This window comes from Streptomyces sp. NPDC005963, from assembly GCF_040638655.1.
Taxonomy (GTDB): domain Bacteria; phylum Actinomycetota; class Actinomycetes; order Streptomycetales; family Streptomycetaceae; genus Streptomyces.
In genome coordinates this window covers 171371-229041 of sequence record NZ_JBEXVD010000008.1, presented here as the reverse complement: position 1 = coordinate 229041, position 57671 = coordinate 171371, and the positions used below count along the sequence as shown (strand labels likewise).

Genomic DNA, 57671 nt, shown 5'->3' with positions numbered 1-57671 from the left:
CGGTCCATCGCGGGGGAGTTGCTGGAGAACGGGCACGAGGTGCTGCTCGTCGACAAGGCGCCGACGGCGATCTCGGTGGAGCGGGTGCCGCAGGCCGAGTGGCTGCTCGCCGACGCGTGCGAGATCACCTCGCTCGACGAAGCCGCACTCCAGCGGTGCAACGTGGTGATCGCGGCCACCGGTGACGACAAGGTCAATCTGGTCGTCTCACTGCTGGCGAAGACGGAGTACGCCGTTCCACGCGTGGTCGCCCGGGTGAACAACCCCAAGAACGAGTGGCTGTTCAACGAGTCCTGGGGCGTGGACGTCGCCGTGTCGACGCCTCGGCTGATGTCCGCACTGGTGGAGGAGGCCGTGAGCGTAGGCGATCTCGTACGGTTGCTGCGCTTCAGCCATGGTGACGCCAACCTGGTGGAGCTGACCCTGCCGCCCGAGTCTGCGGTGGCTGGGGTCCAGGTCGGCGATGTGGACTGGCCCGAGGACACCTCGCTGGTCACGATCATCCGCGGCTCGCGCGTGCTCACCCCGAGCCCGGAAGAGACCCTGGAAGCGGGCGACGAACTCCTGTTCGTGGCGGCCCAAGCGCGCGAGGAGCAGTTGGAGGACCTGCTTCAGGTCCGTCGCGAGATGTAGACGGCGACGGGGCGCCTTCCGTAGGGAGGGCGTTCGGAGCGTCCACGAGGGGTGAGCGACATACGCCCACAGCGACGAGGACATCCAACGGGCGACCCTCCACGCAGGACAAGCGATCGCGCGGGACTCCGGACCAACCGGAGGCCCGCGCGATTCACTTCTCCCGGGGGCCGTCCGGCCAGATCTGGATGTGGTCCGGCTCCAGCTCCAACAGCACCCGGTCGCGCATCCCCAGCGTCTGCGTGTAGTCCGCCGGGAGTTGGAGCCGGCCGGCCCGGTCCAACATGGCGTACTCCCTGGCCACGACCGACTCCTCGCCGGTCGCCCCGTCCACCTCCGTGTGCCGGAGGATCTCGGTGGAGGTCCGCCCGTCACGGATGGCGACCGTCCGCTTGACCTCGCTGGCGACGGCCTGGTCATGGGTGACGATCACGATCGTCGTCCCCAACTCCTCGTTGGCCGTGCGGAACGCGGCGAAGATCTGCTCCGCCGTCTGGGAGTCCAGCTCGCCCGTGGGCTCGTCTGCCAGCAGCACCGACGGCTCGTTCGCGAGTGCCACGGCGATCGCCACCCGCTGTTGCTGCCCACCCGACATCTGCTGGGGGCGCCGGTCCCGGCAGTCGGCGACGTCGAGCAGCGCCAGCAGTGCCTCGGCGCGCTCGGCCTTCTTCTTCGTACGACCTCGCAACTGCATGGGCAGGGTGACGTTCTGCACCGCCGTCAGATACGGCAGCAGATTGCGGGCCGTCTGCTGCCAGACGAAACCCACCACTTCGCGGCGGTAGCGCAACCGTTCCTTGGCGCTCATCCCGAGCAGATCGCTGCCGGCGACCTTCGCCGCGCCCGCCGTCGGCTCGTCGAGACCCGCGAGGATGTTCATCAGGGTCGACTTGCCGCTTCCCGACGCACCGACCAGGGCCATCAGCTCGCCCTCGCGCACCAGCAGGTCAAGGCCCTGGAGGGCCTGCACTTCGACCCCGTCGGTGGCGAAGACGCGTACCAAGCGGTCGCAGGCGATCAGCGCGTCATGGCCGAACCCGGGGCTTTCGCGCCGGGCGGTCGCCCGGCGCTCCAGTTCCCGGAGCGCGGCGGTAGCGGAAGAGGGATCGGTCATCGTGTGTCTCCCACCCTGAGTTCGGTCGTCGTCGTACGCCGCGTCGCCACCCACGCCTGCACCGTGCAGACACCGGCCGCGATCACCACCACGGCGAACGCGGGCAGCAGCAGGCTCAGCGGGTCGGGGTCCAACCGCACCGCATCCAGCGTGGCGAACCCGCCCCGCGAGGCCAGCGCGAGGCGCCCCAGATCGATACCGGGGGCCAGCAGCTGAATGGCGCCCCAGCCCACCAACGCCCCGCCGGACGCAGCCAGGAGGGTCTGCGGCAGGCTCTCCCAGACCAGCAGGCGTCGGCTCTGTGCGCGGCTGAGCCCCATAGTCCGCAACCGGGCGAGCAGGGCGGTCCGTTCGGGCGCGGCCTGGAGCAGCGACAGCAGCAGGGCGAGTACGGCGTATCCCGCTCCGGTGGCGGCGGCCACGGTGTAGATCCGTTCGGCGCCGCTCTGCACCGGCGACTCGGTGAAGCCCGCCCGCTCCTCGGACCGCAGGGTGACGACCGGGTCGCCGCCCGCCGCCCGTACCGCGGCCCGGAGATCGGACGGAGCGGTGTCCGGGCCCCTCACCAGCAGTGCCGTCGTGGTCCTGTTCGGCACCCGTGAGGCGTCGACCAGGACGAAGTCGCCCACCGGCACGGCGGGCGTCGCCTCCAGCACCCCGGCGGCCCGGACCGTGAACATGCCCCCGGCCGGACCGATCAGGGCGTCGGTGTCCCCGAGGCGTTCGGCGACCGCAGGCGTCACCAGGGCGGGCACCGCGTCCGTTCCTCCGCGCAGCTGGTCCGCACGGAACCCGCCCAACTTCGTGGCCCGTGCCAGCCTGGCGTAGGCATCCGGCTCGACGGCCACCATCGTCACATTGCGCGTCCCGGTGTCCCGGAGGTCCAACTCGGCCTCCAGGACGACCGGGACCACCTCCTGCACGCCGGGGACCTTCCGGATCTGCTGGGCCAGCGAGTCCGGTAGGCCGTCCAGTGCCGCGATCCGGGCGTCGGCGCCGACCGAGACCAGGGCGGCCCGATCGCGTGCCCCGTCCACACCGGCGAGCACCGAACCCCCGAAGGCGGCCGTCGTCAACGCCACCAGCAGGGCCAGCAGCGGGAGGACCGTGGTCGCCGGGGACCGACCGGCGCGGGCCAGGGAGAGGAAGCCGACCGCTCCTCGCCGACGGGCCATGGGCACCGTCAGCAGCCGCAGCGGAAGCGGATAGAGCCGTACGAGGACCAGCGCTGCCACCATCGCCACCAGCACCGGGGCGGCGCTGACCAGTTGGTCCGCCGTGCCGGGCGCGGTGCCCCGGCGGCGCAGCGCGATCACCGCACCCACCGCCAGCGCCAGTACGGTCGCCTCGGCCACCACACGGCGACGCGAGGGCCTGCGGTGGGTCACGTCGTCACGGCCGCCGTGCAGCCGCGCCGTGCGGTGGGCGAAGACGGCCCGGGCGGGCAGTGCGGTGCAGGCGACGAGGGCGACCAGACCCGAGGCCAGGAGCGCCGGCAGCAACTCCCCCTGCGGGAGTGCGACCAGTGCCAGGGCGCAGCCGGCCGCTGCCGCGGGCACCGCCACCACCGTGGTCTCCCGCAGCAGTCTGGCGAAGACTCCGGGCAGCGAACCGCCACGCGCCCGTACGAGGGAGAGTTCCGCCCGCCGCCGGGTGACGGCGAGTCCACCGGCCATCAGCAGGACGACGACGGCGACGCTACCGGCACCGAACGCCGCGACCGCGACCACCGGACCGATGGCGGCCCGGATGCCGTCGAACCCCAGGAGGAGATCGTCCATGGTCGTCGCCGCGTCCAACTCGGACGAGACGGACTCGCGCAGTGCGGTGCGCAGGGGGCCGCCCTCGGCGCTGGCGACGGACGCGCGCAACTTCGGCAGGTCGCCGATGTCGAGCCCCGAGGCGTCGGGTGCGATCCGCCAGTACGGCTCGGGCGCGTTCGGCAGGGCCAGCAGCGCTTCGGCCGAACCCGGGTCGAGCAGGAGTGCGCCGTACCAGTAGGGCACCGGTACGGGCTGTCCGGAGTAGAGGAGGGTCGGGGTGCGCAGCACCGGTTCGGTGGACCAGTAGCCCCGTTGGGGCTCGCGGGGCGTGACGATGCCGGTCACCCGGACCGCGAGCGGACCCGTGTGCACGGTGGAGCCGACCTTGATCCGCAGGGTCTCGGCGGTGGCCGCGGTGACCGCACCCTCCACCGTGCCCGAGCCGTTCGAGGCCCGGGGGAGTCGCCCCTTGAGAAGTGTCGAGTGATCGGCGAGCCCCGCCCGTGCATGGAACGCAAAGACCGGACGGCCGCCGTCCAGTTCCGGCAGCCAGGGGTCGCTGGCCCGCTCCGGCTCCACGCTCCGCACCCCGTGGGCCGACTGGTCGACATCGGCGCGCAGCGGCGCCGGCAGGGAGGCCAGGATCGTGCGGTACGCCTTCGCCATCCGTTCCGGGCCCAGCCGGTGGCGCGCGCCGGCCTCGGGGTCGTCGGGGTTCTCCGGGTCGGTCGCGAACTCCTCGGCCGGTCCCTCGGTGAACTGGATGACGCTGCGGTCCGGTGACGCCGCGCCGATCTCCCGGCGCAACCCCTCACTCTCGTACGCGTCCACCGCACGCGGAAACGCAGCGGCGAGGAACGAGGTGACCAGGACGAGCACCAACAGGGCGACGGCCGCACCCGGTGAGGTGCGCAATCGGGTTCGGACCCAGGGGGCGACGGCCCTCACTCCATGCCTCCTCGGGCGGATGAACCGATGGACGCCCCGAACGGGCGGTATGACGGACGAGGAGCGTCAGCCGCCCCCCGAGGCGCGTGCCGTGTACGCGGCTTCCCCGTGGGATGCCGCCGGCCCCGGGCCCTCGGCCCGGCACCGAACGGGCAACTCCCGTCCCGTCGACCGGCCGACGCGGCCCCGTCTCCGCCCGCGGGAGCTCCCGTGGCCCTGCTCGTGCCCGACACCGTCACTCGCCTCCCTGCGTGCGCAGCACCACGGTCGACTCACCGCGCCGCATCGCCAGCGCCACCACGATGGCGACGGGCGCCGCGGCCACGGCGGCCAGGAGCAACCACACCCGGCCAGCCGGAAGCTCCACGATCACCGGCGGAATCGGCTGGGTGGCCTGTCCGGTCAGGACGATCAGCGGAACCACCGCACGGGTCAGCGCGGCTCCCAGCGCGGTCCCGATCACCAGCGCGATGCCGAGCAGAAGCGACTGCTCCAGGGCCAGCAGCCTGGCCAGTTGGCGCCGCGGTGCACCCAGCGCGCGCAGGACCGCGAACTCCCGGGAACGCTCCCGTAGCGCCCCCGCCGCCGACACCGCGAAGCCGACCGCGGCCAGCGCGGCTGCGGCGAGGGTCGCGGCCAGGAGAGCGGACTGGGGTCCCGCACCGAGCGGATCGTCGTGCAGGGCCGCGGCCACCTCGTCCCGCACCTGGATCTGACTCGGTTCCAGATCGGCGCGTTCGCGTATGTGCGAGGCCACCTGGGCCACCTGGCCCGGCCGGGGGAACAGCCACCACTCCGACGGCGGCAGCACGGCGTCGGGGCGGTTGGACAACGCCCGGTTGACGGCCCGCAGGTTGATCAACATCGCGCCCCCGTCGGCCTTGGCGGACGACGCAGCGGCCCCCGAACCGTCCGCGCCCGCGGCAACCGTGTCCTGCCCGGTCGTCGGGACGGCGCCCAGCACGCCCATGAGCCGCACCTTCGTCTGGCCCCCGGCCAGCGGCAGTTCGACGGTCGCGCCGATCTCGGCACCGCTGGCGCGGAGGAAGCTCTCGGTCACCAGGGCGGGAACCGTCTCCGGGGCCTCCCGTTTGACGGTGATCCGCAAGGTGGCCGTCATATCCGCGCCCCAGGGATCGAAGGCCGCGATCTTCCCCGTGTGGTAGCGGATGTCGAGAGGCTGACGGGACGTCGAGCGGACCGAGGTGACGGCCGGTGCGGCCTCCGCCTTGCTCGCCGGGTCGACCTCGACGCTGGGGATCGCGCGGACCGACCACACGGGCCCCGAGGGCAGCGGGACCAGACGCGAGACGCCGTCCGACGCGACCGCGCGGAGCGCACCGAACGTCAACCGCTTGGAGACGATCCGGGTCATCGCCTCCGGTTCGAAGACCTCGATGTCGGTCAGCGCCAGGGGTGCGGCCGGCCTGCCCGCGGGAGCACCTGCGGCCTTGGCGAGGTCGAGGGAGACGCGGTGCGCCTTGCCGTCGGCCGGTGGTGCGGTCAGCGGCAACCGGTACGAGACCCCGTAGCGGTCCTCGAAGGTGAAGGTGAGGGCGGGCTCGCCCGGCTCCTCCCCGGGGTCGCCCGTCGTCGGCCTGTGCAGCGTGAGGTCGAACTCCAACCGCACGATGTCCTCGGGCAGCACCACGCCCGGCCGGACGTCCTCCTGCGGCTTGAGCATCTCCAACAGCCGCCACACGGACCCCTCGGCCAGATCGCTGCGGATCTGGATGCCGTCGGTCGCGGCGACGGTGTCGAGCGCCACCACCGTGGCCCGCCTTCCGCCGGAGAGACTGACCTCCGTACGGGTCCCGGGCGCCACCGCGGGGGAGCCGGGCAGTTCGTCGTACTGTCCGCCCTGGCCCAGCGGGGGCGCGCTGCCACCGCTGAGCACCCGAATCGGGGCGCCCGTGCGGAAGTCCGCCTGATCGTCCTGCGAACGGTCCCACGACGCGCCCTGGCCGATCGCCAGCATTCCCATGGCGACCGACAACACCAGCAGCAGGACGGGGCCCGCTCCGCGCAGGGGGCGACGGCTGAACTGCCAGCCGGCGAGGGAGGTGGTCAACCCCTTCCCGCGTGCGGCACGGCGCTCGGCGAGCCGTGCGGCCGGCGGCAGCAGACGCAGGGTCAGCACCGTCCCGGCGAGCAGTGCCAGCGCGGGGGCCACCACGAGCAGCGGATCGATGCCGAGCCGGCCCTCGCGGTCGCCGCTGAGTGCGCCGCTGCCCAGGGTGCGGCGGTCCAACTGCCAGTAGGCGACCGCCGCGACCGCCAGCAGTGCGATGTCGGCACCGGCCCGCAGGGGTCCGGGCAGCGTCCTGGCCCTGCCGCGGGCGGCTCGGGCGGCGGTGAGGGCCGGGATCGTCACGGCTGCCGCGCAGGCCAGTGCGACCGCGGCGCCGACGAGCCACAGCTGAGGTGTCGGCCCGGTGGTGGCCAGTTCGTCCCCGAGCCCGATCCTGGCCAACAGCCCGTGCCCCGCTAGCAGTCGGGTCACCGGACCGGCCAGCAGCGGAGCGCAGATCGCGGCCGGCAGCGCCAACAGCAGTGCTTCCAGGGCGGCGAGGGCGGCGAGTCTGCGGCGGGAGGCGCCGCGGGCCACCAGCACCCGGGTCTCGCCGTCCCGCTCCTGGCCCAGCAGCCGAGCGACGAGCAGCAGGGTGTAGCCGGCGAGCAGGACCAGTTGCAGGGAGACCAGCAGCAGGGTCGCGCGGGACACCAGAAGCGCCCGTTCCAACTGGTCGAGCACGCTCGGCAGTGAGGTACGGGCGACGACGCCCGTGGTCAGCGCGGGCTGGGCGGACAGCAGTTGCTGACTCTTTCCGGCCGCGGTGCGCAGCTCGTCGATCCGCTCCGCGCCCAGTCCGTCGAAGTCGGCCGTGGCGATCCAGGCCACCCCGCCGGGGCGGACGCCGCCCGCACCGAAGCCGCCGGGGTCCACGAGCAGCGGACCGTACGTGGTGAAGACGTCCTTCTTGACCCCCCGTCCGTCCAACTCGTCGAGCTGCCAGTAGGAGGCGCTGCGGTCCAGCGGCCGATAGGTGCCCGTGACCTTGATCCGTACGGGCGGTCCGCCCATCCGGTCCGTGACCGTGAGGATGCGCGGCCCCGGAGCGAGTTTCAGCTGCTTGGCCGCGACGTCGGGCAGCGCGACCGGAATCACCTTGTCCGACTGCTGCGGCGCGGGCCACGCACCCGCCGACAGCCGGACGTGCGAGCGGTCGACGGCAGCGAAGAGGGTGAGGTCCGGTTCGCCCTTGCGCGCGGCGGGCGACTGGAGCGCCCGGGGCAGCGCGTACGGTCCCGAACGCTCGAACGTCTGCAAGGCCACGGGGAGGCCGTCGAAGGCGAGTCGGGCGCCGCGCTCGGCGTCCCGTGCCGCCGCTACCCGGTCGACGTCGGCGTTCTCCGTGGTGATCACCAGGGCTGCGGCCGATGCGTCCCTGGTCCGCAGGGCGTGCCGCAACCCTGCGTCCGAGACGGATCCGGCGAAGGCGGCCAGCGCGGCGAGCACGGAGGTCGTGAGCAGAATGGCGAGGAGCGCTGCCGACAGGAGCAGTCGATGCCCCCGGGCGCGCAGGAACAGAAACCCCGCCACGACATTCCCCCTGCTGCGCCAGTCCCCACCCGGTAAAGGTGTATGCCCCCTGAAAGCCTTTTCTGCTTTCGGATGCTTTCAGAAGGTGCTGCTGATGTGGCGAATGTTGCAGGGGAATTGATGAGATCGTGATCGGGAGAGAGTAGATCAACCGGACGGAATCGGCTGCTCAGAGCATGGACCCGGCCACTCGTGCGAGGCGCGAGACGCACGGAACGAGACGCGCGGAACGAGACGCGCGGACGGGAGTCGGGGCCGCCGACGGTGCCGGACACGGCGAGGTGCCCGATCCCCAGGGGACCGGGCACCTCGCGCCCAACTACAGTTCGGGCCGCTGAGCAGCCGCCGCCTTGCGCTCCTTCTCCGCCCGCTCCTGCTCCTCCATCTCGGCGAAGACGTCGATCGGCGGCGGAGCCTTCGCCAGGAACAGCCAGGTCAGATAGACGGCCAGCAGCAGTGGTGGAATCTTGAGCGCCACCAGGACCCAGCCCAACTGGGTGGTGTCCGCCCACCAGTAGAGCGGGAAGAGGATGGCGCACTTCGCGAGGAAGATCAGCCCCCAGGCCCAACTCGCCTTGGCGTACGCCTTCTTGCGCCCCGGGTTGCGCGTCCGCCAGGAGAGGTTCTCCTTGAAGATGGGCCCCAGGATCAGCCCCACCAGCGGCACGCCGCACAAGGTGGTGATGATGTAGGCGAGCGCGGTGCCCAGCGTGTACAGCATTCCGGGCAGGTAGAAGTCCTTGGCATTGCCCGTCATCATCGCGAAGACAACGCCGAAGGCCACCCCGAAGACACCGCTGAACGCGTGCTTCACGGTGTCCTTGCGTAGCAGCCGGACCCCCACCAGCAGCAGGGAGACCGTCAGGGCCGCGATGGCCGAGACATGGAGGTCCCTGTTGACCGTGTAGATCGTGACGAACAACAGTCCGGGCAGAACGGTCTCCACCATGCCCCGAACGCCACCGAACGCCTCGGAGAGCGCCGCCTCCGTGACTGCCTTGGAGTCGTCGTCCTGCTGCGGGTCGTTCGTGGTGGTCGGCTTGTCGAGAGACGTCACCGGCTACTCCTGTCCGAGTGGTCGGAGTTCGTATTTGGGGTTGAACAGCACACGGCGGCCGTGGCTCATGGAGATCCTGCCGGACGCTATGAGTCTGCGCCCGGGCTCGATGCCCACGATCGCGCGGCGACCGAGCCAGACCACGTCCAGCGGGGCACTTCCGTCGAAGAGCTCCGCCTCCAGGGCGGGCACCCCGGCACGTGGCCTGAAGGTGACCGTGCGCAACGTACCAGTGACCCGGACGATCTGTCGGTCACCGCACTCGGCTATGCGAACGCACCCCGACGCCTGGGCGTCCTCCTGCAGCTCCTCGGACTCCAGGTCCTGCTGTGAGCTGGAAAGCCGGTCGAGCATGCGGCGAAAGCGGCCGGCCGGCCTCGCGGCTCTGCCGTCCTTCGCTGAACCACTCTCCGAGCGGGGTGTTGCACTCATGGAGCAAGCGTACCGGCCACTGCCGACACCTTCCCGGGACCCCGACCCCGCCGTGCGGGTGCTCCGGCCCGCTCGACGGGGAAGGGGAGCCCGCACCCGATCCCAGGGCCGTCCCGAGCCCTGTCCCGATGCCGGTCAGAACCGCTCGAAGCGGTACCCCATGCCCGGCTCGGTGACGAAGTGGCGGGGGTGCGAGGGATCGGCTTCCAGTTTGCGCCGTAGCTGTGCCATGTAGACGCGCAGGTAGTTGGTCTCCGTCCCGTACGAGGGCCCCCACACCTCCTGCAACAGCTGCTTCTGGCTGACCAGCCGACCGGTGTTGCGCACCAGGACCTCCAGCAGGTGCCACTCGGTCGGGGTCAGCCGTACGTCCCGTCCGTCGCGGTGGACCTTCTTGGCCGCCAGATCGACCGTGAACCCCTCGGTCTCCACGATCACCACGTCGTCGTCCCCGCCGCCCACCGGCTCCGCCCGGCGCACCGCGGCGCGCAGCCGCGCCAGCAGCTCGTCCATGCCGAAGGGCTTGGTCACATAGTCGTCGGCCCCCGCGTCGAGCGCCTCCACCTTCTCGTCGGAGGTCTGCCGGGCGGAGAGCACCAGGATCGGTACGCGCGTCCATCCGCGCAGGCCGCGGATCACCTCGACGCCGTCCATGTCGGGCAGGCCCAGGTCGAGCACGACCACGTCCGGATGGCGCGCGGCGGCCAGTTCCAGGGCGGTCGCGCCGTCCGGTGCCGCGTCCACCTCGTACTTGCGCGCCTTCAGGTTGATCACGAGAGCGCGGACGATCTGCGGCTCGTCGTCGACTACCAGCACCCTGGTCATGGCGGGCCTGCCTTTCTGCACGGTCTGCGCGGTCGACTGCGCGACTGTCGTTCCGTCGTGGTCCGGGTGTGGTGTCCGTAGCGTCCCGATCGCTGTCGGTGCCGTGCGCCTGATCGGGGCGGTCATGAGGTGACCTGGGCGGGTAGGTCGGGGCTCACCGGGTCCAGCCCGGGCGCGGCCTTCAGGGTGAGGACCATGGTCATGCCGCCACCGGGCGTGTCCTCGGCGGTCAGGGTGCCGCCCATGGCCTCCGTGAAGCCGCGGGCAACGGCGAGGCCGAGGCCCACACCGGCACCGCGCGGAGCGTCCCCGTACCGCTGGAAGGGTTCGAAGATCCGTTCCTTCTCCTCGTCGGGCACCCCGGGGCCACGATCGGCCACCCGCACCTCCACCCTGTCGCCCAGCGCGCTCGCGGCCACCGTGACGGCCCTGTCGACGGGGCTGTACTTGACCGCGTTCTCGACGATATTGGCGACGGCACGCTCCAGCAGTCCCCGGTCGACGGCCACCATCGGCAGTGACTCCGGTATGTCCAGCTCCACGCTCTCGACCGGCACCGATACCAGGGCCATCGGCACCACCTCGTCCAGGTCGGTCACCCGGATCAGCGGGGTCACCGTGCCGGTCTGGAGCCGGGACATGTCCAGCAGATTGCCCACGAGGTGGTCGAGCCGGTCCGCGCCGTCCTCGATGCCGGCCAGCAGCTCCGCCTCATCGTCGTCCGACCAGGCCACGTCGTCCGACCGCAGCGAGGTCACGGCCGCTTTGATCGCGGCCAGGGGAGTGCGCAGATCATGGCTGACGGCGGCGAGCAGCGCGGTGCGGATGCGATTGCCCTCCGCGAGCGCCCGCGCCTCCTCCGCCTCGTCGACCAGTCGCTCCCGGTCGAGGACGACCGCGGCCTGGGCGGCGAAGGCGGCCAGCACCCGACGGTCCTCGGCGGGCAGCACCCGGCCGGAGAGCGCGAGTGCCATGTGGTCGCCGACCGGCATGTCCACGTCGGCGTCCTCCGGGCGTACGACGCAGCGGGGGCCCACACTGCCGGCGATCGTCCACGGGTCGACGTCCCCCGCCCGCTCCAGCAGGGCGACCGACTCCATGCCGAACGTCTCCCTGACCCGTTGGAGCAGGGCGTCCAAGGTGGTCTCTCCCCGCAGCACGCTGCCGGCGAGGAAGGAGAGGATCTCCGATTCGGCGCGCAGCCTGGCCGCCTGATGGGTGCGGCGGGCCGCCAGATCGACCACGGACGCCACCGCGACCGCCACCGCGAAGAAGATCACGATGGCCACGATGTTCTTCGGGTCGTAGACGGTCAGGGTGCGCACCGGGGGAGTGAAGTAGAAGTTCAGCAGCAGGGAACCGACCGCCGCGGACGCCAGCGCGGGCAGGAGACCGCCGAGCAGCGCCGACAGCACGGTCAGGAACAGGAACAGCAGCACGTCATTGGCGAGCCCCAGCGAGTCGCCCAAGGCCGTGAGCAGCAGCGACAGCAGGATCGGGGCGACCACGCCGACCAGCCAGCCCGCGATGATCCTGGTGCGACCGAGCCGGGCCCCGCGGGCCACGGGCAGCCCGCGCCCCTTCCCCGCCTCGTCGTGGGTGACGATGTGGACGTCGAGGTCGGGGCCCGAGTCACGGGCCACGGTGGCGCCGACGCCCGGACCGAAGATGTACTGCCACGCCTTGCGGCGACTGGACCCGAGCACGATCTGGGTGCCGTTGACCCCGCGGGCGAATTCCAGCAGGGACACCGGAATGTCGTCGCCTATGACGTGGTGGAACGTTCCGCCGAGGTCTTCGACCAGGGTCCGCTGCACCGCCAGTTCCTTGGGCGAAGCGGAGGTCAGACCATCGCTGCGGGCGATGTAGACCGCCAGGATCTCGCTCCCCGAGCCCTTGGCTGCCATACGGGCCGCCCGACGGATGAGGGTGCGGCCCTCGGGCCCGCCGGTGAGCCCCACCACGATGCGCTCCCGGGCCTGCCAGGTGGAGCGGATGTTGTGCTCGCCGCGGTACTGCTGGAGGTACTCGTCGACCCGGTCCGCCACCCACAGCAGCGCCAGTTCCCGCAGGGCCGTCAGATTGCCGGGGCGGAAGTAGTTGGAGAGCGCCGCGTCGACCTTGTCCGAGGTGTAGATGTTGCCGTGCGCCATCCGCCGTCTGAGGGCCTGCGGCGTCATGTCGACCAGCTCGATCTGCTCGGCCCTGCGCACCACCTCGTCCGGTACGGTCTCGCGCTGCCGCACACCGGTTATCGACTCGACGACGTCCCCGAGGGACTCGAAGTGCTGGATGTTCACCGTCGTGATGACGTCGATGCCCGCGACCAGCAGTTCCTGGACGTCCTGCCACCGCTTGGCGTGCCGGGACCCGGGCACGTTGGTGTGCGCCAGTTCGTCCACGAGCGCCACCGCGGGCGCCCGCTCCAGCACGGCGTCGACGTCCATCTCGGTGAAGACGGTTCCCCGGTACTCGATCTCCCTGCGCTGCACCTGCTCCAGTCCGTGGAGCATGACCTCGGTACGGGGACGGTCATGGTGCTCCACGAAGGCCACCACGCAGTCCGTGCCGCGCTCGACGCGCCGATGGGCCTCGGACAGCATGGCGTAGGTCTTGCCGACGCCTGGTGCCGCGCCGAGATAGATCCTTAGCTTGCCGCGTGCCATGGCCTCATTGTCTTTCAGGAACAGCTGGGTGCACTGCGACGACCATACGGCGAGGGAATCGGGCATATCGGGCCAGGGGGGCGCCTGAGCGGCGGATTTGACGTGATTCTGATGCCGTGGGACCGGTGGCGCAGGCCCTGCACGGGCCCGACCCCGTACCGGGGCGCTCTCTCCCGGCTCGACACCACGGGCCCGACCCACCGAACGGGCCCGCACCACGGGAACCCGACGTCACACCAGGTCAGCCCTCGGTGATCTCTCCGTCACTGAGTTCGATCACCCGGTCCGCCAACCCCAACAGTTGGGCGTCGTGGGTGGCCACCAGGGCGGTCACGCCCTCACCCCGCACCACCGCCCGCAACAGCTCCATCACCGCGAGTCCCGTATCGGCGTCCAACTGACCCGTCGGCTCGTCGGCGATCAACAGCGCGGGCCGGTTGGCCAGGGCGCGGGCGATCGCCACGCGCTGCTGCTGCCCGCCGGACAGCTCCCCGGGGCGTTGGGACGCATGGTCCGCGAGACCCACCAGGGAGAGCAACAGCTGCACCCGCTCCTCCCGCTCGCGCTGGTGCGTCCTGCGCAGCCGCATCGGCACGCCCACGTTCTCGGCCGCCGACAGGATCGGAATCAGCCCGAACGCCTGGAAGACGAAACCGATGCGATCGCGGCGCAGCTCCAGAAGCTGCTTCTCGCCCAGCCCCGCGAGTTCCACCCCGTCGACGGTGATGCGCCCCTCGTCGGCGGAGTCCAGGCCGCCGACCAGATTGAGCAGGGTCGTCTTGCCCGAACCCGACCGGCCCTTGAGCGCGACCAACTCCCCCCGGCCCACTTCGAAGGAGACACCGCGCAGGGCGTGGACGGCAGCCGCGCCCGAGCCGTACGAACGGTGCAGGTTCTCCACCCGCACCATGGGCCCCTGCGCCGACTCGTCGGCCAGCGCCGTGCCGCCGCGGGCTCCTGTGCTCTCGGTCATGAAGCGCCCTTCGTACGGGAGTTCCGGTGACGTTCCGGTGGAGTGCCGGTTCGATCTCGGAACAGTACGAGAAAACACCGGTGGGTCGCACTCCCCAGGGAAGAGCGACCCACCGGTCCGAGCTGTTCAAAAGGGCCTCAGCGGACCTCGGTGATCTCCGGGCCGCGCTGGAGCTGACCCATGCCACCGGAGAAGCGGGAACCCTCCTGCTCCTCCTGCTGGACGCCCTCGGGCACCATCTGCGCGTCCTCGGGCAGCTTCAGGACGATCGGGTCGCGCGGCGCCATGGGCCCCTCGCCGCGGACGACGACGGTGTCCTTGAAGATCTGCTCCAGCAGACCGGCCGCCTCCGGCTGCACGGCGCCCTGGCCGGAGATCACACCCCGCAGGAACCACCGCGGACCGTCGACCCCGATGAAGCGCACCAACTGCACCCCACCGGTACCGTCGGGCAGCTGCACGGGCACCTGTGCCCGCAGCTCCCAGCCCAGCGGACCCTCGACCTCGTCGATGATGCCGCCCTGCTGGGTGATGCCGGAGGCGATCTCCTCGCGGACCTCGCCCCAGATGCCTTCCTTCTTCGGCGCTGCGAACGCCTGGAGCTGTACGGCACTGTCGCGCAGGACGACCGTCGCCGCGACGATCGCATCGCCGGCGACCTCTACCCGCAGCTCCATGCCCTCGACCCCGGGCACGAACAGACCACCGAGATCGACACGGCCCTCATCGGCCTTGGAGACCTCGGAGACGTCCCAGGGGCCGTCCGGCCGCGGTGCGGGCGGGAGGTTCACCCGGCGGCCCTTGCCACTGGCTGCGTTCCCGGCGCCCTCTGCGTCGGCAGCGTTCTCAGCATCGTCAGCGTTGTCAGCGTTGTCCGAGTTGAGCTCGGCGACCTGCTCGGCCTCGGCCGCTGCGTCCGCGTCCCCCGCGGAACCACTCTTCTTGCGACGTCCGAACACGTCACTGTCCTTCCCGGTCGGATACGACGGAAGCGTATCGATTCCCACCCGTTGAGCCGTCCACAGCGGCATGACCGCCGGTGGACCCGAAGCCCCCCTCGGCCCGTGCCGAGCCGGGAAGCTCCGCCACCTCGTGGAAGCGCACCTTCTCGACCTGCTGGACAACCAGTTGGGCAATCCGGTCAAATCGCTCGAACCGCACCGTCTCGCGCGGGTCGAGATTGACCACGATCACCTTGATCTCCCCACGGTACCCGGCATCAATCGTCCCCGGGGCATTCACGAGTGCTACGCCGCAGCGGGCCGCGAGTCCGGAGCGCGGATGGACGAAGGCGGCGTACCCGTCGGGAAGGGCGATGGCGACCCCGGTCGGCAGCACGACGCGCTCACCGGGAGCGAGCTCGGCGCTCTCGCAGGTGACGAGATCCGCCCCCGCATCCCCGGGGTGCGCGTACGAAGGCAACGGCACCTCGGGGTCCACTCGACGGATCAGAAGGTCCACGGGGCTGTTGTGGTCGGACGTGCGGGACATCAGGGATTCACCTCGAAAGCGCGTACGCGTCTGATCTGGTCGGGGTCGGACATGGCGGCCTGGATCTCCGCCGGCCGGCCGTTGTCGATGAAGTGGTCGACCTTGACCTCGATGAAGAGGGCCTTGGCACGTACGGCGACGGGCCCGTCCGGACCGCCGATACGGCCCACGGCGCTGGAGTAGATCTTGCGACCGGCGACCGCGGTGACCTCGGCCTGGAGGAAGAGCTGGGTGTCCACCGGCACGGGCCGGACGAAGTCCGTCTCCAGCCGGCCGGTGACGGCGATCGTCCGCAACAGCCAGTTCAGCGAACCGAGCGTCTCGTCCAGCGCAGAGGTGAGGACCCCACCGTGCGCCAGGCCCGGGGCGCCCTGATGGGCCGGCCGTACGGTGAACTCGGCGGTGATGCTCACGCCGTCGCCCGCCCGCGCTTGCAGATGCAGACCGTGCGGCTGGGCCCCTCCACAGCCGAAACAGTGGTCGTAGTGCGAGCCGAGCAGCTCACCGGGGGCGGGGGCATCGGGGTGCCGCACCGGAGGTATGGCGTCGGCCGGGGGGACCATGGCCGGATGGCCGGGACTCGACCCCCTGGAATTCTCAGTGCTCACAGGCGCAGACCTTACCCGCGTGGCAGGCCCGGAGCCGCACCGTGCCAAGCTAGTCGACATGCAGCCCTCCGCCCCCGGCACCCCGGCCGTGCGCTACGAAGAACGTCTGACCGCTCCGCCCGTGTGGTGGGCCCTGAGCCTCCTGGCCGGCATCTCGGGCGGTCTGGTCACCCTTCCCCTCGGTGTCCTGCCCATGCTCGGTGGTGCGGTCGGCGCGGCCGTGCTGACCGCGGTCGTGGTGAGCTCCTACGGATCTGCTCGGATCCGTGTGGTCACCGGGGCGCTGGTCGTGGCGGACGCCCGCATCCCACTGAGCGCGCTGGGGGAGCCCGAAGTGCTGGACGCCGAGGAGACGCTCGCCTGGCGCTCCTACAAGGCGGACCCGCGGGCCTTCATGCTGCTGCGCAGCTACATCCCCACGGCCGTGCGGATCGAAATCACCGATCCGGCCGACCCCACGCCGTACGTGTACCTCTCGACGCGTGATCCACAGGGATTGGCCGACGCTCTGCGCGCTGCCTGACGTCCGTCCGGGACGCCGTTCGCCGGCGCCCTGCCGTCCGTCACGCCGTCCGTCAGGGGGCAGAACAACAGTCACGGGGCAGAACGCCTCACCGTGCGTCCCGCCCCACAGCCGCCCCGACCGGAGTGGCTCAGCCCTCCAACTCGTAGGGCTTCTTCAGGTGCTCCAGTGGCTGCGCGGGCTGATCCAGCGGCGGCAGCGCCGGCAGTGCGTCCCACGGGACCTGCCGGATACGGAGATCCTTGCGGACCCGGTCCGCGAGGTGCCGGGTGTCCCGGCGGTTCATCACGGCACCGACCGCAGCCCCCACCATGAACGGGATCAGGTTGGGGAGATTGCGGATCATCCGCTTCATGATCTGTTGGCGCAGCTCGCGCTTGAGTCCGCCGCTCAGGGCGGCGTTCTTGTACGTCGACGGTTTGGTCACGTCGATGCCGCGCTCGTCCGACCAGGCGGCCAGATAGGCGGTGCTGCGCTCTTTGAGACTGCCCGGGGGCCTTAGGCCATAGACCTCGTGTAGTTCGGCGATGAGCTTGAGCTCGATCGCGGCCACGCCGGTGATCTCCGCGGCCAGCTCGGCGGGCATGGCGGGCGGTACGGGCAGCATCGCGGCAGCGCCCACACCTGCGCCCACCGTCGCCGTGGCATTGGACGCGCCCGCGACCAGCTTGTCCGCGAGCTGTTCGGGACTCAGGCCGGGGAACTGCCCCCGCAGGGTCGCGAGGTCACGCACCGGCACGCGCGGTGCGTTCTCGATGATCCGGTCGGCGATGTAGCCCACGGCCGCCTTGGCGCTCTCGCTGCTTCTCCGCACGCCGTTGCGCACGGAGGCCAGCCGCCCCGGCCGACTCGACCCGTGGGGCCGGTCAGCCGTATCGCGCGGGAGCGCTTCGAGCGAGGTCGAGGCACCTCGCCCGTCTTCTCCCGCACCGTAGGGCAAGAGGGCGGACGAGTCCGTGTCGGAGGGCGTGTTGCCCTCGTCCGGTCCCGTACCGCCCGGGTACGCCTCTGCGGGCGCCTCCGACGGCTTCTGACGTCGGAAGCGTCGCTTCCTGGACGGTGTCTCGCCTGCCACGGCCGACCGGACCTCAGTCGCAGTCGCGGCAGATCGGCTGGCCGTTCTTCTCACGGGCCAGCTGACTGCGGTGGTGTACGAGGAAGCAGCTCATGCAGGTGAACTCATCGGCCTGCTTGGGCAGCACCCGGACGGCCAGTTCCTCATTGGAAAGGTCCGCGCCGGGCAGTTCCATGCCCTCGGCTGCTTCGAACTCGTCGACGTCGACCGTCGACGTCGACTTGTCGTTCCGTCGTGCCTTCAGCTCTTCAAGGCTGTCGGAATCGACGTCGTCATCGGTCTTACGTGGGGTGTCGTAATCCGTTGCCATGTCGCTCTCCCCCTCTGGGTGGTTGCGGTGTCTCCAGCGCACGTAACGCGTGAGAGGCCGGACTTGTGCCCGACCTGAGGCGGAGATTTTGCCTCACATCAAGGTCTGTTACTCAATCGACACCCAACCGGATTCCCCGAGGGTGATCAGGTTGGATGGCGAAGGGGACCGTACACGATCCAAATGTCGCAGCTCACGGGCGCCACCCCGTGTACTTCCCGTGATCTCGGCCCCGGGAAACCAGGACTTTTCCCGGCTTTCTGGAGGGTTCCTTGATCACGGAGAGTAGATGGCCGGAAAGCCATCCTTGTGATCGATCCCACATGTGCAAGCCGGGAACGGGTCCTGAAAATTCCGCGTAAAGCGAACGAAGTCATGTCACGCAAAACACGGGCTAGATCGGAAGTGTGACGCGCATCACGAGCCCTCCACCCTCGCGAGGCTCCGCGATGATACGTCCCCCGTGGGCCCGCGCCACCGATCGGGCGATCGACAACCCCAGCCCCACGCCCTTGTCGCTGCCCGTGCGCTCCTGCCGGAGCCGCCGGAACGGCTCCCAGAGGTTGTCGATCTCGTACGCGGGGACCACGGGGCCCGTGTTCGAAACGACGAGGATCGCCTGCCCGGCCGCGGTCTCGGTGGTCACCTCGACCCAACCGTCCTCAGGGATGTTGTACCGCACGGCGTTCTGCACGAGATTCAGTGCGATGCGCTCCAGGAGCACTCCATTGCCCTGGACCACGGCTTCCGCGTACTCCCCGCGGATCTCCACCCCCTTGCTCTCGGCCTCCGCACGGGTCTGGTCGATCGCACGGGTGGCCACCTCGGCCAGATCCACCGGCTTGCGCTCGAAGGTCTGGTTGTCGCTGCGGGCCAGCAGGAGGAGCCCCTCCACCAACTGCTCGCTGCGCTCGTTGGTGGCGAGCAGGGTCTTGCCGAGCTGCTGGAGCTCCACGGGCGCCCCCGGGTCGGAGAGGTGGACCTCCAACAGGGTGCGGTTGATCGCGAGCGGCGTGCGCAGCTCGTGGGACGCATTCGCGACGAAGCGCTGCTGGGCGGTGAAGGCCCGCTGCAAGCGGTCCAGCATCTCGTCGAAGGTGTCCGACAGCTCCTTCAGCTCATCGTCCGGGCCGTCCAGCTCGATCCGGCGCGTCAGGTCCGATCCGGCGACCTGGCGGGCGGTACGGGTGATGCGACCGAGCGGCGACAGCACCCGGCCCGCCATCGCGTAGCCGAAGGCGAAGGCGATGATGCTCAGGCCCAGCAGGGCGAAGAGCGAACGCCGCAGCAGATCGTCCAGCGCCACCTCGCGCTGCCGGGCGAAGCACTCCTTCAGGACCGCGTTGGCCTGGTCGGCCGAGAGGTCGTGCCGCAGCGCCGGGCAGGAGTTGGCCGTGAGCTCGATCGTGCTCTCGGGGAGCAGCTTGAACGGCAGTGCGTTCCCGGAGTGGAGTGCCTGGGCCGCCAGCAGATAGATGATCGACAGCAACAGCACGCCCGCGATCAGGAACATCCCGCCGTACAGCAGGGTCAGCCGTATCCGAATCGTCGGGCGCAGCAAGGGTCGGACCGGGTCACGAGGGTCCCAGGTCGGTTTCGGGGGCGCCGACGGATGCGGCGGAGTTGCGGCCACCGCAGCTCAGATCCGATATCCGGAGCCGGGCACGGTGACGATCACCGGCGGTTCCCCGAGCTTGCGCCGCAACGTCATCACCGTCACGCGGACCACGTTCGTGAAGGGGTCGGTGTTCTCATCCCACGCCTTCTCCAACAGCTGCTCGGCCGAGACCACCGCGCCCTCGCTGCGCATCAGGACCTCCAGGACGGCGAACTCCTTGGGCGCGAGTTGGATCTCACGGCCGTCGCGGAAGATCTCACGGCGATTGGGGTCCAGCTTGATCCCGGCCCGCTCCAGAACGGGGGGCAGCGGGACCGTGGTGCGGCGGCCCAGCGCGCGCACCCTGGCGATCAGCTCGGTGAAGGCGAAGGGCTTGGGGAGGTAGTCGTCCGCGCCGAGCTCCAGCCCCTCCACGCGGTCGCTGACGTCGCCGGACGCCGTCAGCATCAGCACCCGGGTCGGCATCCCGAGCTCGACGATCTTGCGGCACACGTCGTCACCGTGGACCAGGGGGAGGTCGCGGTCGAGGACGACCACGTCGTAGTCGTTCACCTCGATGCGCTCCAGTGCCGCCGCGCCGTCGTACACGACGTCCACGGCCATCGCCTCCCGGCGCAGTCCGGTGGCCACCGCATCGGCGAGCAGCTGCTCGTCCTCGACGACGAGTACGCGCACGTCTCGTTTCCTTCCTCCGGGCCCGTCAGCCATGATCAGGGCAGCGTTTCGCACGTGCTGTGCGCCTCCATCCTGCCCGTTACGCGCGTAAACCGGCGGTAAGGCGAGGACGACCCGGAGTAGCCGGAGCGGGTCGCGGGGAATTGACCGGATTCCCCGGCTAGTTGAGGTTTCCCCCGTGAGCGCCTGGGGGAGGACGCTTAGACATCCCGAGATCACGCCCTGCCTGTGGCGGCGACGTTGGACGTGGCAACGCCACAAACCCGGCCCTTCGGCCAAAGGTGATCAATCACCCCGCTCCCTGCTGCGGCAGGGGGACCCCGAGGCACACCCCCGTGCCATCGACCCACGACGAGGGGGCGCACATGGACGCATTTACCGCAGGACTGCTACAGCGCATCAAGGCCGCGGAGACGGATCTCACACTGGCCCGTGAGACGGGTGACGAGTTCCTGGCCGAGGTCGAGCAGGAGGAGCTGGAAGACCTCCACCGGCTTGCTGCCGAGCACGGTGTGGAGGTCAGCGCGGCCTAGCGTCGCATGGCCGGGGCGTGGGCCAGTCCGCACCCCGGCGCGCACGGCCCCCGTCGAGTGTCGACGGGGGCCTGTGGCGTTTCTGGGCGTCTTCCGGGCGTACGGAGGCCTCGACCCCCGACGCGGTGGCCTGAGTGGCTCCTGTGGCCCGTGGTGGGGTTTGTGAGGCCGTTGTCGCACGGGGTGGCGCCGACCTCAGTCGTGCCAGGCGCCGAACTCCTCCAGTAGGCCCTGAAGAGGCTCGAACACTCCCGGACTCGCCGCGACGGTGAGGTCGTACGAAGGCGGCTGCCCCGGCCGGCCACCCGTGCGCGCGCCCGCCTCGCGTGCGATGAGATCGCCCGCAGCGAGGTCCCACGGATGCAGTCCGCGCTCGTAGTAGCCGTCCAGCCGGCCGGCTGCCACATCGCAGAGGTCCACCGCTGCCGACCCGCTGCGCCTGATGTCCCTGAGCCGGGGCACCAGCCGATGGGCGACGGCCGCCTGGTGGGTGCGCACCGACTCGACGTAGTTGAAGCCCGTGGCGACCAGGGACTGGTCCAGCGGCGCGGTGGGGCGGCAGCGCACCGCCCTGTCGTTGATGTACGCGCCCCCGCCGAGCACCGCCCGGCAGGTCTCGCCGCGCATCGGCACCTCGACCACGCCGACGAGCGTCGCGCCGTCCCGCTCGGCGGCGATGGAGACCGCCCAGGTCGGCAGCCCGTACAGATAGTTCACCGTGCCGTCGAGCGGGTCGATGACCCAGCGCACACCGCTGGTGCCGGCCGTGGACGCGCCCTCCTCGCCGAGGAAGCCGTCGGTGGGTCGGCGCTCCGCGAGGAAGCCGGTGATGAGCTTCTCGGCGGCGATGTCCATCTCGGTCACCACGTCGATGGGGCTGGACTTGGTCGCGGCCACCCCGAGGTCGGCGGGGCGGCCGTCGCGGAGGAGTTCACCCGCCCGTCCGGCGGCCTCCAGGGCGAGATCCAACAGTTCGGACAGGAGGGCGTCGCTGGCGTCGGTCACGGCGAATCCTTTACCCGGTGGGATGATCCTTCTAATCCTGGCGCGCGGTCCGATCGGGGAGCTCCCGAGGTCCGTGCTCGCACTGACGTACGAACGGTGAACCGCTGCTGGGCGACGGTGCGAGCGGTCCGGTCGACTTCATGACCCTGCCGGCCGCACCGGCGACGGGTGTCCACCGCGATCCGTGCGCGGTCGCCCGTCAGGAGTGCGACGGGCAGGCGGCGCCCCCGGTGCTCGGTGGACGAACCGCGCCCGAGGTCAGCTCTGGCGCTCACCCACACCGGCAGCCGCCGGCTTGGGGGCCCGTCCCGGGCAGCAACCGAGCGGACACAGATCGTGCGAAGGGCCCAGCGAGCCCAGGGCACAGGGCCGCACGTCCGTCGCGCCCCGTTCGCTCGCCGCCCGCTCCACGAGCAACTCGCGCAGCGCCGCCGCGAAGCGGGGATCCGCCCCGACCGTGGCCGACCGTCGGGCCGGGAGCCCAAACTCGTTCGCCTTGGCCATCGCCTCCGTGTCGAGGTCGTAGAGGACTTCCATGTGGTCGGAGACGAACCCGATGGGAACCATCACCACCGCGGGGGCCCCGGAGCCGTGCAGGTCCTCCAGGTGATCGCAGATGTCCGGCTCCAGCCAGGGAATGTGCGGCGGACCGCTGCGCGACTGGAACACCAACTGCCAGGGGTGTTCGACCCCGGTCTCCTCGCGGACGGCATCGGCGATCAGCCCGGCCACTTCCCGGTGTTGACGCAGATAGGCGCCCCCGTCGCCGTGCCCCTCCACGGGGCCCGAGGTGTCGGCCGCCGTCACCGGGATCGAGTGGGTGGTGAACGCCAGATGGGCTCCCGAGCGCACGTCCGCGGGGAGGTCGGCGAGCGACCTCAGCACCCCTTCGACCAGGGGACGTACGAAACCGGGGTGGTTGAAGTAATGCCGCAACTTATCGACGCGCACTCCCACCAGACCTTCCGCTTCCAAGCTGGCCAGGGCTTCGGCGAGATCTTCCCGATACTGTCGGCACCCCGAGTACGAGGCGTACGCACTGGTCACCACGACGGCAATGCGGCGGTGGCCTTCCTGAGCCATCTCCCGCAGGGTGTCGGTCACATAAGGCGCCCAGTTCCGGTTTCCCCAGAAGACCGGCAGGTTCAGTCCGTGGTCGACGAAATCCTTGCGCAGTGCGTCCAGCAGGGCGCGGTTCTGCTCGTTGATCGGGGAGACGCCCCCGAAGAGGAAGTAGTGCTGCCCCACCTCCTTGAGCCGCTCCTTGGGGATGCCCCGGCCGCGCGTCGCGTTCTCCAGGAACGGGACGACATCGTCCGGGCCCTCTGGTCCGCCGTAGGAGAGCAGCAGCAGGGCGTCGTAGGGGGAGAGGTCAGGCGCATCGGACATGACTCCGATCCTCCCACCCTTCCGCGCGCGAAGGAGACGTACCCCGTACCTGGAGGGTGCCGCGCGCCGTAGGGTCGCGGCTCGGGTGGCACGGCGCGTGCTGCACGCCTCGGTGTGGGGCGGGCGGTGGGATGACGGTCAGCGCGACCGCCGTCCGCGACCATCCGAAGACGAGGGAGCGCACCAAGCACGGCACGTTGTGACAAGTCAGGGGGATCGCAGGTGATGTGCCCAGATTACGGATGTACGGGCCACATAACCGGGCGTAGCCTGGCACGGCCATCCGTACGCCCTACCGGAGCCTCACTTGCCCAGTCCCTACCGCGCCATCTTCGCCGCCCCAGGCAGCAAGTGGTTCTCCGCAGCCGGATTCTTCGGCCGCATGCCCCTGTCCATGATGGGCATCGGGATCGTCACCATGGTCTCCCAGCTCACCGGCCGCTACGGCCTGGCGGGCGCTCTCGCGGCCACCCTGGCGATGTCCGCCGCCGTCATCGGACCGCAGATATCCCGTCTGGTCGACCGCCACGGCCAGGCCCGGGTCCTACGTCCCGCGACGCTGGTTGCGGTCGCGGCCGTCGCCGGGCTGTTGCTCTGCGCCCAGAACGGGGCTCCGGACTGGACCCTCTTCGTCTTCTCGGCCGGCGCCGGCTGCGTCCCGAGCGTCGGATCGATGATCCGGGCCCGCTGGGCGACCATCTACCGCAACTCCCCGCGCGAACTGCACACCGCGTACACCTGGGAGTCGATCGTCGACGAGCTGTGCTTCATCTTCGGCCCGATCGTCTCCATCGGCCTGTCCACGGCGTGGTTCCCGGCCGCGGGCCCGCTGCTCGCCACCGTGTTCCTCGTGGTGGGCGTCCTGTGGCTGACCGCCCAGCGGGCCACCGAGCCGGTGCCGCACCCCCGTGAGGAACACACCAAGGCATCCGCACTCCGCTCGCCCGGGCTCCAGGTCCTCGTCCTGGCCTTCGTGGCGACCGGCGCGATCTTCGGTGCGGTCGACGTGGTCACGGTCGCGTTCGCCGACGAAGAGGGTCGCAAGTCGGCGGCGAGCCTGGTCCTCGCCGTCTACGCCCTCGGGTCCTGTCTCGCCGGACTCGTCTTCGGATTGCTGCACCTCAAGGGGTCGCCCGAACGTCGGTGGCTGGTGGGGGTCTGCGGCATGGCCGTGAGTATGATCCCCCTCCAAATGGTCGGGAACCTCGCATCCCTGGCCGTTGCCCTCTTCATCGCGGGCCTGGCTGTCGCTCCGACCATGGTCACCACCATGGCCCTCGTCGAGGCGCACGTGCCGCGCAGCAAGCTCACCGAGGGCATGACCTGGGTGAGCACCGGACTTGCGGTCGGGATCGCCCTCGGCTCGTCGGGCGCGGGCTGGGCGGTGGACGCAGCCGGTGCGGAGGCGGCGTACGGAGTTGCCGGGGTCGCGGGGGCGGCCGGGATCGTGGTGGCGTTCCTGGGGTACCGCCGGCTGAAGAGGCCGGTCCCGACAGGGGAGGAGCAGCAAGTCGATGAGCACGGCCAGCCGGAGAAGTGCGATACGACCACGGCGTAACTGGGCGGGCACCGTGACGGTCCGTCCGACGCGCGAGGCCACCCCTGCGTCGGCCGATGAGGTGGCCGACGCGGTCCGTCAGGCCGCAGCGGACGGCCTGCGCGTGAAGACCGCCGGGACGGGGCACTCCTTCACCGCCATCGCGGACACCGACGGATTGCTGATCCGCCCCGACCTCCTCACCGGAATCCGGGATGTCGACCGCGCCGCGATGACCGTCACGGTCGCATCCGGTACGCCGCTGAAGCGCCTGAACGTGGCCCTCGCCCGGGAGGGTCTCTCCCTGGCCAACATGGGCGACATCATGGAGCAGACGATCGCCGGTGCCATCAGCACGGGCACCCACGGCACCGGCCGTGACTCCGCGTCGATAGCGGCTCAGATCACCGGCCTCGAACTGGTCACGGCGGACGGCAGGGTGCTCCACTGCTCGGCGACCGAACACCCCGAACTCTTCGCCGTCGCCCGGGTCGGGTTGGGGGCGCTCGGCGTCATCACCGCCGTCACCTTGGCGGTCGAACCCCTCTTCGTGTTGCAGGCGCGCGAGGAGCCGATGTCCTTCGACCGGGTCACCGCCGAATTCGACGCCCTCCACGCCGAGAACGAGCACTTCGAGTTCTACTGGTTCCCCCACACGGGAAACTGCATCACCAAGCGCAACAACCGCAGCGCCGGCCCGCCTTCTCCTCCCGGTGCCGTCCGGGCGTGGATCGACGACGAGTTGCTGTCGAACGGGCTGTTCCAGGTGGCCAACTCGATGGGCCGGACGGTGCCTGCGGTCATCCCCGCCCTCGCCAGGCTCTCCAGCCGCGCCCTGTCCGCCCGCACCTACGCGGACATCCCTTACAAGGTCTTCACCTCACCTCGCCGGGTCCGGTTCGTCGAGATGGAGTACGCCCTGCCGCGCGAGTCCGCAGTGGACGCCCTGCGCGAGGTCAAGGCGATGATCGAACGCTCGCCGTTGAAGATCAGCTTTCCCGTGGAGGTCCGGACCGCTCCGGGCGACGACATGGCCCTCTCCACCGCGTCGGGCCGTGAGAGCGCCTACATCGCGGTCCACCTGTACCGCGGCACGCCCTACCGGTCGTACTTCACGGCGGTGGAACGGATCATGACCGCCCATGGGGGCCGCCCTCACTGGGGCAAGATCCACACCCGGGACGCGGAGTATCTGGCCGGGGTCTACCCGCGGTTCGCCGAGTTCACCGCCGTACGCGATCGGCTCGACCCCGCGCGCGTGTTCGGCAACGACCACTTGCGCCGGGTCCTCGGGCCCTGAGCCGCACCGGCGAGGAGCCCTTCAGGACGCACGGGAAGCACGGCTCCAGCGGGGTCTATCGGTCGGTGGCGCCGCCGGCTGCGGGTGCGGAGGGCGCGGGTGCGGGCGCACCCTCCTCCGCCGATGGCCGCGGCGCCGGTGGAGTCGGAGGGGACGACTCATCGGGTGCGTCGGTGCCACCGGGCGTCCCGTCGGGGGAGCCCTCCTCCGCGTTCCCCTCGCCACGCTCCGGGGGGACCGCCCCGCCGTCGGGACCGGGCGATGTGCCCTCCCCGCCGTCACCAGGTGCTGGGTCGGGGCTCTGCCGCTCGGTCTCCCGAGACCGGTCGTCGTGGGAGCCGTCGGGGGCGGGCGCGGGTTCGTCCGCCGGGCCCTGCCGTCCGCCGCTCCCTCCGCCGCCGACCACCGAACCGACGGTCGTGCCCGTACCGCCGCTCAGTTCGGAGCCGGAGGCGACCTCGTAGGCGGTCACCCCGCCCATCGCCACGCCGAAGACGACGGCCGCGGCGATCAGGGGCCGCTTCCACCCCCTGACGCGGGTTCCGTGGGTGGTCGCGCTCGTGAACTCGCCCGGCCGTGAGGCCGCCCGGCCCGCTCGCTCCGGTTCGGTGACGCCGCTCGGGGTGCGCCCGGCCGACCTCCGACCCGTCGGCCGCGCCTGGACCGTCACTTCCCGCAACTGCTCGCCGGTACGGCTGAAGAGGTGCTGGAGGACCGAGCCGCCACAAGTGGCGACCACGCTGACGACCCCGGCGCCGATGATCGTGCCGTAGACGCCGAGCCTGGAGGCGAGCACGGCCGCGGTGACCGCGGCGAGGGCGCTCCCGGCGACCTGGGGGACGCTCAGGTCAAGCCTCCGTTCACGCCCTTGGCTGCGGCTCTCTTCGGTGTCCAGCTTCTGATGCATCCTCAGCCCCTGCTTTCCCTTCTGTCGTTCTGCGTACCTCTGAGGGACAAATGGGAGATGCGAATAGTTCCCTTTGGGAAGATTCTGTGAATCAAGACACCCCTTGCCCGTGTACCGCCGGTGAAGCGGCGAACGCGGCGCGAAGTTAACGGCGCGGCAGCCCACTCCGATGGCCCGAATGGAGTACTGTGGCGAACCTTGGGCAGGGTCTCCCTCGCGGAGTCCTGATCCCGAGGAGGGGGCCGAAAGTGGCGCTCGATCCGGCGGCGCCGCGATATCGCGTGGAAGTCTGCACGCAGCGTGACGAAGTGTGACGCTGAGTGGTTAACAGGTAACCGTGCCATAACGGCGATCCAGGGCCTGTGCCCGACACGCCGGGCAACTCGGCAAGGTTGTGGCAGGCTGCACCCGGGCAGGCCACACTCGACTAGCGGAAGCAGCGACGCACAGGTGACGTCGGCAGGCACCACCCGGGAGGTCCCCATGCCCGAACTGCGTGTCGTGGCCGTCTCCAACGACGGCACACGACTGGTGCTCAAAGCTGCGGATAGCACGGAATACGCGCTTCCGATCGATGAGCGGCTGCGCGCTGCGGTGCGCAACGATCGTGCCCGCCTCGGGCAGATCGAGATCGAGGTCGAGAGTCACCTGCGACCCCGAGACATTCAGGCGCGGATACGAGCAGGAGCCTCGGCCGAAGAGGTCGCCCAACTCGCCGGGATTCCGGTCGAGCGGGTGCGCCGCTTCGAGGGCCCCGTGCTCGCCGAGCGCGCATTCATGGCCGAGCGCGCGCGGAAGACCGCAGTACGTCGTCCCGGTGAGAACTCCGGCCCCCCGCTCGGCGAGGCGGTCCAGGAGCGACTGACCCTGCGCGGTGCGGAGAAGGACACCACCCTCTGGGATTCCTGGCGCCGTGATGACGGCACCTGGGAGGTGCTCCTCATCTATCGCGTGGCCGGTGAACCGCACTCGGCGAGTTGGACCTACGACCCGCCCAGGCGGTTGGTCCAGGCCGTGGACGACGAGGCGCGGGCGTTGATCGGCGAGACCGACGACACCATCACCACCACACAGGAACCGAGTTTCCCGTTCGTGCCCCGGATCGCCCGGCTGCCTCGTGACAGGCCGCTGGACCGCACCCTCGACCGGCCCGGCGCTCCTGCCGCCGGCCCGGAAGAGCCCAGTGGCGGTGAACGGGACTCGCTGACCAGCCTGCTGGAGGCGGTGCCCAGCTTCCGCGGCGACATGGTCGTGCCCGAGCGGGTCGTTCAGACGGAGACCGTCGAAGAGGTGGAACAGGAGCCGGAGGCGGAGGAGCCGGTGGCCCCTGCCGCGTCGGCCGGTGCCGGCTCGGCGTACGCGGACGTGCTGATGCCGAGGTCGGTCGCCGGTCATCGTGATCGACTGACGGGCACGACAGATCGTCAGGCGGAAGCGGACGGCGTGCGCCCGGGACGGCGTGCGGCGGTGCCCAGCTGGGACGAGATCGTCTTCGGTACCCGGCGGAAGAAGCAGGACTGACCCGTCCCGGGCGGGATCCGTCGTATCGCCTCGCCGGGAGGTTCGGCGTCGTGGGCCCGTACGCCCGTCGGCGCCGGGCTCACCGGCCGTCAGACGCCTGTGATCCCACCGGAGCCCGGCTCCGGATCCGCTCCGGGCGTCCGATGTGATGGGACGGGCGCGGGCTCGGCGTTCAGGGCGCCGCCACCTTGATCAGGGCGTCGAAGATGCGCTGCTGGTTCGGGTCCTCGTGTGCCGTTTCCTCGGGGCGCCACTGGACCGCGGTCAACCATCCCCTCGCACCGACCAGTTCCAGTGCTTCGGGTGTTCCGTCGGAGGCCCGGGCGGTGATGCGCAGGCCCTCGCCGAGCCGGTCCACCCGCAGCCGGTGGTAGCAGGAGACCTCGGCCTTCTCACCGCCCGTGATCCGTGCGATCCGCGAGCCCGGACGGAGCGTCACGGGGTGCACGAGATGCCGGTGTTCCCGCTCGGGTTCCTCGAACCCCCGCCGCAGGGTTCCGCCGAGTACGGTGTTGACGATCTGGAGCCCCCGGCATATGGCGAGCAGCGGTCGGCCCAGACGCAGCGCCTGTCGGGCGACTTCGAGGTCGAACCCGTCCTGTTCGTCGTCCATTCCGGGTGCTCGTGGCGGCCGGTCGGGCTCCTTCTGTTCGTCGTGCTGCTCATAGAGGTGCGGAGCGAGATCGTCGCCGCCGGGGAGCACCACACCGTCGAACCGTGTCAACCTGGCCGCGACGTCGGCCGCGTAGGCGAACCCTCCGGGTGCGTACGGATGGATGGTCACCGGCTCGCCGCCCGCTCGCCAGACGGCTTCCACCAGGGCCCGGGCGCTGACTTCGGCGCCGTGCCGCACTGCGGACGCGGATGCGGCGAAGCGGGCGGGGACGGCGATCAGGGGGCGGGGAAGGGTCACGTCGGGTCCCGGTCGGCTAGGGGCGGCACGCGCCTGCTGGTGGGGGGAGAGTCAGGGTGTCGTCAGTGGGCGGACCGCAGGGCCCGGACGAGGAATTGCGCCGCCGGTGGGTGGGGGGAGGGGGAGTCGCATAACGGTGGGTCGGGTCCTCCTGCTGACGGGCGGTCGGGAGGGTGGCGGTGTCGGCCCGATCGTGGCTCACTGGCACCGGTGTCCGTCTGCAACGCCCGACGGGACGGTCCGATTCCCGGGGTGGCGCCGTACCTGTGGCCGTGCGTGGATCACCCGGCTCGTTCTGCTGACCCGGGCGGTGTCTGCCCCCGGTGCCCTTGAGGTGTCGCCCTTCATTCCGTGTGAGATCAAACGACAAGCGGATGTTAGGCGCGGGGGTCGCTCGACGGCAAGGGCGGTCGGTACGGGCGCACGGGAGCGCACGGCGCGGTTCATCGGCCGTTTCGTCCACGGGCGCCGGATTCTGACGTCTGATCAGCGCCCCGGCGCGCGCATGGCCCGCAACGCACACGACTGGGCCGCGGCACCGTGCGGTGCCGCGGCCCAGTCACCTGCCGCGCGCCCGAGCAGATCCCCCGTACACCACTGTTCCGGCTGCGAGCGGGTGGTGCGTGCGTCACGGGCGACGGAGGTCGGTCTCGTCTTGGTCGAATGAGTCGAATGAGTCGGATGGGATCGAAGAGGAGCGGGAGCGGGTTGCGGCTTCGGTCCGGTCGGGGGTCGGTGTCCATCCGTGCTTCGGGCCGTTCGGCGAACTGCGGCGCGGGACAGCAGGATTGCCGCAGCCGACCCGTATGACGTACCGCACGTGCAGACGCGCTCGTTCCGTGTTGGCTCAGGCCCGCCGCTGGGAGATCAGGCGGGCGCCCCGGGACTCCTTCTCGGCCTCCTGCCAGAGCCGGCGCAACATGCGCGCCCGTTCGGCCGGACGCATGCGTGAGATGGCGATCTCCGCACAGGCGACACCGTCCCCCCAGGGCATCGTCATGGTCGCGCGCTGATGCAGGATGGGCGTCGGGGCCGGATGGTGCGCCGAAGTGAGCGAGCGGGGTTCGGCGGACCGGGACTCGGTGGCCGCGGCGCGCGCATCGGCGCGCTGCTTCTGCTGCTGGGGGGAGAGCCGGGACAGATTGCGGACATGGACGACCTTGCGCCGTCCGGCGAGCAGATCGGCCTGGAGTTCCGGGCCGAGTTCCAGCACGGAGAGCTTGGAGGAGATCGTCGACTGGGCGATGCCCAGTCGCTTCGCCGCCTTGCTCTGTGACCCGTAGAACTCCACCAGTTTCTTGAGCGCGTGGGCCTGCTCCAGCGGATTCATGTCGTCCCGGTGGACATTGGCGACGAAGGCCGCTTCCAGGAGCGACCGGTCGGTCGAGACCAGGGCGTCGTCGACACTGACCCGGACATGGGTGAGCCCCGCTCGACGGGCCGCCTCCAGGCGGCGGTGACCGTCGATCACGATGTACCGGGCGCTGGGGTCGAGTTCGACGGCACGGGTCGGTCGTTCGCGAACATAGGCTTGGACGGAAGCGACCGTAATCGCGTTGACGAGACCTATCTCGCGCACGCTCGTGGTCAGCGAGTCCAAATCCCTCAGGGCTTCGCGTGGATTATCGGGGTTCTGGCTGATGTGACTCAGCGGCAGTTCCGACGGATGGCTGACGGTGGCGTCGGAGGGGGTCTGCCCTGGGGCGGTCATGGTGAACATCTCGGAGGACATACTGATGGAACCCTTCTCTGGCCTGCCGCCCAAGCCCCCCGCGTTCAAGCCCGGGCACTTTGGCAAGATGACAGGGGTCACCGGCCACCGCCTGGCCATGACCTTGCCAATCGCTTGCCACACGGCAATCGATTGCAGAAGATGCATCACATGACTAACGGGGGAATGCACTTCCGCATCCTGGGAAGGATGGAGTGGCTTTCCCGGGACGTTGCTCTGCCGATCGGACGCCGCCGCGAAAGGCTGTTGCTCGGACTGCTCCTCCTCGACATAGGGCGGGTCGTGCCGGCTCACCGGCTCGTCGATCTCCTGTGGGACGAGGAAGAACCTCCGTCCAGCGCACGCGGCAGCCTTCAAGTGCATGTCTCGCGGCTGCGCGGTCGCTTCACGGCGGCAGGTGCCGAGCAGCACGGGTTCGTCCTGTCCCGGGGCAACGACGGCTATCTCGTGGACGGAGACCCCGAGGCGGTCGATCTGCACCGGGTCCGCCGTCTGTGGCAGCGCGCCGAACGGGAAGAGGACGTGAACGAGCGGCTGCGGCTGCTCAATCTCGCGCTGGACGACTGGGGCGGTCCGGTGCTCGCGGGCACCGCACCGGAGGGGCTCGTACGCAGGCTCGGCACGGGCGTCGACGCCTTATACCTGTCGGCGGTCACCCAGCGGGCCGAGGCACGGCTAGCACTGGGTCACCGGGGCCTGCTGCTGGAGGAGTTGGCCCGTGCGACGGCCGAGTACCCACACCACGAGCGGCTCGCCATGCTCCGCATGATCGCGCTCTACCGCGCCGACCACCGCGGAGAGGCGCTGGAGGTCTACCACGAGACCCGGGCCAGGCTCGCCCAGGACCTCGGGCTCGATCCGGGCGCCGATCTGCGCCGCGTGCAGGGAATGATCCTGCGCGCGGATCCCGCCCTGCTCGACGGACCGATCCTGCCGGACGCCGTCCGTGCAGCCCAACAGGGGTACGGACCCGCCACGGGCAGCCGTGGAATTCCTGCCTCCGCGCGCCACGTCCGTACCGCGGGGGAAGCCGAAGGCGGTACGCAGGGGCAGACGCGGGTGCGCGGAACCGGTGGCGACATCCGGCCCATTCCCACCCCTACCACGGCCAAGGTCGTCGAACCTCATCATGCCAAGGCACGGCCTCCGGAAACGGACGTAAGTCATCGACCGGAAACCAGCCATTCCGATGTGCACGGTTCCATCGCGTATCGGGCGGATGATCACTCCGAATCGGGCCCGGTGCCGGCCCGACCGGTTGCGGAGTCCGTCCAACGCCGCTCCCGGACCGGCGCGTTCATCGGCCGGGCCCATGAACTGGAGCGTCTGACCCAGCTCGCCTCCCTGGCGCGCGGCGGCTCCGGAGTCGTCATGATCGTGGGCCCCGCGGGCAGCGGCAAGACCGCGCTCGCCCTCCAGTGGTGTCGCGGCAGCACCGACGCGTTCCCCGACGGCCAGCTCTTCCTCAACCTCCGCGGACACGGCGACGAGAGCCCGATGAACCCCAAGGAGGCGCTGTCCGGCTTGCTGCGGGCACTCGGCGTCCCCTACCAGAAGCTGCCCCACGACGTGCCCGCCCTGGCCGAGCTCTACCAGCGCACCCTGACCGGACGCCGGGTGCTCGTCGTCCTCGACAACGCCGAGACGGCCGACCAGGTCAAACAGCTCCTTCCGTACGAGGCCGGCTGCCTCGCACTGGTCACCAGCCGCAACCGGCTCGGTGCGCTGATCGTCAGTCACGGCGCTCCCATGCTTCCGCTCTGTCCGCTTGCCACGGACGACGCCGAGGAACTCGTGCGCAGCGTCATCGGCCCGGCGCGCGCCGCGGCGGAGCCGGAGGCCCTCGCCGATCTGGTCGCCATCTGCGACCGCACGCCCCTCGCCCTGCGGATCGCCGCCGCCAATCTCGCCCTGCACCCCTCCAGCCTGATCGCCGATCACGTGGCGGAGATGCGCTCGGGAAACCCGCTGGAGAGCCTCGCGGTGGCGGGCGACCCCGACTCGGCGGTCCGCAGGGCCTTCGAACACTCCTACCGCCGGCTCGACCCACAGGCCAAGGAGGCGTTTCGAACGCTGGGGCTGCTGCCCTGCCCCGTCACCACCGCCGCGGCCGTCGCGGCACTCCTCGGGCGCCCGCTCAGCGCCGCACACCGGGTGATCGACCGTCTCTTCGCCGAGCATCTGGTGGAGCGCAACGGCCAGGACCGGCTGCGACTGCACGATCTGATCTGGTGGTACGCCCGGTTGCTCGCGGACGCCGAGGAGTCGGCCACCGCCCATCGCGAGGCACGTCGTCGGTTGCTGCGCTGGTACACGGCGTGCGCGGACGCAGCAGCCCGGAGCCTGTATCCGCAGATCCTGCGGTTGGACATCGAACCGGTGGCCCCCGAGGACCGGCCCGAGACATTCCCCGATCCACAGGCCGCCGCGGACTGGTTCGACGCCGAACAGGCCGGGTTGGTACGGCTGATCGAGACCGAGGCCGTCGACGCACCCCACCCCGCCGTGTGGATCCTCGCCGACACCCTGCGCGGCTACTTCTGGCTCCGCAGGGACGCGGAGACATGGACCGCGGTGGCCACCGTCGCACTCCGCGCCGCCCAACAGGCGGGTGATCTGCGCGGACAGGCGGCGGCCCAACAGAGCCTCGGTCTGGTCACCTTCACCCTCGGCGGTCTGGAGCTCAGCAGGACCCACTTCGAGCAGGCCATCGAGTTGGCGCGGCGCTCCGGCTGGGGTGAGTGCGAATCCGTCGCGCTGTCCAACCTCGCAGGCGTCTCGGCGGACCTCGGTCTCCTCAGCCATGCGGCCGAGTTCTACGCGCAGTCCATCGGCATCGACCGCGGACTGCGCCGCACCCCGCACCAGCCGCTCCAGGGCTTGAGCGAAGTGCTCTACGGGATGGGCCGGCTGGTGGAGGCGGAGCAGCTCTGTCGCCGTGCGCTGGCGCTCTCCCGACAGATCTCCGCACCCGACAGCATCGCCCGGATCAGCACCACCCTGGCGATGATCTCGCTCGACCTGGGGGACCTCACCACGGCCGAGGATCTGGCCCGACAGTCCCTGGAGGGGTTCCAGGCCATCGGCAACCTCGCGGGGGAGGGCGACGCCTTCAGCGCTCTGGCGCTGATCGCCGCGGAGGGCGGCGACGACCACGGCGCCCTGCGGTACGGGCTCGCCGCCTGCCGACTGAGCCGCAGGTCAGGCCGGCCGAGGATCAAGCTCGATGCGATGCTGGCGCTCGGTCACGCCCGCTACCACCGTCGTGAGTACACGCGCGCCTTCGAGCACTTTCGCATCGCCCGCAGGACGGCCGAGGGAATGGGCTACCTCAAGGGGCGCACCATGGCCCTGTTGGGACTCGGGGTCTGCGCGGTCCGGGCCCGTCGCCACCACGAGGCCCTGGGATACGCGGCGGGGGCCCTCGCCCTCGCCCAGGCGTCCCAACTCAGGCTCCTGGAGGGGCAGGCGCAGTCGGTCATCTCCCTGGCGCAGGAACAGAGCGGGCATCCCGCCGCTGCCGAACGGGCCCGGGAACAGGCGGAGGCCATCTACCAGGCATCGGGGTACCGGCCCGTGCGTTCCCCCTTCGGGGAAGCGGTGGATTCCGGTACGGCCGCCCCGCGCGCGTGCGGCAGGGCATAGACTTTGACGTACCGTCAGTGCCGATCGTGGGTTGCGCCCTGGCTTTCGCGTCCGCCGGCCCGGGTCGGGGCGGGGAGGCGGGCAGTGCTTGCGGGAGGGGTCGCCCATGGGCCCGATCTCGTGCCCGCCGTGACGGTTGACTCACCAGTTGCCCCGGCCGTCACCTGCGCATCAGCGATGGACGGGCCCTTTTCGATGTATGTGCCGCTCATCCGTGTCGGTGTTGGTCCGAACGGGTGAGGGGTACGAGGATACGGGTTATGAGTAGGTACGAGAGGTACGACGTCACCGACGAGCAGTGGGCGGGGCTGGCCCAGGTCGTCCCGCTGCGCGGGCGAGATGAATGGCCGTCGAGGGCCGACCACCGCACCGATCCACGGGAGTACGAGGCAGCGCAGCGCCGATTCATCGTCCTGAGAGTGCAGGTCTTCTCGGACGCCCGTGAGGTCGCCGACTACCTCATGGGGCAGACGCCCGTGCTGCTCGACCTCACCGGAGCGGACCCGGACGTGGCCAAGCGCATCCTGGACTTCACCAGTGGGGTCGTCTTCGGTCTCGGCAGCGCGATGCACCGCGTCGACCGGAACGTCTTCCTGCTCACCCCGGAGGGGACCGAGGTCGACGGAACCGTGGAGACGACGGACACCTTCACGCGTTCCGTCCCCCGTTCGTAGGAAGGCCGCTGAGACGGAACGGTTCGGCGTGTTGACTGCTGCGTACCGTCCCGCCCATGGCGACGGACACCACACCCTGCGGCGACCACGACACCCGGCCCACAGTCACCGAGCTGCGGCTCTCCGCCTTCAGAGCCCATCGCGCCGTCACCCTGCCGCTCACCTCCCTCACGCTCCTCGCGGGGGCGAGCGGCAGTGGCAAGACCAGCGTGCTCCAGGCGTACGAGGCACTGGGGCGACTTGCGGCCGGTGACGGACTGCGCGACGCCTTCCCCGACCCCTCCCTCTGCGTGCCCGAGTGGGCGGGCCGGGACGGACAGGGCAGGAGGGGGTTTCGTCTCGGCTGCACGGTCGACGGCCCGACCGGGCCGGTGCGTCTCGACCTCGCGGTCCAGGTCGAGCCCGATGTGCGGATCGTGGGCGAGCGGCTGAGCTGTGCGGGCCGGACCCTCTTCTCCACTGCTCTGCGCGATCCGCGTCGATCCCGGGTGGAGGCCGCCTGGTACACCTCCGGACGGTCCACCGTGACCCGGGCGGCACTGCCGGACGACCGTTTGGGTACGTCCCTGCTGCCGTTGCGGGTGGCCGGCAGTACCGACGGCCAACTGCACGTCCTGGCAGCCGCGGAGCAGACGGTGCTCGGACTGCGCTCGGCCTTCGCGTGTGATCCGCAGCCCCGAGGGATGCGGCGTCCCGTGGCCGTGGGGGATGGCCGGTTGCGGGAGGGCTGCGACAACCTCGCGGAGGTGCTCCACCGGACGCGCCGACAGTGCGCGCATCGGCACGCGCGGCTGGCCGCGGCGGTGCGCGCCGGGTGCGCGGGCGAGGTCGCGGGGCTGACCGTGGAGGAACTGGCCGACGGAACGGTACGGGCGTTGTTGGCCCGGGGGGAGGGACGGGCCACTCCGGTGGCCCGGCTCGGGGACGGCGAGTTGCGGTATCTGGCGCTCGCGCTGGTGTTGCTGACCGGGCCCGGAGTGCTGGCCATGAACCAGGTGACGGAGGTGCCCGACGCGTACCAGTCGCTGACCGTGCTCGCCGATGGCCTCGATCGCTGTCTGGACCGCAGACAGGCGCGGGAGTTGATCGGGCTGGCCGCGGAGATGGCGGGGCGTGGGCACGTGCGACTGGTCGGAGCGGTGGCCGATGCCGGCTTCGCACGCGGGGTAGCGGGGGTGACGGTGGTAGATCTGAAGCCGTGATGAGAGACGAAGGATCGCGGCAGGACCCCTCGAACGGTCGGCTCCCCGACCCGGACACCCCCGGTGCCGGGTCGTTGGGGACGCAGCGGGTGACCGAAGGTCTGGATGTGGCCGCTCTGCAAAGCCGATTGGTCGAGTTCGCACGGGTGCGTCAGTGGGGTCCATTCCACACCCCGAAGAACCTTGCGGTCGCCCTCAGCGTCGAGGCGTCCGAGTTGGTGGAGATCTTCCAGTGGCTCACTCCGGAGCAGTCGGCCCGGGTGATGGAGGACGAGGATTCGGCCCACCGGGTGCGGGACGAGGTGGCGGACGTGCTGGCCTATCTGCTCCAGTTCTGCGATGTCCTCGGGGTGGACGTGTTGGCCGCGCTGGCCGAGAAAATCGACCGCAACGAGTCCCGCTTCCCCGCCCCTTGACGTGGGCCGCTGAGGTGCTCCTGATGCCCGTGAGAAGCGCTTGGTCCAGACCGCAACTTCTTTTGATCAAGGAAATATCACTCTATGGAGTCACCGAGGTATCCACAACCGGCCAGCTGTCCACAGATTTCCGAATTCCCCTGGTGTTTGGGCTCAACAAGCCTCACTCTGGGTAATGAATTGAAAGGGCAGTAGTCGTATGAACGGGGGCAGCGTGCATGGATGCGGAACGGCTCGTGACGGTGAGTCGCAACGCCCTGGCGAAGTGCCGGGTCGTACGGGACGTTGTGGCGGAGGCATGGCAGGCCCAGGCGCTGGCGCAGGCGATCGGAGCCTGGCTCGCGGTCTACGGGCCGCCCGAGGTGAGGGGCGAGGCGCGTGCCCTCTGTGAGACGGGTGCCCGCGGAGTGGGAGCACTGGACCAGCCCGACATGCGCAGCGGGGCGATCCGCGCCGCCCAACTGAAGGGTGTGGCGGATGTCCGCGCGACCCTGAAGGCTCTGGTCGTACTGCTGGAGGACGTCGGCATCGCGCTGGTGGGCGTCGCCTGCACCACGGGTCAGGAAGCGCTGTACTGGCAGTGCATCGAAGCCGTGGACGCTGCGGACGAGTCGACCGATCGCGCCGCCGCGATGCTTCGGATACTGGCAGAGCGGGACATTGGCAGACCCCCTGATGCCAGCCGGGGCAGAGCCGGCCCCCGGGCCGGGGCTGCCCCGACGCCGCTCGGGATCGACGGCGGCTGTCCTTCGCGTGCGGCGGTCCCCGGCGGAGGGCCGCAGCAGGCGAAACGGTCGGACCCCTGGGAGGGGTCTCACGCACCGCTGGACTCCGCCTCGGCAACTGCCGGGACGTCCGGTCGATCCCATGGCCCTCACGGGGCGGATCTCGCTGGTCCGCAGGAAGGTCATCGACCGGGCGCGCGCGGTGGGTTCCCGGGTGCCCGTGGCTCGCCCGGGCCCGTGGGCGGACCGTGTGAACGGCTCGGCACCGTGGACTCGGCGGCGGGTTCATGGTGACGTCCGGCACAAGGGCGGGAGGCACCGGAGAGGGATTGTCGTACCCCTCGGAGGCGCGACTCGTGGGGCGGGGAGGGGGCGGGGAGGGGGTGGGGGAGACGGAGGGAGCCACGAGCAGCCGAGTGTGACGTCACCCGCCAGTCCCGACCAGTACCGCCAGTCCCGACCAGGTCCCGACCAGTCCCGCCAGTCCCGAGAGCCGTTGACCAACCCCGTACGCCGTTGACCAGTACCTCAAGCCTTCTGCGCGATGGATTTCACCCCACGGAGCCGTGCGTGTGCGTTCGGGCGGCGGGGGCTGACAGCACCCGGCACGGGAAGGTGCAGGATGGTGGACATGGATCTCCGAATCTTCACCGAGCCCCAGCAGGGTGCGAGCTACGACACCCTGCTGACCGTTGCCCAGGCGACTGAGGCCCTCGGCTTCGACGCCTTCTTCCGCTCCGATCACTATGTGGCCATGGGGTCAGCCGATGGGCTGCCCGGCCCCACGGACGCGTGGATCACCTTGGCCGGCCTCGCCAGGGAGACCAAACGCCTCAAGCTCGGCACCTTGATGACCGCCGGGACCTTTCGACTACCGGGCGTCCTCGCCATCCAGGTCGCACAGGTCGATCAGATGTCGGGCGGCCGGGTCGAGCTCGGGCTGGGCGCGGGCTGGTTCGAGGAGGAGCACCGCGCGTACGGCATCCCCTTCCCCAAGGAGAAGTTCGCCCGTCTGGAGGAGCAGCTGGCCATTGTCACCGGGCTCTGGGGCACCGAGGTCGGCAAGACCTTCTCGTACGAGGGCACCCACTACCAGTTGACCGATTCGCCCGCTCTGCCCAAGCCGGTCCGGGGCAAGGTGCCCGTGCTGATCGGCGGTCACGGTGCCACGCGCACCCCGCGGCTCGCCGCCCAGTACGCCGATGAGTTCAACATCCCCTTCGCCTCCATCGAGGACAGTGAGCGCCAGTTCGGTCGGGTGCGGGCCGCCGCGGAGGCAATCGGGCGCCGGGCCGATGACCTGGTGTACTCGAACGCCCTGGTCGTCTGTGTGGGCAGGAACGACGCGGAGGTCGCGCGCCGGGCTGCTGCCATCGGCCGTGAGGTGGATGAGTTGAAGGCCAACGGGCTGGCCGGCTCACCCGCCGAGGTGGTCGACAAGATCGGGCGCTACGGCGCGATCGGGGCCTCCCGGATCTACCTCCAGATCCTTGACCTGCACGACCTGGACCACTTGGAGCTGATCTCCGCCCAGGTCCAGACGGAACTGAGCTGAGGCCCCTCCCGTGCGCCCCGCCCGTACGCTCGCGACCGCTCTGGCCGAAGGCCCCGTCGTCCTCGACGGCGGGCTCTCCAACCAGTTGGTGGCGCAGGGGTGCGATCTGAGCGGTGGCCTCTGGTCGGCCGGGTTGCTCGCCGATGAACCGGGCCAATTGGTGGCCGCTCACACCGCGTATGTACGGGCGGGGGCACGGGTGCTCATCACCGCCAGCTACCAGGCGTCCTTCGAGGGCTTCGCACGACGGGGGATCGGGCGGGCGCGGGCGGCTGCGCTCCTGGCCCGCAGCGTCGAGTGCGCACGGCTCGTGGGTGACCGGAGTGACGAGGAAGTGTGGGTGGCCGCTTCGGTGGGCCCCTACGGTGCGGTGCTCGCCGACGGCAGTGAGTACCGCGGACGGTACGGGCTCTCGGTGCGCGAGCTCGAACGCTTCCACCGGCCCCGCATCGAAGCGTTGGCTGCGGCGGGACCCGATGTCCTCGCTCTGGAGACCGTCCCGGACATCGACGAGGCGGATGCCCTGCTGCGCGCGGCCGAAGGGTGCGGCCTGCCGTTGTGGCTCTCGTACACCGTTGCCGACGGGCGCACCCGGGCCGGACAACGGCTTTCCACGGCGATGGAGTTGGCCGCCGATCGGCCGCAGGTGATCGCGGTGGGCGTCAACTGCTGTCATCCCGGCGCGGTGGTGCCCGCGGTGGCAGCGGCGGTACAGGGGACGGGCAAGCCCGCGGTGGCCTATCCCAACAGTGGCGAGGGATGGGACGACCGGCGTCGGGCGTGGCAGGGCGGGTCGGCCTATGACCCGGGGGCTGCCCGCGACTGGGTGGCCGCTGGCGCCCGGTTGGTGGGGGGCTGCTGCCGGGTGGGGCCCGGTGCGATCGCAGCGTTGGCCGAGGCTCTCGGCGCACCGCGACCTCCCGGCGATGCCTCGGCGGACACGACCTAGCAAGTTCTCTCCCCCTGGAGCAGGGCCGCCGCCTCGGGACACCTCGGGAAATCGTTTCCTCAGAGCCCGCCGACTGCACGATAATCGGCCGGGTGTTTCTGACCATCAGTACAACCGGTACTCCAGAGCTCCCCGCCACTGATCTCGGCTTTCTGCTCCACAAGCATCCGGACAAGGCGCAGACGTTCTCCACCTCGTACGGCACGGCGCACGTCTTCTACTCCGAGGCGTCCGTCGAGCGGTGCACCGCCGCACTGTTGCTGGAAGTGGATCCGGTGGCTCTGGTGCGGCGCGGCAAGGGCAAGGGAAGGGGTGGTGCACCCGACGCCGCCCTTGCGCAGTACGTGAACGACCGCCCCTACGCGGCCTCCTCGCTGCTGGCCGTCGCCTTGAGCGCGGTGTTCAGCAGCGCGCTGCGCGGAGTGTGCGCCGCGCGCCCCGAGCGGGCCGAGGCTCCTCTGCCCCTGCGCATCGAGGTGCCCGCACTCCCCGCCAGAGGCGGCCCGGAGCTGGTCGAGAAGCTGTTCCGCCCGCTCGGCTGGAGCGTGCAGGCGCTGCCGGTCGCCCTTGACGAGACGTTCCCCGAATGGGGCGATTCACGGTACGTCCAGTTGGTTCTGGAGGGAGAACTACGGCTGGTCGACGCACTGCGGCAGCTCTATGTCCTGCTCCCCGTCCTCGACGACGCCAAGCACTACTGGGTGTCCCCGGACGAGGTCGACAAGCTGCTGCGGGCGGGAGACGGCTGGCTCGCCGACCACCCGGAGCAGAAGTTGATCACCAGTCGCTATCTCTCCCGACGCTGGGGGCTGACCCGACAGGCGATGGAACGCCTCGAACTGGTTCGACTGGCTGAAGCAGACGACCTCCAGGTCGAGGACGTCGACAATGCGGTGGACGAGTCGACCGACACGGAGGAGAAGCCGGTACCGCTCGCCGAGCAGCGCCGGGACGCCGTCCTGGAAGCCTTGCGCAACGCGGGCGCGACCCGTGTGCTCGACCTCGGCTGTGGACAGGGCCAGTTGGTGCAGGCGCTCCACAAGGACGTGCGCTTCACGGAGATCGTCGGAGTGGACGTGTCCGTACGCGCGCTCACGATCGCCGAACGGCGCTTGAAGCTGGACCGGATGAGCGAGCGTCAGGCGGCCCGGATCAAGCTGTTCCAAGGCTCCCTCACCTATACCGACAAACGGCTCACCGGCTATGACGCGGCCGTGCTCAGCGAGGTCATCGAGCACCTCGACCTCCCTCGGCTCCCCGCCCTGGAGTACGCGGTCTTCGGTGCCGCCCGCCCGGCGACGGTCCTGGTGACCACGCCGAACGTCGAGTACAACGTCCGCTGGGAGTCCCTGCCCGCAGGTCATGTGCGCCACGGTGACCACCGGTTCGAGTGGACGCGCGCCGAGTTCCGCGCCTGGGCCGTTCGGGTCGCCGAACGGAACGGCTACGAGGCGACCTTCACCCCCGTGGGGCCTGATGACCCCGAGGTCGGGCCGCCCACCCAGATGGCGGTCTTCACTCGCTCGGACAAGCCGAACGGTGGCACCCCGCCACCCGAGGACCACACCACCGCCGGCGGCTCGGAGAGCGCATCGCGAACCGGGAGCACCGGCACCCACGAGCAGGCCGACAGCGCGAAGGAGGCGAAGGCCGCATGACCACGACGACCGACAGCACCGGAACGCTCCCGCGCCGGGAGCTCCCCGTCACCGATCTCTCCCTCGTGGTCCTGATCGGTGCCACCGGCTCCGGCAAGTCCACCTTCGCCCGCGAGCACTTCAAGCCGACCGAGATCGTCTCGTCCGACTTCTGCCGCGGCCTGGTGGCCGACGACGAGAACGACCAGAGCGCGAGCGGCGACGCCTTCGACGTCCTCCACTACATCGTGGGCAAACGCCTTGCCGCCGGGCGCCTCACCGTCGTCGACGCCACCAGCGTGCAGTCCGAGAGCCGGCGCCAACTGGTGCAGTTGGCGCGCCAGCACGACGTGCTGCCCATCGCCATCGTCCTCGACCTGCCGGAAGCGGTCTGCGCCGAGCGCAATGCGCTGCGCCCCGACCGGGCCGGGATGGACCCTCGGGTGATCCGACGCCACCAGCGCGAACTGCGCCGATCGCTGCGCGGTTTGGAGCGCGAGGGCTTCCGCAAGGTGCACATCCTGCGCAGCGCCGCCGAGGTCGAGTCGGCACGCGTCGTGCTGGAGCGCCGCTACAACGACCTCCGTCATCTCACCGGACCGTTCGACATCGTCGGCGACATCCACGGATGCAGCTCCGAACTGGAGACCCTGCTCGGCAAGCTCGGCTATGTCGACGGGGTGCACCCCGAGGGCCGTACGGCCGTCTTCGTCGGAGACCTCGTCGACCGCGGGCCCGACAGCCCCGGTGTGCTGCGGCGCGTGATGTCCATGGTGGCCTCGCAGAACGCCCTGTGCGTGCCCGGAAACCACGAGAACAAGCTCGGTCGCTACCTCAAGGGCCGAAAGGTCCAGCACACCCACGGGCTCGCCGAGACCATTGAGCAGCTGGACCGGGAGGACGCCTTCGACCCCGCCTTCCGCGACCAGGTGGCCCAGTTCATCGAGGGGCTGGTCAGCCACTACGTCCTCGACGGCGGCAAGCTGGTCGTGTGTCACGCAGGACTGCCCGAGAAGTACCACGGCCGCACCTCCGGCCGGGTCCGGTCCCACGCCCTGTACGGGGACACCACGGGGGAGACCGACGAGTTCGGCCTGCCCGTGCGCTACCCGTGGGCTGAGGACTACCGCGGCCGGGCGGCGGTGGTCTACGGCCACACCCCCGTCCCCAACACGTCCTGGATCAACAACACCATCTGTCTGGACACGGGCGCGGTCTTCGGCGGGAAGATGACCGCGCTGCGCTGGCCGGAGCGCGAGCTCGTCGACGTACCGGCCGAACAGGTCTGGTACGAACCGGCTCGACCGCTGCTCACCGATGCTCCGGGCAGTCGTGAGGGCCGCCCGCTGGACCTCGCCGACGTGCACGGGCGACGGGTGGTGGAGACGCGCCACCTCGCTCGGATCGGTGTGCGCGAGGAGAACGCCGCGGCGGCGCTGGAAGTGATGAGCCGCTTCGCCGTCGATCCTCGACTGCTGCCCTATCTGCCGCCGACGATGGCTCCGACCGCGACCTCGAAGGAAGAGGGATATCTGGAGCATCCGGTGGAGGCGTTCGCCCAGTACCGGGCGGACGGCGTGGCCCGGGTCGTGTGCGAGGAGAAGCACATGGGCTCGCGTGCCGTGGTCCTGGTCTGCCGGGACGCCGCGGCGGCGCGGGAGCGGTTCGGCGTCGACGGCCCCTCGGGGACGATCTACACCCGCACGGGCCGCCCCTTCTTCGACGACGAGAACGTCATCGAGGAGATCCTCGACCGACTGCGCACCGCGGTTGCGGCGGCCGGGCTCTGGGCGGAGTTGGACACCGACTGGCTCCTCCTCGATGCCGAGTTGATGCCCTGGTCGCTGAAGGCGTCCGGGCTGCTGCGCTCCCAGTACGCGGCGGTCGGCGCCGCATCCGCGGCCGTCTTTCCGGCGGCCACCCGGGTCCTGGAGTCGGCCGTCAAGCGGGGCATCGCGGTTGACGGACTCCTGGCGACGCAGCGGGAGCGTGCCGCGGATGCGGCGGCGTTCACGACGGCGTACCGGCGCTACTGCTGGCCGACGGACGGTCTCGACGGGGTGCGCCTGGCCCCGTTCCAGATCCTGGCGTCGCGTGGTCGCTCTCTTGCGGCCGAGCCGCACGACGTCCAACTGGGCTGGCTGGACCGACTGGTGGAGCACGATTCCACCGGTCTGCTCCAGATCACCCGTCGCCTGATCGTGGCCACGGGCGAGGAGGACTCGGTACGGGCGGGTGTGGACTGGTGGCTGGAGATGACCGGCCGCGGCGGGGAGGGCATGGTCGTCAAACCGCTCCAGGCCCTGGTCCGCGACGGCAAGGGGCGACTCGTGCAGCCGGGCATCAAGGTGCGCGGCCGGGAGTACCTGCGGATCATCTACGGTCCCGAGTACACCCGCCCCGACCAGTTGGAGCGTCTGCGTCACCGCTTCTTGAACCACAAGCGGTCCCTGGCGCTCCGGGAGTACGCGCTGGGACTCGAAGCACTGGATCGACTGGCTGACGGCGAGCCCCTGTGGCGGGTCCACGAGGCGGTCTTCGCCGTGCTGGCCCTGGAGTCGGAGCCGGTGGACCCCCGGCTGTGATCGGCGCGGGCCCGGGGTGCCCGGAGGATCAGCACCGATCCCTTCCGGGCACCCCGCGCCCCGGCTACCCGCCCCGGGATGTTCCGGCAGTTCTCCGAGTGAAGTGGGCGTCGCGCGGTGAGGATGTGGACATGGGATTTCGAGTCGACTCCGAGGCCGGGCGGCTGCGCCGGGTCATTCTGCACCGCCCCGACCTGGAGCTGAAGCGTCTGACGCCCAGCAACAAGGACGCGCTTCTCTTCGACGACGTGCTCTGGGTCCGCCGGGCCCGCCAGGAACACGACGGTTTCGCCGACATACTGCGCGACCGGGGCGTCGAGGTCCATCTCTTCGGGGATCTCCTGCGGGAGTCCCTGGAGATCCCCGAGCCCAGGAAGCTGGTCCTGGACCGCGTCTTCGACGAGAAGGAGTACGGTCCGCTCGCCACCGACCACCTGCGGGCCGCCTTCGACGAGCTTCCGACGGCCGATCTGGTGGAGGCACTGGTCGGCGGGATGACCAAGCGGGAGTTCCTCGCCGGTCATCCCGAGCCGACGTCCGTCCGCTTCCACGCGATGGACCTCGACGACTTCCTGCTCGACCCGTTGCCGAATCACCTCTTCACCCGTGACACCTCCGCCTGGATCTACGACGGGGTCTCCATCAACGCCATGCGGTGGCCCGCCCGACAACGGGAGACGGTCCACTTCGAGGCGATCTACAAGTACCACCCCCTCTTCACCGGTGCGCAGGCCGGCGCCTTCCACCACTGGTCGGAGGGGCAGGACGACTATCCGTCCACGATCGAGGGCGGTGACGTCCTGGTCATCGGCAATGGTGCGGTGCTGATCGGGATGAGCGAGCGCACCACCCCGCAGGCGGTGGAAATGCTGGCCCGCGGGCTGTTCGCGGCCGGTTCCGCCCGTACGATCGTGGCGCTCGACATGCCCAAGCGGCGTGCGTTCATGCACCTCGACACCGTGATGACGATGATCGACGGCGATACGTTCACCCAGTACGCGGGGCTGGGGAACCTCCGCTCGTACACCATCGAACCGGCCGAGGGGCCGCAGGCACTCAAGGTGAGCGACCATCCGCCCGAGCAGATGCACAGCGCCATCGCCGCGGCGCTCGGCCTCACCCAGATCCGGGTGCTGACCCCGACCCAGGACGTGCACTCGGCGGAGCGCGAGCAGTGGGACGACGGCTGCAACGTCCTGGCGGTGGAGCCGGGGGTGGTGGTCGCGTACGAGCGCAATGTCACAACCAATACGCATCTGCGCAAACAGGGCATCGAGGTCATCGAGATCCCGGGGAGCGAACTGGGACGGGGTCGAGGCGGTCCGCGCTGTATGAGCTGCCCGGTGGAGCGCGCCGCCGTCTGACCGTTCGCCGAGGTTGTCAGGGGCGCGAACGGTGGGGCCCGCGCCCCCGGATGCTTCAGGGTGTCTCGAACGGACCCGACCCACATCTGTATAGCAATGCATGGCTTCGTATACACTTCCAACTTCACCGCATTCGCGACGCAGGAGCACCCACCATGGCGATACATCTCGCAGGCCGCCACGTCCTCAAGGAGCTGGATTTCACGGCCGAGGAGTTTCGCGGTCTGATCGAACTGTCCGCCCGGCTCAAGGCCGCCAAGCGGGCCGGTGCCGAGGTGCGGCTCCTCGGTGGGAAGAACATCGCGCTGATCTTCGAGAAGGCGTCGACGCGTACGCGCTGCGCCTTCGAAGTGGCGGCGGCGGACCAAGGGGCCACCACCACGTACATCGATCCCGCGAGTTCGCACATCGGACGCAAGGAGTCGGCCAAGGACACCGCGCGCGTCCTCGGCCGGATGTTCGATGCGATCGAGTTCCGTGGGGACGCACAGGCCACCGTGGAGCAGCTGGCCGAGTTCGCCGGAGTGCCCGTCTACAACGGCCTCACCGATGTCTGGCACCCGACTCAGATGCTGGCTGACGTGCTGACGATGACCGAGCACTGCCCCAAGCCGCTCAACGAGATCGTCTTCGCCTACTTCGGCGACGCCCGGTTCAACATGGGGAACTCCTATCTGGTGACCGGCGCGCTGCTCGGCATGGACGTACGCATCGTCGCGCCCCGGTCCTTCTGGCCGACCGAGGAGATCATCGCCCGTGCCCGGGCCATCGCCGAGGTCAGCGGAGCTCGACTGACCCTCACCGAGGACGTTGCCGAAGGGGCCCGCGGGGTGGACTTCGTGGCGACTGACGTCTGGGTCTCCATGGGGGAGCCCAAGGAGATCTGGGACGTGCGGATCAAGGCCCTCGCCCCCTACGCCGTGACCATGGACGTTCTGCGTGGCACCGGCAATCCCGACGTCAAGTTCATGCACTGCCTCCCGGCCTTCCACGACCTCGACACCACGGTCGCCCGGGAGATCCACGAGCGGTACGGGCTGACCGAGCTCGAAGTCACCAACGAGGTCTTCGAATCGGAGCACTCGGTCGTCTTCGACGAGGCGGAGAACCGGATGCACACGATCAAGGCGGTGCTGGTGGCCACCCTCGCCGCACCGGGAACGCTGCCCGACTGAAACGGTTCGTGCCTGAAGCGGTCCCTGCCCGGGTTCCTGGTGCTTAGCTGTCGCGGGGCGCGGTGATGAAGGCGGCGCCGGTCTCTGCCATCCGCTCGACCGCATAGGCCGGGTCGATCAGCGCCTCGGGGGTGTGGATGCCGGGTGCGGGGGCTTCGCCGCGCAGCCCGAGCAATCGCTCGACGCCGAGGGCGATGCCGGTTGCGGTCACAGGGCGTTGCCCTGCCGGGTGGACCAGGTAGCGGCTCGTACCGATCGGTGCACCCCCTCGGTCTGTTCCTTCGATGTCGATCCGGACTTCGAAGGAAGCGGGTCCGCCACGGCGTCGGCCCGCGGATTCGCCGACGGCGAAGTCAAAGCGGACGTTGGGCGCGTCCGTCGCGAGGGCGAGGCTGGGTACGTCGAGGATGGCGATGCTCTGGCCGGGCAGATCGGTTCCGTCTGTGCTGCGCACATCCGCCTGTGCGTCGGGTCCGGTGACCCAGGTGAAGACGCCGTCCCGGCGCACGAGCCCCGCCGTGGTGGCAGTGGACCACCGCTGCAGATCGGCTATCCCCGCGGGACCACCGGTGTCCAGTTCGTCCAGTACGGCACTGATGCGGATGGTGTCGATCCGGTCGTATCGCCGGGCTGTGTGCAGTGCCGCGAGGGCGACCGTACCTGCGCAGTAGTGGCTGGCCACCAGGATCGGCGAGGCGTTTGCCTGTGCGGCGCCCGCGACGACCTCCGGCGCGATGTCCACCAGGCCGCTGGAAATGCTGAGGTATGGCAGCCCGCGATGTTGCGCATAGCGCAGCCCGTGCAGGCGGTCGTCCCAGAGGGCGGCGACCACCGCCGAGTGGCGGCGGTCGACCGGGAGGCCGAGATCACTGCGCCGCAGATCGATGGCTACGGCCGTTGCCGCGCCGAGTTCGTCGGCCACCCGCTGGGCGCGATCGAGGTCGCGACCCGCGATGGTCAGCGGCAGTGCCGGGTGCCATCGGCGCAGGAGGGCGGCGGCCCCCGTGCCCGCCTGGCCCGTACCACCCAAGATCAGTACCGATTCCGGCTGTTCCACGGTGAATCCCCCTCACATCCATGAAGCTACATTTTGTAGCCTACGTTTTGTAGCTTAGGTTGGAGGGAGAACGCAAGGGAGGGCCATGGCCACCACATCGACCCGCCTGTCCAAGCAGGCCAGGCGGGAGCAGTTGCTCGACACCGCCGTGGCGATCGTGCGCACTCAGGGCGCCGATGGCCTGACCCTGGTCACCCTCGCCGAGGAAGCCGGGGTGAGCAGACCGATCGCCTACGACCATTTCGCCACTCGCCCCGGTCTGCTGCTCGCGCTCCACCGACGACTCGACGAACGTCACCGGGCCGCGATCACGCGGGCGTTGCGGGACGCCGTACCCGGTGCCGGCGAGGTCGCCCGCGTCATCAGCACCGCCTACTTCGCCTGCGCCACCGACATGCCGGAACTCGGCGCCGTTTCCGCTGCGCTGAAAGGGAACCCGGAAATGGAGGCGATCCGGCACGAGTTGACCGACGGTTACGTGGACCTGATGGCCACCGCGCTGCTGCCCTACTCCGGCCTCGCGCCCCAAGCCCTCCGGCTGCGGTGCGTCGGCTTGCTGGGTGCGGCCGAGGCGATCGCCACCGAGCTGAACCGGGAACGGGCAACGGACGGTGAGGCGGTCACCGCGTTGACCGATCTGATACTGAGCGGTCTCGACGCCAGTACCGACCGTGAGAGGCCGTCTTCCCCTGGCGTTTCACCCTGAAATGGGAGAGACCAACGGTACGACCGGGTCCCTGCCCCCTCCGTCGTACCCGCCTGCGGTGGACCCCCGACCGTCGCCGCCGGGGTTGTGGGTTACTCCGGCATCCGCAGGGAGAACCACATGGCCTTGCCCTCCGCCGTCGGCCGCTGCCCGCAGTCCGAACTGAGCGCCCTGACCAGCAGCAGCCCGCGGCCGTTCTCGCACCACGGGGCAACGGGCTGGCCCGCGTGAGCGGGCGGCTGCCCCGGCAGCATCGGGCCACCGTCGTGCACCTCCACCCGCCACCCCGTGGATACCCGGTGGACGACGAGCGCAATGGGGCGTGCATCGGGGGTGTGTTCCACCGCGTTCGCCACCAACTCCGCCGTGAGCAGTTCCGCCGTGGCGCAATCCGCAGCCGCCGTCAGGTCGGCCCACGCCGTACGGATGAGGGCACGCGCCATGGGCACCGCCGCCGCCGTGTGCGGCAGGGCGATGCGCCAGGAGGCCGGGCCGGACACAGGGGACACAGCGGATCCATTTCTCGATCGTCATGACGGGCTGGCCGGATGGCCAGGAGGCGGTCGCTCGGCTTCCGGGTACGGAAGCTCCCTCGGGCCTTCGACCGGCCGGCTTCCCGTCCGGTCAGGAGCCGCGCCACGACCGCAACACGGCCACGACCCCGCCACACGCCTACCCCCGTGCGCCCCAGGCAAGTAAACAGAATTTCGTACACTCATTCGTAGATAAGCTGACTATTTCTTTCGGATTTCTTCCGTGGGCAATGGGTGAAGGGACTTTCCTGTTCGAATTCGCGATCGTTAGGCTGCCTGGCGACGGGGGCATGAAGTGCTCTCGGGGGACTCGTAAGGTGAGGGAAGAACATGTCCGTGACCGATGAATACGTGGTGAACAACGAGGCGTACGCGCAGTCCTTTGGTGGGCCGCTCGCACTACCACCCGCGCGGCGCCTGGCCGTGGTCGCCTGTATGGACGCGCGGCTCAACATCTTCGCGCTGTTGGGGCTTCAGGAAGGTGACGCCCATGTGATCCGGAACGCCGGAGGCGTCGTCACGCAGGACACCATCCGCTCGCTCGTCATCAGCCAGAGACTGCTCGGCACCCGGAGGATCATGCTGATCCACCACACCGACTGCGGAATGCTCACCTTTACCGACGATGATTTCAAGCGGGAGATCGAAAAGGAAGAAGGAATTCGGCCGCACTGGGCTCCGGAGGCGTTCACCGATCTGGATGATGACGTCCGGCAATCGGTTCGACGCATCAAGGTCGACCCCTTCGTCCCCCACACGGATGCCGTTCGCGGATTCGTCTTCAATGTGAAGAGCGGGCTCCTCAAAGAAGTGAAGTAACGCGGTTCACAACCGTCGACGCGCCCCTTTCCGCCGGCGCATCCGCTAGCAGAACGCCTCGCGCCCGCCGGTAGAGCATCACCGGCGGGCGCGGGGCGTCGACGGCGCACACACGACCTAGGCATCCACGAAGAACGCCCCGGTGTCACGCAACAATTCGTGCAGGGCGGCGAACACCTCGACGGACCGTCCCCCCGGCCATCCGACGGGGAGCAACTCGATCGGCAGGTCGGGATCCACGTACGGCAGTCGGCGCCAGGAGTCCAGGGCCAGCAGATAGTCCCGGTACGCCTCCTGCGGTGTCGCCACCCGTTCCGCCGACCACTTCCGCAACACCGGTTCCTGCTCGTCCAGGAACGCTTGGTGCTGTTTGGCGATCGCAGCCAGATCCCACCAGTTCGCCACCGCCTCCGCCGTCGCGGCGAACCCCAGGTGTTCCCCGCGGAAGAGTTCGACGTAGGGATCGAGTTGGCGGCGGCGCAGCGTGTGCCGGGTCTCCTCGTACAGGCGCGCCGGGGCGATCCAGACGTCCGAAGCCGGGGACCCGAAGCCGAGCCGTTCCAGTTGGGAGCGGAGCAGATGGCGATGGTGGCGCTCCGGCTCCGGCGCGGAGAAGACCGCGAGCACCCAGCCGTCGGCCAATCTCGGGGTGTGCCGGTCGTAGATCCGGCTGTCGCTGTCGTCGAGCAGTTGAAGCGCCTGGGCCGAGAGGACATGGGCCTCAGCTCCCTCAGCGTCCCGTTCGGGGAGGAGCAGTCCGCGCTGCTGGAGTCGGGAGAGGGAGGAGCGCACCGAGGGCGCGTCCACCTGGAGGGCGGCGAGGAGCCGCAGCAGTCGGGTGACGGGGAGGGGGCTCGGCCCCTCGCGTCCGTAGGCGGCGTAGAAGGTGACAAGCAGGGAATGGGGGGTGTGCTGGTCGACCACTCGATCACTGTAGGGCCCGCGGTCGTTCGTACCGGGAGTTTGCCGACCCGGGTGCGGCACCGCGCGTCGGCACCGTCGAGATGTCTTCTGTACCGCTGCCACCAGCGGATTCCTTCTGTCCGGGCAACAGATCTTGATCGACTGGTGGGGGATGGGGACCGGGCTTACGGTCGATGGGTGTATTGGCGGACGGTCCCGTCCGCTCACCCTCCCGTGAGGGCACGATGCGCCATGACGACCCCCCGACCGGCACCCACCACCTCCACGGCCACCGCCCCGGCGAAGGGTGGCGGCCAGGGCATAGCCCTTCTCGTCATCGCCTCCTGTCAACTGATGGTGGTCCTCGACATCACCATCGTGAACATCGCGCTCCCGCACATCCAGAGCGCGCTGGACTTCTCGACGACCAGCCTCGCCTGGGTCGTCAACGCCTACACGCTCACCTTCGGCGGTCTCCTGCTGCTCGGCGGACGGGTGGGCGACATCCTGGGCCGCCGGCGCGTCTTCATGTTCGGCGTTGCGCTCTTCGCACTGGCCTCCCTGCTCGGTGGTCTCTCCCAGAACTCCTGGCAACTGCTGGCCGCGCGAGCCCTCCAGGGAGTCGGCGGTGCGATCGCCTCTCCCACGGCACTCGCGCTCATCACCACGACGTTCCGTGAGGGACCTGAACGGAACCGGGCCTTCGGTGTCTTCGCCGCGGTCTCCGCGGGCGGCGGCGCCATCGGACTCCTGGCCGGCGGAATGCTCGTGGAGTGGCTGGACTGGCGCTGGGTGTTCTTCGTGAACGTACCGATCGCCCTGCTCATCCTGACGGTGACGCCCCGCTACATCCGGGAGTCCGAACGCCACTCGGGCCACTTCGACGTGGCGGGCGCGCTCACATCGACCCTGGGCATGGTCGCCCTGGTGTACGGGTTCATCCGCGCCGCACAGGAAGGTTGGCGCGACGCCCTGACCATCGGGTCGTTCGTGGCGGCGGTCGTCCTCCTCGCCGTGTTCATCATGGTGGAGAAGCGCTCGCGGCAACCGATCACACCCCTGCACATGTTCGCCGACCGCAACCGTGCCGGCACCTACGGGATCATGCTCAGCCTGGCTGCGGCGATCTTCGGCATGTTCTTCTTCCTGACCCTCTTCGTCCAGGACGTCCTGGGCTTCAGCCCCCTGATGGCGGGTCTCGCCTTCCTCCCCGTGAGCGCCGTGATCGCCGTCGGAGCCGGCGTGACCTCACAACTCCTGCCGAAGTACGGGCCCAAGCCCTTCATGGTGACCGGCGCGATCCTGGCAGCGGTGGGACTGGGCTGGTTGACCCAGGTCGATGTGCACTCCACCTACCTCGGCAGCGTGCTGGGGCCGATGCTCGTCTTCAGCCTCGGCATGGGCATGCAGTTCGTCTCCCTGACGCTGATGGCCGTCTCGGGGGTGTCCCGTGAGGAGTCCGGGGCCGCGTCCGGGCTGCTGAACGCGATGCAGCAGGTCGGCGGCTCACTGGGACTGTCGATCCTGGTCACGGTGTTCGGCACCGCGAGCCGCAACAAGGCCGATGAGGTCATCCCCGAGTTCCTCCGGCAGGCGACCCCCGCCGAACGTCTGACCTTCCAGCGGACCGGTGAACTACCGACGTCCTGGGCGAACCAGGTACTGGCCTCCGGAATCTCCTCGTCCTTCATCATGGCGGCGATCTTCACCGCGGTGGCCGCCGTCATCGCCCTGTTGGTGATCCAGGTCAGGGCGTCCGACCTGGAGCGGTTGAAGGGCGGCATGACCCCGGGCGGTGGGTGAGGGCCGGTCCATTCCCGCGCCCGGACCCGTGCCGAGCGGCCGGGAGCCGACACCGTTCCGCCTGTTCGAACCCGGTGCGTGACGACCACCGACGGGATAAACGTCTCATGGGACAAGTTCACTGCATCGAGGGAGTGATCATGCCTCTCGATGGTCCGGGCGGGGAGGCTGCGCCTACGGTTCTGGTGGTCGGGGACGCCCCACCCCACCTCACCTCATTTCCGCACCCACCGTTCGCCGCGTCGCTTCGCAGCGGACGTGCGCCGCCATGACCGCCTCTGTGAAGGAGAGCCCTGCCCGTGACCGTGGAGACCAGCCAGGAAGCGCGTGAAGAACCGCGTCCCCAGAGCAGCCTCAGTACCGCGGCGGCCCGCAACCTCGCCACCACGACCAAGTCCGTTCCGCAGATGCAGGAGATCACCTCCCGCTGGCTGCTCAGGACGCTCCCCTGGGTGCAGGTCTCCGGCGGCACCTACCGCGTGAACCGCCGTCTGACCTACACGGTCGGCGACGGCCGGATCGAGTTCATTCAGGACGGGGCCGAGGTCCGGGTCATTCCGCGCGAGCTCGGCGAACTGGCACTGCTCAGGGGTCTCGACGACGACGAGGTGCTGACCACCATCGCGGGTCGGTGCGTGCAGCGCGACTTCCGCGAGGGCGAAGTGCTGGTCGAGCGGGGCTCCCCTGCCGAAAGCATTCATCTCGTGGCCCACGGCCGGATCGAGAAGATCTCCACCGGCCCGTACGGCGACGAGAACGTGACCGGCGTGGTCGCGGACGGCGACCGGTTCGGCCAGGACGCACTGCTCGACCCGGACGCCATCTGGGAGTACACCGCCGTGGCCAGGACCTCCGGGACCCTGCTCACCCTCTCCCGCTCCGACTTCGCTTCCGTGGTCGCCGGATCGCCGGCGCTGGAAGCACATCTCCAGGAGTTCCGCGGGCTGTCGACACAACGGCAGAACCAGCGGGGCGAGGCGGAGATCGCCATGTCCGCCGGCCACACCGGAGAGTTCGAGCTCCCCGGCGCCTTCGTGGACTACGAGCTCAACCCCCGGGAGTACGAACTCTCCCTCGCACAGACCGTACTGAAGGTCCACACCCGCGTCGCCGACCTCTACAACAAGCCGATGAACCAGACCGAGCAGCAGCTACGGCTCACGGTAGAGGCCCTGCGCGAGCGCCAGGAGTACGAGCTGGTCAACAACCGCGAGTTCGGGCTGCTCCACAACGCGGCCTTCAACCAGCGGATCCAGCCCCACTCCGGCCCGCCGACCCCGGACGACCTCGACGAACTGCTCTGCCGCCGCCGCGGTTCCAAGTACTTCTTCGCCCACCCCAAGGCCATCGCCGCCATCGGCCGCCAGTTCAACGCCCGCGGTCTCTACCCCGACCACGTCGACGTCGGGGGGCAGCAGGTGCCCGCCTGGCGCGGGGTGCCGATCCTGCCGTGCAACAAGATCCCGATCAGCAAGGAGAACACCACCTCGATCCTGGTGATGCGGACGGGCGAGGACAACCAGGGCGTGATCGGGCTCAACCAGACCGGTCTTCCCGACGAGTACGAGCCCGGTGTCTCGGTGCGGTTCATGGGCATCGACGAGCAGGCGATCATCTCCTACCTGGTCACCACCTACTTCTCCGCCGCCGTCCTGGTGCCCGATGCACTCGGCGTGCTGGAGAACGTCCAGATCGCCCGTACCGACTGAGCCCGCACCGACCAGTCCGTACCGACTCAGTCCGTACCGACTCAGTCCGTACCGACTCAGTCCGTACCTGCTCAGTCCGTGTCGAGGACTGGCGCGTACTGACTGAGCCCACTCGATCGAGTCCGCCCGGACGGCCGCCTCCGCCGGTCGGCTCCCCGGGCGCCGCCGCAGGGGGAGCCCGGCGGTGCCGGTTCCCCATGTCCTACACCGGACTGGCGGCGGCCCGACCTGCGGTGGCAGCGCCCGCCGCAGGCCGGCGGCCCGAAGGACAGACCGCTTCACGCGAGGAGTAGTGCTGCGACCATGAGTGCCGATGCCCTGAGCCGGATTCTGCGCGGCCCGACCGGTCTGGGCACGTCGGGGCTTTACCCGACGAGGACCGCGGAACCGCCCGGGGGCGGCCGTCCCGTTCCGGGCCTGTACCACCATCCCGTACCGGAACCCGATCCCGTGCGGACGGCCGAGGTCGGCCGCCGGGTCAAGGAATGGGCGATCGACGAGGTCGAGCTCTACCCCCCTGAGTGGGAGGAGGAATTCGACGGCTTCGGTGTGGGGCGCTATATGACGGTCTGTCACCCGGACGCCCCCACCACCGACCACGTGCTGGTCGCCGCCCGACTGATGGTCGCCGAGAACGCCGTCGACGACGTCTACTGCGAGGATCACGGAGGCTCGCCGGTCGGACTCGGCGGGCGGCTGCTGCTGGCCCACACGGCCCTCGACCCGTTGCACACCGCACGGGAGTACGCGCCGGCGTGGGAGGGGTCGCTCGGGGCGGACGCCCCCCGACGCGCGTACCACTCCGCGATGGAGCACTTCCTCAAGGCAGCCACCCCCTCCCAGGCGGACCGGTTCCGGCACGACATGGCCCGGTTGCACCTCGGGTACCTCGCCGAGGCGGCCTGGGACCAGACCGATCATATCCCCGAGGTGTGGGAGTACCTGGCGATGCGCCAGTTCAACAACTTCCGCCCCTGCCCCACCATCACCGACACGGTCGGCGGCTACGAACTACCGGCGGACCTGCACGCCCAGCCGGCTCTCCAGCGGGTGATCGCACTCGCCTCCAACGCCACCACCATCGTCAACGACCTCTACTCGTACACCAAGGAACTGGACAGCCCGGGCCGGCATCTGAACCTGCCCGTGGTGATCGCCGAACGAGAGAAGTGCTCCAACAAGGACGCTTACCTCAAGGCAGTGGAGATCCACAACGAGTTGATGCACGAGTTCGAGGCCGAGTCGGTCGCCCTGGCCGCCTCTTGCCCGCTGCCCGACCTGGTGCGCTTCCTGCGCGGCGTCGCCGTGTGGGTTGACGGCAATCACCACTGGCACCAGAACAACACCTATCGCTACAGCCTGCCGGACTTCTGGTGAGGAAGGAAACCGTCCGTGACCATGCCTGAACTGACCGCCCCCCGTGAGAGCGTCATCCCCGCACCCGCAACGCCCTACCAGGGCGACATCGCCCGCTACTGGAACCACGAGGCCAGGCCCGTCAACCTGCGGCTCGGCGACGTCGACGGCCTCTACCACCACCACTACGGCATCGGCGACGTCGACCGGGCAGCCCTCGGCGACCCCGATGCACTTGGCCACGAACAGCGTCTGATCGCCGAACTGCACCGACTGGAGTCCGCCCAGACCGAAGTGCTCCTCGACCACCTCGGCCCGGTCCAGCAGGACGACATACTCGTCGACGCCGGCTGTGGCCGGGGCGGCTCGATGGTCATGGCCCACCAGCGCTTCGGCTGCCAGGTCGAAGGAGTCACGCTCTCGGCCAAGCAGGCCGACTTCGCCAATGAGCGCGCCCGTGAACTCGACTACGAGAAGTCCGTACGGGCCCAGGTCTGCAACATGCTGAACATGCCCTTCGCCACCGGGCAGGCCACGGCCTCCTGGAACAACGAATCGAGCATGTACGTCGACCTGCACGACCTGTTCGCCGAACACGCGCGGATCCTCGCCCGTGGCGGGCGGTACGTCACCATCACCGGCTGCTGGAACCCCGTCTACGGGCAGCCGTCCAAGTGGGTCTCGCAGATCAATGCGCACTTCGAGTGCAACATCCACTCCCGTCGTGAGTATCTGCGCGCCATGGCCGACAACCGTCTCGTTCCCCAGGCCGTCGTCGACCTGACGGCGGCGACCCTGCCCTACTGGGAGTTGAGGGCCACGTCGTCGCTGGTCACCGGAATCGAGGAGGCGTTCATCAACTCCTACCGGGACGGCTCCTTCCAGTACCTGCTGATCGCCGCTGACCGCGTCTGATCCACGGGGGCCGGACCCGACCCGATCGGGTCCGGCCCCTCCGTTCGCCCGGGGGTAGCCGTCGCGGACGTCCCCGTCCACCCCGGCCGACGGGGATGCTCCCATCGACGGGGACATCCGGCGAGAAGCACGAAACGGCCCGCGTGGCTACCCCTCGTACGACCTCGTACGGGTGACAACACTTCCAGTCGAATCGCGTGGGGCAGCGCCCCTCGCTCCCTCCCAACCCACAACACGATGTCACTCGAAACATCGATTTTCAGGCTCTTGTACGGGAGGGCAAGCATTCGCCCCCTCTGCGGACCTGTCTTTTCACCCAGGATGACCGGGACAACAACAGCTCGGGGAAGGGTGTTTGGCATGGCGGATTGGGTGAAGGTCGCAGGGACTCTCACTGCCATCTCGGCGGGGTCCCGGACGACGGTGTGGGGTGTGAACGCAGGCAGTGCCATCTACCGGTACACCAACTACGACGCCAACCCGTGGATCAACATCCCGGGGGGACTCAGTGATATCGGCGCGGCTGCCGACGGCACCGTGTGGGGGGTCAACGCGGGCAACCAGATCTACCGGTACACGGGGGACCAGGACGGCGGCCCCTGGAAGGGCATCTCCGGCAGTCTGGTCCGCATAGACGCCGGCTCGCGGACGAGCGTGTGGGGTGTGGACTCCGCCGACTCCATCTACCGGTACACGAACCACGACGCCAACCCGTGGATCAAGATCCCCGGGGCGCTGAGCGACATCGGCGCGGGCGCCGACGGCACCGTGTGGGGAGTCAACGCCGGCCA

The 57671-nt window shown here is 69.9% G+C and carries 45 protein-coding genes and 2 pseudogenes (2 of these 47 running past the window's edge); 24 read left to right on the top strand and 23 right to left on the bottom strand.

Annotation, left to right across the window (positions count from 1 at the left end; all coding sequences use genetic code 11):
* Positions 1–633 carry the 3' portion of a TrkA family potassium uptake protein gene (locus ABZ348_RS14825; RefSeq protein ID WP_358932934.1) on the top strand. Its footprint begins 36 nt before the window's first position, so only the last 633 of its 669 coding nucleotides appear in the window; its start codon lies off the left edge, out of view; its stop codon occupies positions 631–633.
* 154 nt (positions 634–787) lie between these two features.
* Here the strand turns inward: ABZ348_RS14825 and ABZ348_RS14820 are convergent, their stop codons facing one another.
* The 11 genes from ABZ348_RS14820 to ABZ348_RS14770 form a co-directional block, all read right to left on the bottom strand.
* Positions 788–1747 carry an ABC transporter ATP-binding protein gene (locus ABZ348_RS14820; RefSeq protein ID WP_358932932.1) on the bottom strand — a complete coding sequence of 320 codons (960 nt, stop codon included), beginning with the start codon at positions 1745–1747 and terminating at the stop codon, positions 788–790.
* The gene (locus ABZ348_RS14815; protein ID WP_358932931.1) at positions 1744–4458 is read right to left on the bottom strand and encodes an FtsX-like permease family protein; all 2715 of its coding nucleotides are present in this window, start codon (positions 4456–4458) and stop codon (positions 1744–1746) included. The genes ABZ348_RS14820 and ABZ348_RS14815 overlap by 4 nt, the downstream gene beginning before the upstream one ends.
* A 235-nt stretch (positions 4459–4693) precedes the next feature.
* Complete coding sequence (locus ABZ348_RS14810) at positions 4694–8062, bottom strand: ABC transporter permease (protein ID WP_358932929.1); 3369 nt, start codon at positions 8060–8062, stop codon at positions 4694–4696.
* Between the two features lie 319 nt (positions 8063–8381).
* Entirely contained in the window at positions 8382–9119 is a 738-nt protein-coding gene (locus tag ABZ348_RS14805; protein ID WP_358932927.1) for a DUF3159 domain-containing protein, read from the bottom strand.
* A 3-nt stretch (positions 9120–9122) separates the two neighbouring features.
* Positions 9123–9551, bottom strand: coding sequence for an OB-fold nucleic acid binding domain-containing protein (locus ABZ348_RS14800; protein ID WP_358932925.1), 429 nt, complete (start codon positions 9549–9551; stop codon positions 9123–9125).
* 135 nt (positions 9552–9686) lie between these two features.
* A complete protein-coding gene (locus ABZ348_RS14795) occupies positions 9687–10376 on the bottom strand; it encodes a response regulator (protein WP_358932923.1) in 690 nt (229 codons plus the stop codon).
* A 122-nt stretch (positions 10377–10498) separates the two neighbouring features.
* Positions 10499–13042 carry an ATP-binding protein gene (locus tag ABZ348_RS14790; protein ID WP_358932921.1) on the bottom strand — a complete coding sequence of 848 codons (2544 nt, stop codon included), beginning with the start codon at positions 13040–13042 and terminating at the stop codon, positions 10499–10501.
* Between the two features lie 241 nt (positions 13043–13283).
* Positions 13284–14015, bottom strand: coding sequence for an ABC transporter ATP-binding protein (locus tag ABZ348_RS14785; RefSeq protein ID WP_358932919.1), 732 nt, complete (start codon positions 14013–14015; stop codon positions 13284–13286).
* A 137-nt stretch (positions 14016–14152) separates the two neighbouring features.
* The gene (locus tag ABZ348_RS14780; RefSeq protein ID WP_358932917.1) at positions 14153–14974 is read right to left on the bottom strand and encodes a DUF3710 domain-containing protein; all 822 of its coding nucleotides are present in this window, start codon (positions 14972–14974) and stop codon (positions 14153–14155) included.
* 1 nt (position 14975) lies between these two features.
* A complete protein-coding gene (dut, locus tag ABZ348_RS14775; protein WP_358932915.1) occupies positions 14976–15506 on the bottom strand; it encodes a dUTP diphosphatase in 531 nt (176 codons plus the stop codon).
* A complete protein-coding gene (locus tag ABZ348_RS14770; RefSeq protein WP_358932984.1) occupies positions 15506–16069 on the bottom strand; it encodes a PaaI family thioesterase in 564 nt (187 codons plus the stop codon). The genes dut and ABZ348_RS14770 overlap by 1 nt, the downstream gene beginning before the upstream one ends.
* A gap of 103 nt (positions 16070–16172) precedes the next feature.
* Between ABZ348_RS14770 and ABZ348_RS14765 the strand changes: the two genes are divergently transcribed.
* Positions 16173–16637, top strand: coding sequence for a DUF3093 domain-containing protein (locus ABZ348_RS14765; RefSeq protein ID WP_358932914.1), 465 nt, complete (start codon positions 16173–16175; stop codon positions 16635–16637).
* 130 nt (positions 16638–16767) lie between these two features.
* On the opposite strand, the gene ABZ348_RS14760 is transcribed toward ABZ348_RS14765, so the two are convergent.
* The 4 genes from ABZ348_RS14760 to ABZ348_RS14745 all read right to left on the bottom strand — a co-directional run bounded on the left by ABZ348_RS14760 (position 16768) and on the right by ABZ348_RS14745 (position 20315).
* On the bottom strand, positions 16768–17712 hold the full coding sequence (locus ABZ348_RS14760) for a hypothetical protein (protein ID WP_358932912.1): 945 nt from the start codon (positions 17710–17712) through the stop codon (positions 16768–16770).
* A gap of 13 nt (positions 17713–17725) precedes the next feature.
* A complete protein-coding gene (locus ABZ348_RS14755; RefSeq protein WP_005310959.1) occupies positions 17726–18022 on the bottom strand; it encodes a DUF4193 domain-containing protein in 297 nt (98 codons plus the stop codon).
* Between the two features lie 394 nt (positions 18023–18416).
* Positions 18417–19655: a HAMP domain-containing sensor histidine kinase gene (locus tag ABZ348_RS14750; RefSeq protein WP_358932910.1), complete on the bottom strand. Its 1239-nt coding sequence runs from the start codon at positions 19653–19655 to the stop codon at positions 18417–18419.
* Between the two features lie 6 nt (positions 19656–19661).
* The gene (locus ABZ348_RS14745) at positions 19662–20315 is read right to left on the bottom strand and encodes a response regulator transcription factor (protein WP_329024286.1); all 654 of its coding nucleotides are present in this window, start codon (positions 20313–20315) and stop codon (positions 19662–19664) included.
* Positions 20316–20680: 365 nt separating this feature from the next.
* Between ABZ348_RS14745 and ABZ348_RS14740 the strand changes: the two genes are divergently transcribed.
* Positions 20681–20848 (top strand): hypothetical protein, encoded by a 168-nt coding sequence (locus ABZ348_RS14740; protein WP_358932909.1) that lies wholly within the window; start codon positions 20681–20683, stop codon positions 20846–20848.
* Positions 20849–21043: 195 nt separating this feature from the next.
* On the opposite strand, the gene ABZ348_RS14735 is transcribed toward ABZ348_RS14740, so the two are convergent.
* Both ABZ348_RS14735 and ABZ348_RS14730 read right to left on the bottom strand, forming a co-directional pair.
* The gene (locus tag ABZ348_RS14735; RefSeq protein WP_358932908.1) at positions 21044–21853 is read right to left on the bottom strand and encodes an inositol monophosphatase family protein; all 810 of its coding nucleotides are present in this window, start codon (positions 21851–21853) and stop codon (positions 21044–21046) included.
* A gap of 258 nt (positions 21854–22111) precedes the next feature.
* On the bottom strand, positions 22112–23242 hold the full coding sequence (locus tag ABZ348_RS14730) for a ferrochelatase (RefSeq protein ID WP_358932907.1): 1131 nt from the start codon (positions 23240–23242) through the stop codon (positions 22112–22114).
* Between the two features lie 307 nt (positions 23243–23549).
* On the opposite strand from ABZ348_RS14730, the gene ABZ348_RS14725 reads away from it, so the two are divergent.
* Complete coding sequence (locus tag ABZ348_RS14725; protein WP_358932905.1) at positions 23550–24800, top strand: MFS transporter; 1251 nt, start codon at positions 23550–23552, stop codon at positions 24798–24800.
* Positions 24757–26079 (top strand): D-arabinono-1,4-lactone oxidase, encoded by a 1323-nt coding sequence (locus tag ABZ348_RS14720; RefSeq protein WP_358932903.1) that lies wholly within the window; start codon positions 24757–24759, stop codon positions 26077–26079. Before ABZ348_RS14725 ends, ABZ348_RS14720 begins: the two co-directional genes overlap by 44 nt.
* 55 nt (positions 26080–26134) lie before the next feature.
* On the opposite strand, the gene ABZ348_RS14715 is transcribed toward ABZ348_RS14720, so the two are convergent.
* The gene (locus ABZ348_RS14715; RefSeq protein WP_358932901.1) at positions 26135–26986 is read right to left on the bottom strand and encodes a hypothetical protein; all 852 of its coding nucleotides are present in this window, start codon (positions 26984–26986) and stop codon (positions 26135–26137) included.
* A 450-nt stretch (positions 26987–27436) separates the two neighbouring features.
* Between ABZ348_RS14715 and sepH the strand changes: the two genes are divergently transcribed.
* Positions 27437–28507 carry a septation protein SepH gene (gene sepH, locus ABZ348_RS14710; protein WP_358932899.1) on the top strand — a complete coding sequence of 357 codons (1071 nt, stop codon included), beginning with the start codon at positions 27437–27439 and terminating at the stop codon, positions 28505–28507.
* Between the two features lie 172 nt (positions 28508–28679).
* On the opposite strand, the gene ABZ348_RS14705 is transcribed toward sepH, so the two are convergent.
* Positions 28680–29420, bottom strand: a complete 741-nt coding sequence (locus ABZ348_RS14705) for a gamma-glutamyl-gamma-aminobutyrate hydrolase family protein (RefSeq protein ID WP_358932897.1) — start codon at positions 29418–29420, stop codon at positions 28680–28682.
* 847 nt (positions 29421–30267) lie between these two features.
* Positions 30268–31152, bottom strand: coding sequence for a ParB/RepB/Spo0J family partition protein (locus ABZ348_RS14700; RefSeq protein ID WP_358932895.1), 885 nt, complete (start codon positions 31150–31152; stop codon positions 30268–30270).
* 189 nt (positions 31153–31341) lie between these two features.
* Between ABZ348_RS14700 and ABZ348_RS14695 the strand changes: the two genes are divergently transcribed.
* From ABZ348_RS14695 to argF, 11 genes and pseudogenes are all read left to right on the top strand, one after another.
* Positions 31342–34797, top strand: coding sequence for a BTAD domain-containing putative transcriptional regulator (locus ABZ348_RS14695; protein ID WP_358932893.1), 3456 nt, complete (start codon positions 31342–31344; stop codon positions 34795–34797).
* Positions 34798–35057: 260 nt separating this feature from the next.
* Positions 35058–35471, top strand: a complete 414-nt coding sequence (locus ABZ348_RS14690) for a cell division protein SepF (RefSeq protein WP_358932891.1) — start codon at positions 35058–35060, stop codon at positions 35469–35471.
* A gap of 56 nt (positions 35472–35527) precedes the next feature.
* On the top strand, positions 35528–36673 hold the full coding sequence (locus ABZ348_RS14685) for an ATP-binding protein (RefSeq protein ID WP_358932889.1): 1146 nt from the start codon (positions 35528–35530) through the stop codon (positions 36671–36673).
* A gap of 89 nt (positions 36674–36762) precedes the next feature.
* Complete coding sequence (locus ABZ348_RS14680; protein ID WP_358932982.1) at positions 36763–37089, top strand: nucleotide pyrophosphohydrolase; 327 nt, start codon at positions 36763–36765, stop codon at positions 37087–37089.
* 218 nt (positions 37090–37307) lie between these two features.
* Positions 37308–37748: pseudogene (locus ABZ348_RS14675) on the top strand (DUF6099 family protein); the annotation flags it as partial.
* A 697-nt stretch (positions 37749–38445) separates the two neighbouring features.
* Positions 38446–39369: an LLM class F420-dependent oxidoreductase gene (locus ABZ348_RS14670; RefSeq protein WP_358932887.1), complete on the top strand. Its 924-nt coding sequence runs from the start codon at positions 38446–38448 to the stop codon at positions 39367–39369.
* A 10-nt stretch (positions 39370–39379) separates the two neighbouring features.
* Complete coding sequence (mmuM, locus tag ABZ348_RS14665; RefSeq protein ID WP_358932886.1) at positions 39380–40318, top strand: homocysteine S-methyltransferase; 939 nt, start codon at positions 39380–39382, stop codon at positions 40316–40318.
* A 92-nt stretch (positions 40319–40410) separates the two neighbouring features.
* Positions 40411–41976, top strand: coding sequence for a 3' terminal RNA ribose 2'-O-methyltransferase Hen1 (locus tag ABZ348_RS14660; RefSeq protein ID WP_358932885.1), 1566 nt, complete (start codon positions 40411–40413; stop codon positions 41974–41976).
* Positions 41973–44540 carry a polynucleotide kinase-phosphatase gene (locus ABZ348_RS14655; RefSeq protein WP_358932884.1) on the top strand — a complete coding sequence of 856 codons (2568 nt, stop codon included), beginning with the start codon at positions 41973–41975 and terminating at the stop codon, positions 44538–44540. Before ABZ348_RS14660 ends, ABZ348_RS14655 begins: the two co-directional genes overlap by 4 nt.
* Before the next feature lie 131 nt (positions 44541–44671).
* A complete protein-coding gene (locus tag ABZ348_RS14650) occupies positions 44672–45904 on the top strand; it encodes an arginine deiminase (protein ID WP_358932883.1) in 1233 nt (410 codons plus the stop codon).
* A gap of 155 nt (positions 45905–46059) precedes the next feature.
* Positions 46060–47079: an ornithine carbamoyltransferase gene (argF, locus tag ABZ348_RS14645; RefSeq protein ID WP_358932881.1), complete on the top strand. Its 1020-nt coding sequence runs from the start codon at positions 46060–46062 to the stop codon at positions 47077–47079.
* Positions 47080–47122: 43 nt separating this feature from the next.
* On the opposite strand, the gene ABZ348_RS14640 is transcribed toward argF, so the two are convergent.
* Positions 47123–48136, bottom strand: a complete 1014-nt coding sequence (locus ABZ348_RS14640; RefSeq protein WP_358932880.1) for a saccharopine dehydrogenase — start codon at positions 48134–48136, stop codon at positions 47123–47125.
* Positions 48137–48221: 85 nt separating this feature from the next.
* Between ABZ348_RS14640 and ABZ348_RS14635 the strand changes: the two genes are divergently transcribed.
* On the top strand, positions 48222–48842 hold the full coding sequence (locus ABZ348_RS14635; RefSeq protein ID WP_358932878.1) for a TetR/AcrR family transcriptional regulator: 621 nt from the start codon (positions 48222–48224) through the stop codon (positions 48840–48842).
* A gap of 92 nt (positions 48843–48934) precedes the next feature.
* On the opposite strand, the gene ABZ348_RS14630 is transcribed toward ABZ348_RS14635, so the two are convergent.
* A complete protein-coding gene (locus ABZ348_RS14630; protein ID WP_358932876.1) occupies positions 48935–49351 on the bottom strand; it encodes an ATP-binding protein in 417 nt (138 codons plus the stop codon).
* 354 nt (positions 49352–49705) lie between these two features.
* On the opposite strand from ABZ348_RS14630, the gene ABZ348_RS14625 reads away from it, so the two are divergent.
* On the top strand, positions 49706–50194 hold the full coding sequence (locus tag ABZ348_RS14625) for a carbonic anhydrase (RefSeq protein WP_358932874.1): 489 nt from the start codon (positions 49706–49708) through the stop codon (positions 50192–50194).
* Positions 50195–50311: 117 nt separating this feature from the next.
* Here the strand turns inward: ABZ348_RS14625 and ABZ348_RS14620 are convergent, their stop codons facing one another.
* Positions 50312–51118, bottom strand: coding sequence for a PaaX family transcriptional regulator C-terminal domain-containing protein (locus ABZ348_RS14620; protein ID WP_358932872.1), 807 nt, complete (start codon positions 51116–51118; stop codon positions 50312–50314).
* A 231-nt stretch (positions 51119–51349) separates the two neighbouring features.
* On the opposite strand from ABZ348_RS14620, the gene ABZ348_RS14615 reads away from it, so the two are divergent.
* From ABZ348_RS14615 to ABZ348_RS14595, 5 genes and pseudogenes are all read left to right on the top strand, one after another.
* Positions 51350–52900 (top strand): MFS transporter, encoded by a 1551-nt coding sequence (locus ABZ348_RS14615; RefSeq protein ID WP_358932870.1) that lies wholly within the window; start codon positions 51350–51352, stop codon positions 52898–52900.
* A 299-nt stretch (positions 52901–53199) separates the two neighbouring features.
* Positions 53200–54609 (top strand): family 2B encapsulin nanocompartment shell protein, encoded by a 1410-nt coding sequence (locus ABZ348_RS14610; RefSeq protein WP_358932868.1) that lies wholly within the window; start codon positions 53200–53202, stop codon positions 54607–54609.
* 315 nt (positions 54610–54924) lie between these two features.
* A pseudogene (locus ABZ348_RS14605) lies at positions 54925–55986 on the top strand (family 2 encapsulin nanocompartment cargo protein terpene cyclase); the annotation flags it as partial.
* A gap of 21 nt (positions 55987–56007) precedes the next feature.
* Positions 56008–56880, top strand: a complete 873-nt coding sequence (locus tag ABZ348_RS14600; protein ID WP_358932980.1) for a geranyl diphosphate 2-C-methyltransferase — start codon at positions 56008–56010, stop codon at positions 56878–56880.
* Between the two features lie 321 nt (positions 56881–57201).
* Positions 57202–57671, top strand: the 5' portion of a protein-coding gene (locus tag ABZ348_RS14595) for a tectonin domain-containing protein (protein ID WP_358932866.1). It continues 280 nt past the right edge of the window; the window shows 470 of its 750 coding nt (coding positions 1–470); it begins with the start codon at positions 57202–57204; its stop codon lies beyond the right edge, outside the window.

Excerpts from the sequence above, each read along its gene's own strand:
- ABZ348_RS14820 (WP_358932932.1), bottom strand. The coding sequence starts at position 1,747 with ATGACCGATCCCTCTTCCGCTACCGCCGCGCTCCGGGAACTGGAGCGC.
- ABZ348_RS14800 (WP_358932925.1), bottom strand. The coding sequence starts at position 9,551 with ATGAGTGCAACACCCCGCTCGGAGAGTGGTTCAGCGAAGGACGGCAGA.
- ABZ348_RS14795 (WP_358932923.1), bottom strand. The coding sequence starts at position 10,376 with ATGACCAGGGTGCTGGTAGTCGACGACGAGCCGCAGATCGTCCGCGCT.
- ABZ348_RS14790 (WP_358932921.1), bottom strand. The coding sequence starts at position 13,042 with ATGGCACGCGGCAAGCTAAGGATCTATCTCGGCGCGGCACCAGGCGTC.
- ABZ348_RS14785 (WP_358932919.1), bottom strand. The coding sequence starts at position 14,015 with ATGACCGAGAGCACAGGAGCCCGCGGCGGCACGGCGCTGGCCGACGAG.
- dut (WP_358932915.1), bottom strand. The coding sequence starts at position 15,506 with ATGTCCCGCACGTCCGACCACAACAGCCCCGTGGACCTTCTGATCCGT.
- ABZ348_RS14770 (WP_358932984.1), bottom strand. The coding sequence starts at position 16,069 with ATGGTCCCCCCGGCCGACGCCATACCTCCGGTGCGGCACCCCGATGCC.
- ABZ348_RS14765 (WP_358932914.1), top strand. The coding sequence starts at position 16,173 with ATGCAGCCCTCCGCCCCCGGCACCCCGGCCGTGCGCTACGAAGAACGT.
- ABZ348_RS14755 (WP_005310959.1), bottom strand. The coding sequence starts at position 18,022 with ATGGCAACGGATTACGACACCCCACGTAAGACCGATGACGACGTCGAT.
- ABZ348_RS14740 (WP_358932909.1), top strand. The coding sequence starts at position 20,681 with ATGGACGCATTTACCGCAGGACTGCTACAGCGCATCAAGGCCGCGGAG.
- ABZ348_RS14730 (WP_358932907.1), bottom strand. The coding sequence starts at position 23,242 with ATGTCCGATGCGCCTGACCTCTCCCCCTACGACGCCCTGCTGCTGCTC.
- ABZ348_RS14720 (WP_358932903.1), top strand. The coding sequence starts at position 24,757 with ATGAGCACGGCCAGCCGGAGAAGTGCGATACGACCACGGCGTAACTGG.
- ABZ348_RS14715 (WP_358932901.1), bottom strand. The coding sequence starts at position 26,986 with ATGCATCAGAAGCTGGACACCGAAGAGAGCCGCAGCCAAGGGCGTGAA.
- ABZ348_RS14700 (WP_358932895.1), bottom strand. The coding sequence starts at position 31,152 with ATGTCCTCCGAGATGTTCACCATGACCGCCCCAGGGCAGACCCCCTCC.
- ABZ348_RS14695 (WP_358932893.1), top strand. The coding sequence starts at position 31,342 with ATGGAGTGGCTTTCCCGGGACGTTGCTCTGCCGATCGGACGCCGCCGC.
- ABZ348_RS14690 (WP_358932891.1), top strand. The coding sequence starts at position 35,058 with ATGAGTAGGTACGAGAGGTACGACGTCACCGACGAGCAGTGGGCGGGG.
- ABZ348_RS14685 (WP_358932889.1), top strand. The coding sequence starts at position 35,528 with ATGGCGACGGACACCACACCCTGCGGCGACCACGACACCCGGCCCACA.
- ABZ348_RS14670 (WP_358932887.1), top strand. The coding sequence starts at position 38,446 with ATGGATCTCCGAATCTTCACCGAGCCCCAGCAGGGTGCGAGCTACGAC.
- ABZ348_RS14655 (WP_358932884.1), top strand. The coding sequence starts at position 41,973 with ATGACCACGACGACCGACAGCACCGGAACGCTCCCGCGCCGGGAGCTC.
- ABZ348_RS14650 (WP_358932883.1), top strand. The coding sequence starts at position 44,672 with ATGGGATTTCGAGTCGACTCCGAGGCCGGGCGGCTGCGCCGGGTCATT.
- argF (WP_358932881.1), top strand. The coding sequence starts at position 46,060 with ATGGCGATACATCTCGCAGGCCGCCACGTCCTCAAGGAGCTGGATTTC.
- ABZ348_RS14635 (WP_358932878.1), top strand. The coding sequence starts at position 48,222 with ATGGCCACCACATCGACCCGCCTGTCCAAGCAGGCCAGGCGGGAGCAG.
- ABZ348_RS14625 (WP_358932874.1), top strand. The coding sequence starts at position 49,706 with ATGTCCGTGACCGATGAATACGTGGTGAACAACGAGGCGTACGCGCAG.
- ABZ348_RS14615 (WP_358932870.1), top strand. The coding sequence starts at position 51,350 with ATGACGACCCCCCGACCGGCACCCACCACCTCCACGGCCACCGCCCCG.
- ABZ348_RS14600 (WP_358932980.1), top strand. The coding sequence starts at position 56,008 with ATGCCTGAACTGACCGCCCCCCGTGAGAGCGTCATCCCCGCACCCGCA.